Raw genomic sequence first — 57,671 nt, 5'->3', positions numbered from 1 at the left:
AAAATTTGCATCTGACCAGGTAAAACGCTCTCCTAAATTACTAGAAGCCGAAGGAATTAATATATACTCTGCTAAGAATGAATTTGAAAATGATAATTCACCACTAGGTTGAGCTATGTAAGTTAAGCTATCATCACTCTCGCAAGAATTAAAGCTAACTGCAGCCAAAAGCATTAATGCTAAAAGTTTTAGTGTTTTCATTGTTTTAATGTTTTTATTAATATCCTTCATTTTGAATTAAATTAGGGTTAGTTGAAATTGTATTTGTTGGTATTGGGAAAATGTTTCTGAATGAACTTGTAGAAGTTCCATTTGGCTGATTGCCTTTAAATGGCCATAAGTACGTTTCTGTTGTAAAACGATCGTATCGAATTAAATCAGTACGTCTTTGACCTTCCCAATATAATTCTCTAGAACGCTCATCTAAAACGAAATCTAAATCAAGATCTGAGGCTGTAATATTTCCAGAAGCATCACCGAAAGCTCTCTCTCTTAATTCGTTTATTTTAGAAACTGCAGTTCCGATGTCTCCACCACCACCTCTTAGGTTAGCTTCAGCATAGTTTAAATAAATTTCAGCTAAACGAATAATAGGTAAGTCTGTATCTACGAAATCTCCAGTACTATCATTTCCTGGGTTACCGTTAGAATCAATATTTTTAAATTTAGTTACAGCATATCCTTGGTTAAAAGGAGGGATACTTTCAATTTCTAAACTTTGACCATCGGTATAGAACATACCTCTTTTATCACCTGAAGCAACCACTTCTTCTAAATAATAAGTAAGGTTGTCTAAGTCTAAAGTGATTAAGTAAGTTCCAGCCGTTACAGCGATGTTATCACCGCCAGCTTCGAGCGAACCGTCAGCATCAGTGTCACCATAATTAACACCCCAATCTTCATTAAATCTGAATTTCATGAAACCATCGTTTAATTCAGCATATAGCGCATATTGGTTAGAAGCGATTTCATACATTTCCATATCTGGACCATCCCAAGAATTTTCTGTTGCATCTCCAACTAATCCCCAGTCAGATAGTGTTCCTCCTAAGCTATTATTTAAAGAGGCTAAGTCAATTGCTCCCGTTTCAAACTTTTCTACAAGTGCTTTAGTGGTTCTGTAGCCACCCCAACCACCGTTAATACCTAAACTTGTTGGGTCCATTGTTCCACCGGTAGCACCATGAACTAAGAAAGTTGATCCACCGTAAGTTTGAGATTGAATTCCGTCAAAATTAAGAGCGAATATAAATTCGTTTTGAGCGCCATTAGAATTATTATCGGCTAAGAATAATTCATCATAAGCCGTTCCGTTTCCGTTGGCATCATTCATATTGATCACGTAAGATGAATTCATGACGTTATTAGAGTACGTAATACAGTCAGCATAACGAGGCGTTCCTGTCCATACTTCAGCATTCAAATATAATTTTGAAAGTAATGCCCAAGCCGCTACTTTATCTACACGACCATATTCGTTTGAGTCTAATAATAAATCTTGAATTTCTAATAGTTCAGACTCAACAAAGTCAAATAATTCTGCTCTATTACTTTGTGAAGGCAAGTCTGTAGTAATTTGAGTGACTAAAGGAACGTTCGCGTAAAAGTCAATTAAATTATAATAAGCAAAAGCTCTTAAGAATCTGGCTTCAGCAATAAAAGTCTGTGCTTCGGCATCTGCTAATAAAGAGGCATTTTGAATAAAGGCATTTGTGAAAGATACCTCTTGAGCTAAACGAAGGTACATGGCTCCTGTAAAGTCATTTCCAGCCGACCAATATAAACCGTGCATATCTGGCAATCCTGGATCTCCCCAACCTACTACCGCGTGATCTGTAGTTAATTCGTTTAGGTTAAATAACATTCTAGTGTACTGAGAGAAACCTTGATCGATATCTGGAATATCTGCAGCACCTGCATCTCCACCATTTTGTCCCGTTAATGCTAAACTCGCATATAGCTTTGCTAATGCACCTTTTGCTTCAGTAACATTTGCAAAAACATCTTGTTCAGTGAAACTATCTGGATCAATTGGATTTTGATCTAAATCATCATGACAAGCAGTCATAAATAATGAGATAGTTACAATAAAAATAATTTGGTTAATTCTATTTTTCATAATTCAATTTTTTTTAAAAATCTACATTAACACCTAAAACAAATGTTCTTGGTCTTGGGTAGAAATTATTGTCAATACCTCCAGTGATTTCAGGATCTAATCCTTCATAATCTGTTATGGTTGCAACATTTTGTACAGAACCATATAATCTTAGAGATACATCTTTAATGGCATTATCTAAAGTGTAACCTAAAGTGATGTTATCTATTTTGAAGAAAGAAGCTTCTTCGATATAGTGGCTGCTTAAGAAATTCTTTTCATCAGCTTGGTTTACAAACCCATTGTCTAAATAACTCGAATGTAAGTTCCATAAAAAGTTATTTGTTGTTGGTATAACACCATTTAAATAAGATTGGCTAGAAGATACGTTATTGTATGCGTAGTTGCCAATATTAGCTCTTGTTACAACCGCTAAATCCCATTTCTTATAGCTTACGTTAGTGTTTAAGCCCATAATGATATCTGCATAAGGATCTTTAAATAGATACTTATCCTCGTCATTAATTATGTTATCACCGTTTCTGTCAACAAAAGCCCCTTCAATAGGTTTTCCGTTGTTGTCATAAACTTGTTGGAATACATAGAAGCTATAAGGTGCTTCACCTTCAGTATGCATTTGAATACTATTACCAGTACCACCACTAATTCCACCAACTTCTTGATTGAATGGTAGTCTTGTGATTTTGTTGTCGTTGAAGGCTACGTTGTAACTGATTGACCATTCGAAGTCATCCGTTTTAACAGGAATTACGTTAAGTGCGAATTCAACACCACGGTTTTCCATATCACCAATATTCTTTTCGATTCGAGCTCCAAAGTTTGTAAACGGATCTACAGAAGCAGGCGCGATTAAATCTTTAGTTTGCTTTTGGTATAAGTTCACAGAACCTGAAACACGTCTGTCAAATAAACTATAGTCTAATCCAAGGTTAAGTGTGTTACCAATTTCCCATCTTAGGTTTTCGTTTAAAGGATCTGGTCTGTAGGTTTGATAGAAAGTGTCTCCGAATTGATAATTAGCAGAAGATTGACTTCCTGTATATCTTGTTAAGAATAAATAATCTCCTAAACCATTAACGTTACCAACTTCACCATAACCAACACGAAGCTTAAGTTCGTTTACTTTATCACTTTTTATGAAGTCTTCATTGTGAATATTCCAGGCAAGTGCTACAGAAGGGAAGTATCCCCAACGATCATTCGGATTTAATTTTGAAGATGCGTCTGCTCTTAAAGTCGCCGTTACTAAATATTTACTATCGAAATCGTAGTTTAAACGACCAAAATATGATAATAATACGTTTTTAGATTTATCTATGAATTCAAAGTCGTTTCCTTGCGCTTCGGCGATACTACTATAACTGTAGTTGTCATATTCAAAAGATTGGTATGAGTAACCTGCCACAGCAGTTATATTATGAATATCGTTTATTGATTTGTTATAGGTTAAATAAGAATCAAATAATTTATTAGTAGAAGTTTGAGAAAAAGTATTTCTAGAGCCATTCCAAGTGGGGTCAGCAGTAGGGATTAAATCTGAAACCAGTGTTCTTCCATTACTATTAGATTTATCAATACCAGTACTAATTGTAGCGGTAATATCAGGGAAGAAGTGCAGCTTATAATCTACTTTAGCGTTAAGAATATAACGTCTTACTTCAGCACTATCATCTCTTAAGTTTAATAAAGCAACTGGGTTAGTACCTGCTAAATTAGGTTTTAAATTTGTTGAAGAATCAATCCAGGAGAAATAACCTCCAAATGGAGAGTTTGTATCATAAACGGGTTGTGTTGGATCGAATGTATTTGCGTTTGAAATCGCTCCTCTATCTGCAAAAAAGTTTTCTGTATAATTACCTCTTGCGCTAATATCAAATTTTAAGTGGTCGTCTAAAAACTTAGGAGATAAGTTGATAGACGCTGTTGTTCTTTTGAAGTTATCTCTTTTAAGAATACCGTCATGATCAGAATGACCTAAAGAAGCTCTCATTGGAATTCCGAAAGCCTTACCTAAAGCACTGAAAGAGTGATCTTGACCAAATGCCGTATTGTAAATTTCATCTTGCCAATCTGTATTTGCATTTCCTAACAATCCTATAGTATTTGCATCTGCGTTTGGATGATTGATAACCACATTTCTGAATTCATCTGCAGTAAGGACATCTACTTTGTCAATTGCCGAATGTATAGAAGAAGAGGTTGTTGCACTAAATTTAAACCCAGTGTCTTTACCTTTCTTCGTGGTAATCATAATAACACCGTTAGCTGCTCTGGAACCATAAATAGAAGTTGCAGAAGCATCTTTAAGCACAGTCATGCTTTCAATATCATTCGGGTTTATAAGGTTAAGTGGGTTTCTAGATCCACCAACACCACCTTGATCTAAAGGCATTCCGTCTAATACGATTAATGGATTACTAGATAGTGATAGGGAACCATTTCCTCTGATTACTATATTTTGTCCATCACCAGGAGCACCACTAGCAGATGTTACTGATACACCAGCTATTTTACCTGAAATTAATTGTTGTGCGGAAACTAAAGGACCTTGATTAAAATCTTCAGACTTCAATAAATCCGCTGCTCCAGTAAGGTCTTCTTTTCTAACTGATCCATATCCAATCAAAAGAACTTCTTCTAACTGCGAAGCATCTTCAGCTAAAGCTACGATTATTGGTGTTTGACCATCAAATACAAACTCTTGTGAGGTATAACCAATATAAGAAATCACTATAACTTCACCCTGACTTGCCTCTAAAGAAAAATTACCATCAAAATCAGTTGCTGTTCCTCTAGAAGTTCCTTTAATAATGACATTTACGCCTGGCAAAGGCATGGCATTTGCTTTATCTGTCACAGTTCCAGTGGCCATTGTTTGAGCCATCAAGGTTGCTGGGAGTAAAATGAGACAGAATAATAAAGCATTTAAAATTGTTTTCATACAATGTATTTAAGTTAATTGCTTAGTAAATCGATTTATATTTTCACTTCTTGGGTTAAATCTATGTAAAATTAATGGGTTTGTGAGGTTTAGAAGGGTGACGGAAGTCACGAAAACGTTTTCGTGTTAAAAACTTTTTCAAAAACCGCACTATTAGTAGTATAAGAATGAAAAATTTAGCATTTAATATTAAAGATAGCCAAATATTATCAAGTCGTAAATATAAAATTTAATTAAGACTTATTTTCGTTTTATCTTAGCGTTAATTATGAAACGAAAAATAACTCTTAAACAAATTGCACAAGAACTGGATGTTTCTATATCCACGGTTTCTAAGGCATTAAGAAATAGTGCTGAGATTAGTGACGACACGAAGCAGAAGGTTCAAGCCTTTGCGAAACTCTATAATTACAGGCCTAATAATATTGCTCTGAGTCTTAAAAACAGACGAACAAATACCATAGGTATTATCATTCCGGAGATTGTTCATCATTTCTTTTCAAACGTTATTAGTGGTGTAGAACATGTGGCTAATAAAAGAGGCTACAACGTAATTATAGGTTTGTCTAACGAGTCTTTTTCTAAGGAGGTAATTAATATGGAAATGCTTGCCAATGGTAGCATTGATGGCTTCATCTTGTCTATTGCCAAAGAGACACAGAAACTACAAGATTATCATCATTTTAATGAGACTATGAGTCAGGGTATGCCTATAGTGATGTTCGATCGTGTGGTAGCAGAGATTAACTGTGACAAGGTTATTGTTGATGATTTTAACGGAGCAAAAAAAGCGGTTGAAAAACTCATAAAGAACAATTGTAAATCTATTGCCTTAATTACTACGAATGACTATGTTAGTGTAGGTAAACTAAGGACTCAAGGGTATTTGGAAGCTTTTGAAGAAAACGGAATAACGGCAGAGCCAAAGTTGATTTTAAAAATAGATGATACTCTCGATAATGAAACGCAATTAGATGTTTTAGAGAATGAAATTGAACAACTTTTTAAATCGAATAAGTCTATAGATGGTGTTTTTGCGGTGAACGAACTTTATGCCTTGTTAGCAATGAAGGTAGCGACAAAGCTGGGATTGGAAGTGCCTGAAGATGTTCAGGTTATTGGGTTTACAGATGGTGTTTTATCAAAGCATTCTACCCCAAGGTTAACTACGGTTAGGCAACATGCCCATCGTATGGGTGAAATGGCAGCCCAACTCTTAATAGATAAATTAGAAAGTGAATATGATACTATAGATGAAGAGTTTCAAACGGTTGTTATTCCTACAGAATTAATTGAGAGAGAATCGACCAAATAAAGAATTAATAGTGTTGTTCTAAAATCTTTTATATCTTTACGGCCTTATTCGAAACTTATATTTTCACTTCTACACATAAGTTTTGATAAGCTAAGCTTGTCAGAATAGTATTAATTAAAACATACTATTTCATGAAAAAGCGCACCTTAGGTTTTTGGGAAATCTGGAACATGAGTTTCGGTTTCTTGGGGATCCAAATGGGTTTTGCTCTGCAAAACGCCAACGCAAGTAGAATCTTACAAATATTTGGAGCAGACGTACACGAATTGTCATGGTTTTGGCTAATAGCACCAATCATGGGTTTGGTTGTACAACCAATTATTGGTCATTATAGTGATAATACTTGGACCAGATACGGACGAAGAAAACCCTTTTTTCTATTAGGAGCTGTTTTAGCTTCGGTAGGAATGATTCTTATACCACAAGCAGATTTTATGATTGCCATACTACCAGCTCTTTGGGTTGGCGCAGGTATGCTAATGATTATGGATGCATCCTTTAATATCGCTATGGAGCCTTTTAGAGCTTTAGTAGCAGATAATTTATCAGACGAACAAACCACAAAAGGTTTTAGTATTCAAACTGCTTTAATAGGAATTGGAGCTGTTATTGGATCTTGGTTACCTTGGGTGTTAACTAATTGGTTTAATTTTGCTCAAACTTCCCCAGATGGTTCCGTTCCAGATAACTTATTATGGTCTTTTATCATCGGTGCTATAGTTTTAATAGGTTCCATTTTAGTTACTATTTTCACAACTAAAGAATATACGCCACAGGAACTAGAGCAATTTGAAGCTCACAAAACTGGTGTAGAATCCGTATTAGAAGTAGAAAAACCTAAAGCTAAGCTTACAGACATTTTTAAAGATTTTAGTACCATGCCAGAAACTATGCGCCAATTAAGTTGGGTGCAATTTTTTTCTTGGTTTGCACTCTTTGGAATGTGGGTGTTTTCAGTTCCAGCAATTGCACAACATATTTATGGTCTGCCTCCAAGCGATTCAAGCAGTGAACAATATCAAGAAGCAGGAAACTGGGTTGGTATTCTATTTGGTGTCTATAATGGGGTGTCTGCAATAGTCGCATTTTTACTTCCGGTTGTTGCAAAAAAAATAAGTAGAAAGAAAACACATGCCTATTCCTTATTCGCAGGTGGTATTGGGTTGATTTTAATTTACTTCACGTCTAATGATTATTGGTTACTGCTTCCAATGGTACTTATCGGAATTGCATGGGCGAGTATATTATCTATGCCATACGCGATGCTAGCAGGTTCTATTTCACCAAAGAAAATGGGAGTTTATATGGGGATATTCAACTTCTTTATTGTAGTTCCTCAGATTATTAATGGAATTATCGGAGGGCCATTAGTAAAATACGCTTACGGAAATCAAGCCATTTTTGCAATTGTAGTAAGTGGTGTCAGCTTAATTATTGCTGGCTTATTATCATTTAAGATAAATGACAGAACAGATTTAATTACTAAGACAAATTAATGAAAAAGAAAGGATTCATATTCGATCTCGATGGTGTTATTGTAGATACTGCAAAATACCATTTCTTAGCTTGGCAGCAGTTGGCTAAGGGTTTAGATATCAATTTTACAGAAGAAGAAAATGAACAATTAAAAGGGGTTAGCCGTGTGCGCTCTTTAGAAAAAATATTGGCATGGGGAAATAAAACCATTTCTCAGGAGATGTTTGAAAGTCTTATGGCGAAGAAGAACGAGGAATATTTGAGCTATATCGCCGATATGGATAGTGAGGAAATATTGCCAGATGTTCCAAGAGTTTTAAAAACATTAATAGATGGAAACCAGCCCATTGCTTTAGGTTCGGCAAGTAAGAATGCAAGAACCATTTTAGAACGTGTGAATTTAAAATCACAATTCGATGCGATTGTCGATGGAAACGATGTTAGCAAAGCAAAACCAGATCCGGAAGTGTTTTTAATTGCGGCGCAACAAATTAATATGAAACCAGAAGATTGTATTGTCTTTGAAGATTCAGTAGCAGGCGTAGAAGCGGCTAATACGGCCAATATGATTTCCATAGGCATAGGCAGCAAAGACGTTTTAGGTCATGCTAATTATGTGTTCAATGATTTTACAGAAATCTCAGATGATTTTATAAAATCCTTAATAGAAAAATAATCAGAAATAAAAGGTCTTAAATACGGACTTTAAAAAATATTATAATGAACTTAGATTATATCATTCCCAATAAATGGTCAATTCTCGAAGAGGGATTCGATCCAGATCATGTAAAAGCATCAGAGAGTTTATTCAGCATCGGAAATGGTGCTATGGGACAACGTGCTAATTTTGAAGAGAAATATTCAGGTCCAACCTTTCAAGGATCTTATATCGCAGGTGTTTATTATCCAGATAAAACTAAAGTAGGTTGGTGGAAAAATGGTTACCCAGAGTATTTCGCAAAAGTATTGAATGCTCCAAGTTGGATTGGTATTAACGTGACTATCAATGGTGAGGAGCTCGATTTATTTGCTTGTAAAAGCGTCAAAAACTTTCGTCGAGAACTAAATATGAAGGAAGGTTGGTTATCACGTAGTTTCGTGGCAACTCTTCAAAATGATATCGAAGTTGAGGTTAGTTCTAAAAGATTCTTAAGCTTAGATTTAGATGAAGTTGGTGCGATCAACTTCAGCATTAAACCTCTAAATTCTGATGCAGAGATTACATTTCAACCTTATATAGATGCAGGTATCACAAATGAAGATACCAACTGGGATGATAAGTTTTGGGATGTATTGAATGTAACTCGTGAAAATAATCAAGCATTCATTCAGGCTAAAACCATGAAAACAGAATTTCATACCTGCACCTTTATGGAATCGCAGGTATATGTTGATGGTGAATTGCTTTCAAACGAACCAACTTTTACAGAAGGTACTAGTTACGCAGCATTCAGCTATACGAATAAGGTAAAGCAAAACGAAACCTATTCCATTCATAAGTTTGGTGGTTATACTGTAGATCGTAATCATAGTAAAAATGAATTGATTTCGGCTGCTAAAAAATCCTTAGAAAAAGCGAAAACAACGGGTTTTACTCAAATGTTAGAAGACCAAAAACAAGCTTGGGCTCAGATTTGGGACATGGCAGATATTACCATTGATGGCGATGTTAAAGCACAGCAAGGTATTCGTTTTAATATTTTCCACCTTAATCAAACCTATTTAGGAACTGATGCGACTTTAAATATTGGACCAAAAGGATTCACGGGTGAAAAATATGGTGGAAGTACGTATTGGGATACGGAAGCGTATTGTATTCCTTTTTATATGGCGACCAAAGATCAGGAAGTAGCGAGAAATTTATTGACGTATCGTTATAATCATCTTGAAAAAGCAATAGAAAATGCTGAAAAATTAGGCTTTACAAATGGCGCAGCATTATATCCAATGGTAACGATGAATGGTGAAGAAAGCCATAACGAATGGGAAATTACCTTTGAAGAAATCCACAGAAATGGAGCCATTGCATACGCGATTTTTAATTACTATAGATATACAGGTGATTTTAGCTATATCCCAGAAATGGGTCTTGAAGTTCTAATCGCAATTGCGCGTTTTTGGCATCAAAGGGCCAACTATTCAACTCAAAAAAACAAGTATGTCATTCTTGGTGTAACCGGTCCGAACGAGTACGAAAACAACGTGAATAATAATTGGTATACTAATTACATTGCAGAATGGTGTATTAATTATGCTATAGAAATGATTGATAAAGTTAAGGCTGGTCATCCTAACGATTACAAACGAATTTCTGGTAAAACTAAAATTACACATGAAGAAGTATCCGCTTGGAAGAAAGTAGCCGATAATATGTATTATCCATATTCAGAAGAGCATAAAGTCTATCTTCAGCAAGATGGTTTCTTAGATAAAGAATTAATTACAGTTGAAGATTTAGACCAATCTCAACGACCAATTAATCAAAAATGGTCTTGGGATAGAATCTTACGTTCACCTTATATTAAACAAGCCGATACACTTCAAGGGTTTTATTTCTTCGAAGATCAGTTTACCACCGAAGAATTAGAGCGTCATTTTGATTTTTATGAACCATTTACAGTTCACGAAAGTTCATTATCTCCATGTGTGCATAGTATTCAAGCGGCAAAATTAAACCGAATGAATCAGGCTTATACCTTCTATTTAAGAACCTCGCGTTTAGATTTAGATGATTATAATCACGAAGTTCATGAAGGTTTACACATTACGTCTATGGCTGGAACTTGGATGAGTATTGTTGAAGGTTTTGGTGGAATGAGAGTGAAAAATGATAGCTTATCTTTTGAACCTAGAATTCCAGAACAATGGAAAGGCTATTCTTTTAAAGTGAATTTTAGAAATCAGATTGTAAAGGTTAGTGTCAAGCAAAATGAAACTCAATTTGAGTTAGAAGGCGACAAAGAGTTACAGATAATGGTAAATGGGAAAGAAGTAACGATTAGCCCAGATAACTCTGTAGTTATTTAAATTGAGATTGATTGATAGTAATGAGAAATAATTGGTTGAAATATTTCGGGTCTTATGCACTCATAGGCTTAGTTGTGGTTTTGGCGGTGAGTTGTAATCAACCCGTTAAAAAGGCAGATCCCGTTGCAGATCATACGGAGTTTGTTCCTCATTGGGCAAAAACTGTAGTCTGGTATCAAATATTTCCAGAACGTTTCAGAGATGGCGATGTTAGTAATAATCCAACCGTAAATGATATTAAGGGAGCAGATCCTCAAGAACCACCTAAGTCATGGGAGATTCATCCTTGGGGAAGTGATTGGTACAAGCTTCAAGATTATGAAAAGGAAAACGGTGAAAATGAAACTTGGAAGCATTTGCTAAGACGACGATATGGTGGCGATCTTCAAGGAGTTATTGACAAATTAGATTATTTAAAGGATTTAGGAATAACGGCCATTTATTTAAACCCTGTGTTTCAATCGCCCTCATTACATAAATACGATTCTGAAAGTTATCATCATATAGATCCTAATTTCGGACCTGACCCGGAAGGCGATAGAAAACTTATTGCTACTGAAGATCCTTTAGATCCTTCAACTTGGGTTTGGACCAGTGCCGATGAATTAGCGTTAGAGTTAATTAGTGAAGCTCATAAAATAGGAATTCGAATCATTTTTGATGGGGTCTTCAATCATTTAGGCTACAATAGTTTTGCGTTTCAAGACGTCATTAAAAATCAAGAAAACTCAGCTTATAAAGATTGGTTTATAATTAAGTCTTGGGATGATCCAAAAACAGGATCAAAATTTGATTATGAAGGTTGGTTTGGAGTGAAATCGCTTCCAGAGTTAAAAGAAGATAGCACAGGTATAGTAGCAGGACCGAAGGAATACATTTTCAATGCCACCAAAAGATGGATGAACCCTAAAAACAAAGGCATTGAATATGGTATTGACGGTTGGAGATTGGATGTGGCCTTTTGTATTGGTCATCCGTTTTGGAAAGATTGGAGAAAATACGTGAAGTCAATTAATTCTGAAGCTTACTTAACTGCTGAAATAGTTGATGTTCCTAGTAAGGTGCAGCCATACATGCAAGGTGATGAATTTGATGGAGAAATGAATTATAATTTTGCTTTTGCATCTGCTGAGTTCTTTTTTAATCCAGATTCTACCAGCATATCGGCAAGTCAATTCGATTCTAAACTTAGAGAGTTAAGAGACTTATATCCAAAAGGGGTTGCTTATGTGTCACAGAATTTATTTGGTAGTCACGACTCCAATAGAATTGGTTCTCATATTGTAAACCGAGGTATTGAGAACTTTAGAAATTGGGATTCTTATTTTCAAACGTCAATGGGTATTAATAATCCAGAATATTCTACCCGTAAACCACAAAAGGAAGATATAGAACTTCAAAAGCTGTTTGTAATTATGCAAATGACATACGTCGGAGCTCCTATGATTTATTATGGAGATGAAGTTGGTATGTGGGGTGGAAATGATCCTGATTCTAGAAAGCCTATGATTTGGGATGATATAGACTATGAGGATGAAGTTCATAATGCTGATGGCTCCTTACATGATCCGGATACTGTAGAAATTAATCACGAATTATTTAATCATTATAAAAAGCTCATTCAGATAAGAAACGAGTACGAGGCTTTACAGTTAGGTATTTATAAAACGATACTGACAGATGATGAAAACGGTCTATTAATTTTTGAACGTAAACATGAAAGCCAGAGTATATTCGTTGTCATCAATAACAGTAATAAAGACCAAACTATCAGTAATTCTGATCTAAAAGAAGGTTGTTATGAAGACCTTATAGGTTCAATAAAATTCGAGAATATTGATAATATCGTAGTTCCTAAAAAATGGGGACTAATTTTAAAGCCATGTAATTAGAGTGTTTTAAAATCTCTAAACTTTTTTAAGAATAAAACACCATGAAATCACTAAAACACCTCATTATAGTTCTGTTTCTCATTAATATGTCGTGCCAAAATAGGACTTCAAAAGATGAGGCGACTTCACCATCTGTAACAGAAATAAGAAACGATATTGAACGAGTTGAACCTCCACATTGGTGGGTTGGTTTTAAAAATGAAAACCTTCAACTGTTGGTTAAACATCCTAATATTGGAAGTGCAACACCTAAAATTTCATATGCAGGCATTCGATTAAAAGAATTTCACGAAGCAGATAGTCCTAACTATCTCTTTTTGGATTTAGAAGTTGCTAATTCGGCAAAAGCAGGGAAGTTCAATATTGCTTTCCAATTAGAAGATGATTCAGAATTAATTCAAACGTATGAGTTAAAAGCAAGGGGGAAAGCTGCTGAAGATTATGTTGGTTTTGATAGTTCTGATGCTATTTACCTTATCACACCAGACCGATTTTCGAATGCTAACCCAAACAATGATGAAATAGATGGTTTATTAGAACAAGGTATTGATAGAACCGATGGGTATGCTAGACACGGTGGCGATTTACAAGGGATTACAAATCATTTAGATTATATAGAAGACTTAGGTTTTACAGCTGTATGGCCAAGTCCGGTTCTGACCAACGATATGCCAACGGGTTCGTATCATGGGTATGCTATGACTGATTTTTACGAAGTCGATCCCCGTTTTGGAACTTTTGAAGAGTATCAAAAATTGGCCGAGGATTTAAGAGCTCGAAACATGAAACTTATAATGGATCAGGTTGCCAATCATTGCGGACTGTACCATTGGTGGATGCAAGATTTACCATTTAAAGATTGGATAAACGACCAAGAAAATTACGAGCAAAATAAGGACGAATGGGACTGGAAAACCACTAATACTTCCAACCACAGACGAACAACAAATCAGGATCCTTACGCTTCAAATAAAGATTATTTAGAAATGGCAGACGGTTGGTTTGTTTCTGATATGCCAGATTTGAATCAGCGTAATCCGTTTATGGCCAACTATATTATCCAGAATAGTATTTGGTGGATTGAAACACTTCAGCTTGGTGGAATTCGTCAAGACACTTATCCTTATCCAGATAAAACATTCATGAGTCATTGGGCAGGCGCAGTTATGACTGAATATCCAAACTTTACGATTGTAGGTGAGGAGTGGAGTTATAATCCATTGTTGATTGGTTATTGGCAAGAGGGTCATATGAATCAAGATGAATACAAATCTAATTTAAAATCGACTATGGATTTCGCCATGCAAAAAAACATTGTCGATGCACTTAATGAGGAAGAATCTTGGGACAAAGGCCTCGTTAAAATGTACGAAGGTTTAGCGAATGATTTTGCCTATACCTCACCAAAAGACATTATGGTTCTTCCAGATAATCATGATATGAGTCGAATTTTTACGCAGCTAAATGGTGATGTTGTAAATACAAAAATGGCTTTAAGCTATTTATTAATGTTGCCAAGAATTCCACAATTGTATTACGGAACAGAAATCTTAATGGACGATTTTGATAATCCCGGAGATCATGGCTTAATTCGAACAGATTTCCCTGGCGGATGGAATGGTGATGCCGTAAATGCATTTACAGGAGAAGGATTAAAGGATGAACAAAAAGACATGCAGTTTTTCCTAAAGACTTTATTGAATTATAGAAAGCATAGTAAGGCGATTCATAATGGTAATACACTTCATTTTGCACCAGATGAAGGCACTTATGTTTTAGCACGAATTACAGACGAAGAAACCGTGGTGCATATTCTCAATAAAAATGAAAGCCCTCAAGAGTTGGATTTATCTCGATTTGAAGAATTAGAATTGGACGGCAAAATGCTGAGAAATATTATTTCTGATGATCGAATTCATTGGGGCAATTCTTTGAAATTAAATGCTAGAGGAAGTGTCATTCTAACCACAAAACTTCAAAATTAATCTCAGGAGAACGACTTAATTATCTACATATGAAACATATTATTTTATTCATAATCACCTTCTTTTCACTAGTTAGTCTTAGTGCTCAAAATGCGAGTCGAACGTTCAAAAAGGCTGAGCTCATTCAGGATACGCTTAAAGTTGAAGTTAATGATGGTCACTATAGCATTGTCGCTTATAATGATGCTATTGTTGAAACCACCTTTGTACCAAATGGTCAAGAATTTAATAAGGTTTCACATGCGGTCGTTTCTAAACCTGAAACCAACGCGATTGAATTCCTTAATGGAGAAAACGATTTATGGTTAAAAACGAGTGGAATTTCAGTAAACATTACTAAAACTCCATTTCAAATTTCATATTATTTCAAGGATAAATTAATCACTTCTGAAAAAGCAGGTTATAGTAAAAATGAGGAATTCGAAACTATAGAACTTAATCTCACAAAAGATGAAGTTTTATATGGAGGAGGAGCAAGAGCATTGGGAATGAATCGTCGTGGGAACCGACTGCAATTGTACAATAGAGCGCATTATGGTTACGAAACTCATAGTGAACTAATGAATTACACCATGCCTATTATAATGTCTTCAAAACAGTATATGGTTCATTTTGATAATGCACCAATCGGCTTTTTAGATTTAGATAGTAAAGGTGATAATACCTTGAAATATGAAACAATCTCTGGTCGAAAAACCTATCAAGTTATTGTTGGAGATTCGTGGTTAGATCTTATCGATAATTACACCGATTTAACTGGGAAACAACCTTTACTTCCACGTTGGGCTTTGGGGAATTTTTCAAGTCGTTTTGGTTACCATTCTCAGAAAGAAGTTGAAATGACCATCGATAAATTTAAGGAAGATGAAATTCCTGTCGATGCCATCATAATCGATTTATATTGGTTCGGGAAAGATATAAAAGGAACCATGGGGAATTTGGAAGTCTTTAAAGATTCATTTCCGGATTTTGAAGGCATGGTAAGAAAGTTGAACCATAAAGGCATTAAAACCATTACGGTTACAGAACCTTTCATTTTAACGACATCAAAAAAATGGGATGAAGCTGTTAAAGAAGATATCTTAGCCATAGACTCTATAGGAAAACCGGCTACTTACGACTTCTATTTTGGTAATACAGGACTCATAGATATTTATAAACCTGAAGGTGAGCAATGGTTTTGGAACATCTATAAAGGTTTAGCTGATAAGGGAATTGCTGGAGTTTGGGGCGATTTAGGAGAGCCAGAGGTGCATCCGGATTGGGTACAGCATCATACCGGAAGCGCCAACGAAGTTCATAATATTTATGGTCATGATTGGGCAAGATTGGTTTACGAAGGATATAATCATGACTTCCCAAATACAAGACCATTTATTTTAATGCGCGCAGGATATTCAGGTACACAGCGTTACGGTATGATTCCTTGGTCTGGGGATGTGAATAGAACTTGGGGTGGACTTCAGTCACAACCTGAAATTGCATTGCAAATGGGAATGCAAGGTTTGGCTTATATGCATTCGGATTTAGGCGGATTTGCAGGCGCCAATTTAGATGATGAGCTGTATATACGTTGGATGCAGTATGGTGTTTTTAATCCAATTTATAGACCGCACGCACAAGAAGAAGTGGCGAGTGAGCCTGTTTTTAGAAGCGATAAAGCAAAAGCACTTGCAAAAGAAGCTATTGAATTACGCTACAAATTACTACCATATAATTACAATTTGGTCTACCAGAATAATCAATCTGGAAAGCCTTTAATGCGACCATTGTTTTTTGAAGAACCAAATAATCCTGATTTATATAATTATTCAAAAACCTATTTATGGGGAAATGATATTTTGGTTTCACCAGTTTTAAAAGCTGGTAAGACAGAACAGGAGGTGTATTTTCCAAAGGACAATGTGTGGTTCGATTTTTACACTGACGAAAAAATCCAAGGAGGACAAACTAAATCAGTTCAGTTAAAGGAGAATTCAATTCCAACTTATGTGAGAGCTGGAGCCTTTATTCCGAAGGCTAATGTAGTTCAAACTACGGAAGATTATAAGGATGTTTATTATGATATTGATTATTATCACGATGCTTCAGTTCTAACAAGTAGTCGAAAAATCTATAATGATGATGGTAAATCGTCTACAGCGATTGGAGATGAAAATTATGAAATTTTAAATTTTGAAATGAACACCAACGGCTCTGTATTAGAATTTAAAATTACAGATGAAATTGGAAAAAACTTCAATCCTATAAATCGTGTGTTTTACTTAACTATTCATGGTTTAGACAAAAAATTAAGACGAATTAGGGTCGATGGTCGCTCTACAAAACATTGGTCTAAAACTTCAAATACATTACGAATTCCAATCGAAAGAAATTTTGGAGAAACATCAATCATAACTATAAAACTTAAAAAATAATCCCAATGAAAACGATAAAAGGTCTTACCGTATTATTAGTTATCCTAAGTATCTTTGGATGTGAAAACGAAACTAAAACGATTGCACCGCAGGAAGAAATGGCAATCCAACTAAAGAAAAAGGAAGTCGTTTATCAAGTGTTTACACGTTTGTTTGGGAATACAAACACCACGAATAAAGCTTGGGGAACATTGGAAGAAAATGGCGTTGGTAAGTTTAACGATTTTACCGACAAAGCGCTTAATGAAATAAAGGATTTAGGTGTCACCCATATTTGGTACACAGGAGTTCCGCATCATGATGTGATTAAAGATTATACGAAATATGGCATTTCTAACGACGATCCGGATATTGTTAAAGGTCGCGCTGGTTCGCCTTATGCGGTTAAGGATTATTATAATGTGAATCCGGATTTAGCTGAAAATGTTGAAAACCGATTAGAAGAATTCGAAGCATTAATTGAACGATCTCACAAAGCAGGCTTAAAAGTTATTATAGATATAGTTCCGAACCACGTAGCGAGAAACTACCAAAGTTTAACGAATCCTGAAGGGACAACAGACTTCGGTGCAGAAGATGATAAAACAGTGACGTATCACGTAAATAATAACTTCTATTATAATCCTGGAGAAGCTTTTAAAGTTCCAGAATGGAAGAATGGTTATCAACCTTTAGGAGGCGAAAAACATCCATTGGCTGATGGTAAATTCGAAGAAAACCCAGCCAAATGGACAGGAAACGGCTCGAGAGCTTCACAACCAGATATGAATGATTGGTACGAAACTGTAAAAGTGAATTACGGCGTAAGTCCAGATGGTAAAAAAGATTTTAATGAATTACCAGAAGGTTTCGATAATGAAGATTACAAAAAACACATCGAATTTTGGAAAGACAAAACCGTTCCAAGTTCATGGGTTAAGTTTAAGGACATCGCACTATATTGGACAGAAAAAGGAGTTGACGGCTTCCGCTATGATATGGCAGAAATGGTTCCTGTTGAATTTTGGAGTTATATGAACTCTCATGTTAAAATGAAGAATCCTGATGCGTTTTTATTAGCTGAGGTCTATAATCCAAGTTTATATAGAGATTATATTAAACGTGGTAAAATGGATTATTTATATGATAAAGTCCAATTGTACGACACACTAAAACATGTCATTCAAGGTCATGGAAAAACAGATCATATTCCACCAATATTGGATGAGTTAAGTGATATTGAACATCATATGCTTCACTTCTTAGAAAATCATGATGAGCAACGAATTGCAAGTCCTGATTTTGCTGGTAGCGCAGAAAAAGGAAAACCTGCTATGGTGGTTTCGGCAACTTCAAGCACAGCACCAACAATGGTGTATTTCGGACAAGAATTTGGAGAACCTGGAGCTGAGGATTTAGGATTTGGTGATCCTACAAGAACCTCGATTTTCGATTATGGTTCAGTGCCAAGCGTCGTGCGTTGGGTAAATGATAAGAAGTTTGATGGCGGACAGTCGACAAAAGAAGAGCTTGAGCTTCGTGATTTTTACAAACGACTATTAAACTTCACTATTAATAGCTCGGCTTTAGCTTCAAATTATCAAGATATTCACGCGTATAATCGCGAGCATACAGAAAACTATAATGATAAATTGTTGTCTTTTGTGCGTTGGAGTGACGATGAGCAACTAATCGTAATTTCAAACTTTGATGCTGATAATGCTTATGATTTCGATTTAAAATTACCTGAAAATGTAGTTCAGAAGTTAAAGCTTGAAGATGGTGACTATAAGGTAAAAGATCAATTGTATGATACCTATTCTTCAACCTTAAACGTTGAAAACGGGAAGGCACGTGTTAAAATAGAGATTAAACCTTTAGAATCATTTATTCTTAAAATTAAGTAATCCGTATGAAAAATATACTCCTTTTAGTTGGTTTAAGTGTGCTGTTGTTTAATTGTAAAAATGCAACGAATAAAGAACTCATGGCATCCAATGAAACAATTTCAGCTATAGAAACACCATTTGTTTGGGAAGCGGCGAACTTATATTTTTTGCTGACGGATCGTTTCAATAATGGCGATTCTTCAAACGATATTAATTTCGGTAGAACTGCAGAAACTGCTAAATTAAGAGGGTTTGAAGGTGGTGATTTAAAAGGAATTACTAAAAAAATAAAAGAAGGCTATTTTACAGATTTAGGAATCAATGCAATTTGGATGACTCCAATTGTTGAACAAATTCATGGCGGAACAGACGAAGGTACAGGAATAACCTATGGTTTTCATGGGTATTGGGCTAAGGATTGGACCAAAATTGATCCGAATTTTGGAACTAAAGAGGATTTACACGAGTTGGTTAAAGAAGCACACGCTAGAGGTATTCGTATTGTGTTAGATGCTGTCATTAACCATACAGGACCTGTTACTGAGAAAGATCCTGTTTGGCCACAAGAGTGGGTGCGAACAGACAAACAATGTACATATGAGAATTACGAAAATACAGTGACTTGTACTTTAGTAGCAAATCTTCCAGACATTAGAACAGAAAGTAATGACAATGTTGACTTACCACCTCAGTTAGTAGAAAAATGGAAAGCTGAAGGTAGATACGAGCAAGAAGTAAAAGAACTCGATGAATTCTTTAAACGTACAGGTCATCCAAGAGCGCCACGTTTTTATATCATGAAATGGCTTACGGATTATATTACAGAATTTGGAATTGATGGTTACAGAGTAGATACGGTAAAACACACCGAAGCTTATGTATGGAACGAGTTTAAAGTAGAGTGCGATTATGCATTTTCAGAATTTAAAAAGAACCATCCAGAAAAAGTTATAGATGATAACGATTTTTACCTTGTTGGAGAGGTGTATAACTATGGTGTAAGTTCTGGTCAGGAATTTGATTTTGGAGATAAAACGGTGAATTACTTTAATCCGCCAAGCTTTCAATCTTTGATTAATTTTGAATTCAAATACAACGCAAAAGAGAAAAATTACGAAGAGTTGTTTACACGTTACGATGAGGTTTTAAACAACGAATTAAAAGGTTTTGGAACTTTAAACTATCTTAGTTCTCATGATGATGGTCATCCATACGACGCGATGCGAGAACATCCATATGTGACCGCAAATAAGTTGTTGTTATCTCCGGGAACATCTCAAGTTTATTATGGCGATGAGATTGCACGAATCCTTAAAGTAGAAGGTGCTGAAGGCGATGCTAATTTAAGATCTGTGATGGATTGGAATTCGCTTTCAGAAGATGAGAACATTCAAAATATTTTAAAGCACTGGCAAAAATTAGGACAGTTTAGAGCGAATCATCCAGCAATCGGAGCAGGGCAACACCAAATGATTTCTGAAGCACCATACTATTTTTACAGAAGCTACCAAAAAGAAGATTTTAGTGATTTTGTTGTGGTTGGATTGAAATTAGAAAAAGGAGAAAAAACCATTGATGTTTCAAAAGTATTTGAAGATGGCGACATACTACAGGATGCCTATTCTGGGAAAACTTCAATAGTGAAAAACGGCACACTTACTATAGAATCTCCCTATGAATTTGTTTTGTTGGAAAAATCTTAAAAAATAGCTGAACTTAATGGTGTTACGGACTTTTAGGCTGAGGGCATAAGCTATAAGATCTCGGTTCGTTAATATGTAAGCTAAGTTTATATTTAGCGACAATTATTTTATAAGTAACTTTGTACTTATAAAACACGACATCTTTTGGACATAAATACCAACATAGAATCTCCTTTTATTATTAAGGCAAGTTTCAATAAGTTACTTACACAGTACGAAGATTTAATTGATGCTGATAATAAATTTATTGCAAGTAATGCTCGTCGAGTTCTTAAAATAGCGGAAGATTATCCATTTTTGAGAGATGGCTTTAGTGACTATGAGATATTTGAGACGCATAAGACAGAAATAGAAAGTATTCTACAAGACACCTTTAGTCCGTTATTAACTCATAATGAGATTAAGCTTGCGGCGATACCATTCCATGCATTTGTGTTTAATGAATCAGAGCGATTTAAATCTATTTTAAAGGATGCCGGACGGAGCTTCGAATTAGAATTAAAAAATATGCCAGCAGACCAAGCCTATATAATGGCTTGTAGTATCATCTTAAAATTTTGTTATGGATATGACCTAAAGATAAAACGACCGTTTTACTACGAAATTCCCGATAAAAAAGGAGTAATGCATTATTACAAAATCATGTATAATGCTGATTTTACGGAAGTTATTCCACAGGATAATGCTCCTAATATCACAAAAAAAGATTTTGATGAATTATTGGATAATTATGAGAATATCGACATGTGGAAGGCGAAATTCCCACCACGAAGCTATATATTCAAAGGATTTGTAATTGCCAATTTATTTGATATTACAGACGATCATTCTATCTCAAATATTAAGACCAATTTAATCGGTTTTGATCAGGGGCATAATGATAGTTTTATGACAAATGTGGAAGGCATTTTTCGTTCTTTATTAGGCCTTAATGATATCAATGTAGGTTTCACAACTTTTAATAAGGAATATGATGTTTTTGAACGTGTTATTGGAGTAAAAACACATAGTTATTTACTAAATGGCGTAGAATCTAAGAATTGTTCAGAAGCCTTATGTAGTTGGTCTTATAACCGATTATTAAACGAAAATAATTTCTTCTCAATTTCAGATGTAGATAAACTATATAAGGAATCAGAGAAGCCAATGCCGCATGTAGTTTCTCTTCAGAAACAAGGCGTTAAGAGTGCTGTATTTGCGCCAATTGCAAATAAAAATGGACTGATGGGCATTTTAGAAATTGTCTCAGGTACCGCTAAAGCATTGAATAGTATTAGTAGTAACAGTTTAAGGGATATTTTACCATTTATAGTATCTGCTGTTGAACGATCTAAAAATGAGGAGGCTAATTTAATTGAAGCCGTTATTCAAAAAGAATGTACTTCTATACATTCGAGTGTTCACTGGAAATTTGTAGAAGAGGCTAAACGATATATAAAGGCCGAGAAAATTAATGAAGAAACAGCAACATTTAGAAAAATAGCTTTTAAAAATGTTTATCCTTTGTACGGTCAGATTGATGTAAGAGGGTCTTCTGATGCTAGAAACTTAGCGACCCAAAAAGATTTAGCCTTACAATTAAGTTTAGCAGAAAAAATATTAGAAAAATCTTTAGAATCCAATAAATTACCTATTTATGAACAAATTAAATTTCAAGTGTCAGAATATTGTAAGGGGATAAAGGAGAATTTCAAGGTAGATAGTGAGCATGAAATTAGCCTGTTTCTAAAAGATGAAGTTGAACCGGTTTTTAATCTTATAATTCAGAATCAAAATGAGTTAAAGGGGGCTATCGAGGATTACTTTAGTAAAATTGATAAGGAGGTCGGGGTGATCTATTTTTACAGAAAACACTATGATGATTCAGTAAAACTCATCAACACCAATATGTCTGCGATTTTAGATAAAAAGCAGGTTGAAGCTCAAGAAATGTATCCTCATTTCTTTGAAAGATTTAAGACAGATGGTGTAGAGCACAATATGTATATTGGTGAATCTATAACCAAAATTGATAGCTTCAATATGATCTATTTGTACAATCTTAGGTTATGGCAGCTTCAGGTGATGTGCGAAATGGAAAATGAATACTATCAAAATCAAAGCGATTACCCGATTGCCTTAGATGTGGCTTCAATGATTTTAGTGTTCAATCAACCATTATCTATCAGATTTAGAATGGATGAAAAGCGTTTTGATGTAGATGGAACTTACAACGCACGCTATGAAGTGGTAAAAAAACGGGTTGATAAAGCGTTCATCAAAGGAACTGAAGAACGTATTACTCAAAAAGGAAAACTTACCATCGTTTATTCTCAAAAAGAAGATGAGCAAGAATATGTGAGATATATAAAGTTCTTGCAATCCAAATCTATACTCGATAAAGATTTAGAGTTTTTAGAACTTGAAGACTTACAAGGGGTAACTGGATTGAAAGCTTTGCGTATAAGTTTATTGTATCGTAATAAAGACGACGATAAAAAGTTTTATACCTATAACGATTTAATGGAAACAATTAACTCTTAAAGTCGGCATAAGCAATATAGTCATCTGCTACAGTTGAGATACTTGTAGAATCAGGAATGACATCATCAATATCAACTCCAGGATTATTCTTAATAGCTAGTGCGAACGAAATAAGAGATACAATTATGCCAATCATAAAGACGGTATAAGTAATTCGTAGAAGCCTGTATTTTCGTTCTAGAACGATACCTAAGAAATATAAATCCTTGGTAAGTGCCTTATAGATATAGTCTTTGTCTTGTACTAATTCTTTTATAGCCCATTCAAAGTCTTCTAATTCCATTTTATGAAAGTTTCCGAAGAAACTTAAATTTACCTTTTGGTTCTTAACATCTTCTTTGGTAAATTGTCCACTAGTTACATTTGGTCGTGTTGCAATAATTGATAGAATCATCGAAATCACACAAAACAATGTGAAAATAACAGTAGGCCATGTGAGGTACGGATTGTTATCTAGCTTTGAAATAAGATTAGCTAAGACCACTGAAATAATAATAGCATTTACAGACAATAAAATATTCGCTTTGGTATCTGCAATGTCACTTAACTTGATATGGTTTCTAAGTGCCACTCTGTAAAAAGTCTGAACGCCACGTTCTGGACTTTCATTCTTGTATTGCGTTTTATACTTAGCCTTCATCTTCTCAACATTCAGCTTCTTTTTACGCTTTTTCTTTTTGCCCATTAACTTCGCTAAGTTTTTTTCTTTGCGAGGTTGCCAATTTTTTAAAGCGTAATCGGTATAGAAACTATGTTGTTTGGTTAGGACTTCAATATTTTCATTTCGCCATTCAGTGGGCGTGAATTTATTTCTACCCTGAAGCTCTAATTCTTTTCTCAAAAACTCTGAGGTCTCTTTAAAATATTTTTTACCAAAGTGTGATGCATCAGCATCTCTTATAATTTTATGAAGTTCATTCTTCGGCTCAGAATCAAACTTTGTTGCCATTATACAGCCTTTAACAGCTTCAATTATTTCATCATCTACCTTTTTCTCCTTTAAATAGTCTGTGGCAATTTTTACACTTTCTTCTTCGTGATTATCATACCCTTTTATATAACCAACATCGTGTAATAAAGCAGTAAGCTCTAAAACTCGAATCTCGTCATCTTTTAACTTAGAATTTTCAATAATTTCCCTCGTACTTTTTAAAACACGTTCTGTGTGTGTGTAGTTATGATATAAAAAGGTATTAGGAAGTTTATCTTTAAGGAGATTAAAGACAAATTCTTGAGTTTCTTTAATTAAAGATTTAGACATAAATTAGTTTTTAAAGTATTGTGAAATTACAAAAATTACAAGACTTAACATTTTATTTTATATAGTACTTGCAATGTTATTGTATTTTTAATAAAAAATGAATTTTTAAAATGATTTGAGCTAATAGTCGATTTAAATGTGCTAATATCTCATCATTATTTTAATAAAATTTACTAAGCCTATAGTTATTATACATGAGATTAAATATCAGAGATAGCTTTAATACAGAATTGCCTTCAGATGCTAATACACAGAATTCAAGACGACAAGTGTTTGAAGCTACACATTCGTATGTCGATCCTAAAAAACCTTCGAATCCTAAATTGGTTCACGCCTCAAAAGAGATGGCAAATGAAATTGGATTAGATGAAAAGGATCTTGAATCTAAGGAATTTTTAGAAATTTTCTCCGGAACAAAAGTGTATCCAAATACCAAACCTTATGCTATGGCTTATGCTGGACATCAGTTTGGGAATTGGGCAGGACAATTGGGAGATGGTAGAGCTATAAATTTATTTGAAGTTGAACACCAAAATAAACGTTGGGCCTTACAGCTTAAAGGTGCTGGTGAAACACCTTACTCTCGTCAAGGTGATGGCTTTGCGGTGTTAAGATCTTCAATTCGCGAATATTTATGTAGTGAAGCCATGCATCATCTAGGCGTACCAACCACTAGAGCTTTAAGTTTAATGCTGACTGGTGATGAGGTTTTACGCGATATAATGTATAATAGTAATTCGTCTTACGAAAAAGGTGCTGTTGTTTGTAGAGTGGCACCAACATTTATTCGATTCGGAAATTTTGAATTATTTGCTGCAAGAAAAGACTTGGCTAACCTTAGAAAGCTTACAAACTATACCATAAAACATTTCTATCCAGAACTGGGAGAACCTTCAAAAGAAACTTATATCCAATTTTTTAAAGAAGTTACCAATAGGACTTTGGAAATGATTATACATTGGCAACGTGTTGGTTTTGTTCATGGCGTTATGAATACCGATAATATGTCTATTTTAGGATTAACCATAGATTATGGACCATACGGTTGGCTTGAAGATTTCGACTTCGGTTGGACACCAAATACCACCGATAGACAACATAAAAGATATCGTTTTGGCAATCAACCAAATATTGCCTTTTGGAATTTAACCCAATTAGCCAATGCGCTTTATCCTATAATTGAAGAAGTGGAACCCTTGGAGCAGATTTTATATCAATATCAGGCCGATTATGACAGTCAATCACTTCAAATGATGCGCTCGAAGCTCGGTTTAAAAGTAGAAGAAAAGGACGATGCTAAATTCATAGAAGAATTAGAAAACTGCTTATTACTATCTGAAACCGATATGACTATTTTCTTCAGATTATTGGCAAACTACAAAATAGGGTCTTCGGACAAAGGATTAGAATTGCTTTCTCAAGCATTTTATAAACTGGATGAAATAAAAGATAAGATTTTAGACCAATGGAATTCTTGGTTTTTAACTTATGATAAAAGATTAAAGAAAGAAACGCTCAGTGATGAAGAGAGGAAACAGGATATGAATTCTGTGAACCCAAAATATGTACTACGAAATTATATGGCACAGTTGGCTATTGAAAAAGCCGATGGTGGCGATTATAGTTTAATAGATGATTTTTTTCAACTACTTAAAATGCCTTACGAAGAACAACCAGAATATGAAAAATGGTTTGTGAAACGACCAGAATGGGCGAGATTTAAAGTGGGTTGTTCTATGTTATCTTGTAGCTCATAACGTGGATAGAATTGTTGAAATTTAATTAAAGAAAACAAACATGAAAGGAAAACGACTTAAAATAGAAAACAGAAAGGGAATAACCCTACATGCGCATTTAGATTTACCAGCTAATCAAAAACCAAATTACTATGCGATTTTTGCACATTGTTTTACTTGTAGCAGTAGCCTTCATGCTGTTAAACATGTGAGTAGAGCTTTAACTCAAAAAGGATTTGCCGTATTGCGATTCGATTTTACCGGCTTAGGACGCAGTGAAGGAGAATTTGCAGACAGTCACTTCTCTGCAAATGTCGATGATTTACTTGATGTTCATAAATATATGGCAGCCCATTATGATGCGCCAAGTTTACTAGTGGGTCACTCCTTAGGAGGTGCTGCAGTTATTGTAGCTGCTTCAAAACTAAAAGACGTAAAAGCCGTAGCAACCATTGGTGCTCCCTCATCGATAGCCCATGCAAAACATCTATTTTCTCATCAAGTCGAAGACATAGAAGAAAAAGGAAATATTGAAGTTAATATTGGAGGAAGACCATTTGTAATCAATCAAGATTTTGTTGAAGAGTTCGATAAAGTAGATTTACTAGAGATTGTCCAAAACTTGAGAAAACCTATACTCATCATGCATTTACCATTTGATAAAGTGGTTGGGATAGATAATGCTCAAGACTTATACGTCAATGCACGTCACCCAAAAAGCTACATCTCTTTAGATAATGCAGACCACTTACTATCCAAAAAAGAAGATAGCCAATATGTAGGTGAAATGATTGGATCTTGGGCAACCCGTTATTTCCCTAAAGAGGAAAATGTGATGTTAAATACCGAAGGAGAACAATTAGTTGGTCACCTGAATATTGTTGAAGATAATTTCACTACCTCTATACAAACTAAAAACCACACCTTCATTGCCGATGAACCAGCTTCCATAGGAGGAAGCGATTTTGGACCTTCACCTTACGAATATTTAAATGCAGGACTAGCAGCCTGTACAGCGATGACTTTAAAAATGTATGCAGAACGTAAGAAATGGGATTTAAAAGAAGTGTTCGTATATTTATCTCATTCACGGAAACATAGCGACGATTTAAATGTAGAAGTGGACAAGCCAAAATATTTAGATCATATCAGTAAGAAGTTAAAATTTGTAGGTGACTTAGATGAGAAACAAAAGGAACGTTTAAAAGAAATAGCCTCACGTTGTCCAGTTCATAAAACTATTGCAAATGAAGTGATATTTGATACAGAAATCATTTAAAACAAACAATAAATTTTGAAATTCGAAACCACAACAAAATCGCGATTCTTAGACGTAAGACATCAGACTGAGCAAATTTGTAAATCACTTAAGCCTGAGGATGTCTCTATTCAGCCTGCAGAATTTGTGTCGCCACCTAAATGGCATTTGGCACATACCACCTGGTTTTTTGAGCAATTCATACTGTCCGAATTTCAACAGAATTATAACGTCTTTAATGATGATTTCGCTTATTACTTCAATAGTTATTATAACAATGTAGGGGAACGTGTTTTACGAGCAGAGCGTGGATTAATGACACGACCGAGTTTACAAGAAGTTTTAGACTATAGAACTTATGTGAACGAAAAACTTTCGGAATTTATAGCAAAAGGCATTACAGAAGAAGTTTCAGATATTATTGAAATTGGTTTACAACACGAGCAACAACATCAAGAGTTACTAATTTATGATATTAAGTATATTTTCGGGAATCAACCTTCATTTCCGGTTTTAGATTATAATATTGATTGGCAAGCTGAAAAAGAAGTACAAAAATTTATTCGAATTCCAGAAGGTATTTATGAAATTGGTCACCAAGGTGATGATTTCTGCTTCGATAATGAATTAAGTCGGCATAAGGTATATCTTCATGATTATGAGATCTCAAATCGACTCGTTACTAATTCAGAATATATCGCATTTATTGAGGCAGGAGGCTATGAAGACTTTAATTTATGGCATGCAGAAGGTTGGGATTTTATTCAAGATAATGACATAAAAGCACCTTTGTATTGGCATAAAGCAGATGGTAAATGGATGCAATACACGCTTAACGGTTTTGTTGAAGTCGTTGGTGATTTACCAGTAAGTCATATCTCTTTTTTCGAGGCCTTTGCCTTTGCACAATGGAAAGGTATGCGTCTACCTACCGAATTTGAGTGGGAAGTGGCATCCAACCAATTTAATTATGGTCAGCTTTGGGAATGGACAAATAGTGCTTATTTACCTTATCCCAATTATACCAAAGTGGATGGTGCATTGGGCGAATATAACGGTAAGTTTATGGTGAACCAAATGGTGCTAAGAGGTGCGTCGGTAGCTACAGCTATTGGTCATAGTAGATCTACCTATCGAAACTTTTTTCATGCTAATTTGCGTTGGCATTTTTGTGGTATCCGATTAGCTAAATAAGTCAAAAGTTGACTTAACCATTTTTTTAACTGATTAATTTTAAATTTCATTATGACAAACGCGTTTGCAAAGGATATTCTTACCGGACTTAGGGCTGAGCAAAAACATTTACCTTCAAAATACTTTTACGATGATAATGGTAGTCGGATTTTTCAAGAAATCATGAACATGCCAGAGTATTATCTCACCGATGCCGAATTTGAAATTTTATCTTTGCAGTGCAAATCAATTATCGATGCCTTGCAGTTTTCAACCCCTTTCAATATCGTTGAGCTTGGTGCTGGTGATGGTTTAAAAACATTCAAACTATTAGAGTATTTAGTAAAACATAATATTGAATTCAATTATGTTCCAATCGATATTTCACAAGAAGCCATGGATATGCTCTCTAAACGTCTCAAAGAGCGATTACCAGGAATACATATTTCACCACAAGTAGGCGATTATTTTGAAATTTTAAAGAAAAATAAAGAAAATGATTATCCTAGTTTGTTGCTGTTTCTAGGAAGTAATATTGGAAATTACCTAGATGATAAAGCTATAGAATTATTACAGTTGTTCAATAATAATATGAAAAAGGGTGATAAACTTCTTATAGGTATTGATTTAAAGAAAAACCCTATTGTAATTAGAGATGCTTACGATGATAAACATGGCATTACTAAACGTTTTAATCTTAATTTGTTGTTGAGAATTAATAGAGAACTTAATGCTGATTTTAGGATTGATGATTTCGATTTTTATTGTCATTATAACCCTATCACTGGCGAGGTAAAAAGTTATATTATAAGTCTTAGGGATCAGTCAGTTGAACTAAAAGCCATAAATGAAACTATAAATTTTGAATATAATGAACTCATTTGGACGGAGCTTTCAAAGAAATATGGGCTTCAGGAAATTCAAGAACTAGCAGAAAACTCTAATTTTAAGTTGAAAACGAATTTTTTAGATTGCAAACACTTTTTTTCGGATAGCCTATGGGAAAAACCATAAAGGCTAAAATCAAAAGTATTACAGTTAACTAATCTTAAGAAAATAGTTTTGATTTGTATATTATTTTAGATCACTATGAGAAACCACTACAAAATACTAGCCGTTTTTAATATACTACTATTTAACGCTTGTGCCACTTATAAAGCCCAATATAAAGAAGAAACGCTAAAAGCTAATAAGGCGCCGGATCAGGAAATCGAAAAGCGAATTTACTTACTTGGTGATGCTGGCAAAGAACATGTAAGCGGAATGTCTAATGCCTTGAGGGCTTTTAATAGTCATATTTCGTCTATTGATACTAAAAATGATATGGTGATGTTTTTAGGTGATAATATTTATCCCTCAGGATTACCGGATGAAAATCATCCGAAAAGAGCAGCTGCAGAAAGAGCGCTCGATCTTCAAATAGAAGGAGTAAAAAACTTTAAAGGTGAAAAATTGTTTATTCCTGGTAATCACGATTGGTATTCAAATGGACTGAATGGGCTGAAACGTCAAGAAAAATATATTGAAGATGCGGTTGGTGACGATACATTTCAGCCTGAAAATGGTTGTCCTCTTGAAGATTTTGATTTTGGAGATGATATTAAAATCATTGTTATAGATACTCAGTGGTATTTAGAAAATTGGAATAAAAATCCAACCATCAATGATGAATGTGAGATAAAGACAAGAGAGCGGTTCTTTGAAGAATTAGAAGGCGAAATTAAAAAAGCTCAAAACAAAACGACGATAATTGCTATGCACCACCCGTTGTATACAAATGGTGTACATGGTGGATATTACGGTGCTAAAAAACATTTATACCCCACACAAAGTAAAATTCCTGTACCTGTTTTAGCGTCACTTGTAACTCAAGTACGAACGCAGGGAGGTGTGTCTATACAAGACAGATATAATGAGAGATATAATGAGTTAATGAAACGTTTGGAAACCATGACTTTCGACAAGAAAAACATTGTTTTTGTCTCTGGTCATGAGCATACCTTGCAATACATTGTTAATGAAAATATCAAGCAAATCGTTTCAGGTTCTGGTTCAAAAGATGGAGCAGCAGCCTTAGGTCAAAATGGAGAATTTAGTTTTGGAGGACAAGGTTTTGCTGAATTGTTGGTTTATAAAGACAAAGGTTCCTGGGTAAGATTTTACAGTGCCGAAAATGGTGAACCTCAAGTCATTTTTGAACAAGAAGTTCTCCAACCTGCAAAGAAATACGATATAAATAGTCTTCCAGACACCTTTCCTACAGAAATCGAGGTCTCCGTATATAGTGAAGAGGAAACCGAACGTACTGGCTTTTTTGAATCCGTTTGGGGACAGCACTATAGAGAAGTATATAGCACAAAGATAAGAGCAAAAGTAGCCACATTAGATACCTTGTATGGAGGCTTAGAAATTGTTAGAAAAGGTGGTGGTCACCAAACCAGATCCTTAAGGTTAAGAACAAAGGATGGACGTGAATTAAATATGCGAGCCTTAAGAAAAAGTGCAACACAATATTTACAAACCGTTTTATTTAAGGAGTCCTATATTCAAGATGATTTTGAAAGAACCCAAGTGGAAGGACTAATTTTAGATTTTTATACGGCGGCACACCCTTATGCTTTTATGGTAGTTCCAGATTTATCCAATGCTGCACAGGTATTTCATACCAATCCAAAATTATATTTCATTCCAAAACATAAATATCTAGGCGATTATAATGAAGAGTATGGTGGGGAGTTATATATGATTGAAGAACGACCAGAAGAAAACTATGCAGGTGAACGCAACTTCGGTTATGCTGATGATTTAGAGAGTACTCACGATATTATAGAAAAGGTAAGAAAGGATGAAAAGTATAAAATCGATGAAAACGCATATGTAAGAGCGCGTTTATTCGATATGTTAATCGGCGATTGGGATAGACATCAAGATCAATGGCGTTGGGCACAGTTTGACCAACCAAATGGCGATAAGGTTTACCGACCAATTCCGAGAGATCGCGATCAAGTGTTTTCAAATTTTGATGGTGCTTTATTGGATGTGATGCGCGCCATATCAGGTTCTACAAAACAGCTTCAAGTTTATGACGATAAGTTAGAAGATATTAAATGGATGAACAATGCAGGTATCAAACTCGATCGTACATTAATTCAACAATCAGATAAAGATACCTGGTTAGAACATGCTAAATTCCTTCAAGAGCATATTACAGATGAGGTAATAGATATCGCTTTTTCAAATGTTCCAAAAGAAGTTCAGGATAAAACATTAGAAGAAATCAAGCAAAACTTAAAAGGAAGACGAGACAACCTTATTGACATTGCTACTAGGTATCACAAATATTTAAATCAACTTGTGATATTAACAGGAACAGATAAAGATGACTATATCGAAGTCATAAGACAAGGTGATAAAGAAACACGCGTTATAATTTCAAGAATTAAAGGCGGTGAAAAAGCTGATGTTTTAGTTGATAAAGTCTTCCATAGAGATCTGACCAAAGAAATCTGGATTTACGGATTAGATGATAAGGATATATTTGAAGTCACTGGTAAAGGTAATAATATGATTTTTACAAGACTTATTGGTGGTCAGAATAACGACACTTATATTATCAAATCGGGACGACGAGTAAAAGTTTACGATCATAAGTCTAAAAAGAATACTGTAGAAGAAAATAAAGGAGCAGCAATTAGATTTACCGATATTTATAAGCTTAATTTATTCGATTACGAAAAGAATATTTTAACCAAAAGTATAATGACACCTGCTATTGGATATAATCCAGATGATGGTGTGTCTTTAGGGTTGTCTTACGCTTTAACAAAGGATGGATTTCAGAGAAACCCTTTTTCTAGTCAACACAAATTTAGAGGAGGTTATTTCTTCGCCACTAAAGGATTTTCTCTGAATTACGACGGGGAATTTTCAAATGTGATGGGAGATTGGAATTTACATTTAGGAGCCCGAATCACATCAGCCAATTTTACAAATAACTTCTTCGGTTACGGAAATGAAACAGTAAATATTGATGAGTCCGATCATGATTACAACCGTGTAAGGACAAGTACATATCAAGTAAAAGCGGGAATTATAAAGAAAGGACATTTTGGTAGTGATTATGGTGTGAGAGCTATATTTGAAGGGATTGAATTAGACGCAACCGATAACCGATTCATCACCGATATGGTTCCTGAGACAGAATCTGAATTCTATGAAAGACGTTATTTTGGAGGTCTAGAAGGTGAGTTTAACTATGAGAGTTTCGATTCTAAAATCAACCCAACAAGAGGAATGACTTTTAAGCTACATGTTGGTGGTAAAACTGAATTTGAAGACACTAAATATACCTATGGTTTTATTAATTCTAACTTAGGGTTTTATAATGCACTATCCAGAAACAGAAAACTAGTTCTGAAAACAGACATTAGAAGTCAATTTAGATTTGGTGACGATTTAATCTTTTACCAAGCTGCAAATATCGGTGGAGACAACGGCTTAAGAGGGTTTAGAACAGAACGATTTACTGGAGATAAATCCTTAGTAAGCAGTGCTGATTTGAGATATAGTTTCAACTCATTTAAGACTAGTGTGTTGCCATTGCAAATTGGAATTTTCGGAGGTTTTGATGTTGGTAGAGTTTGGTACGAGCATGATGATTCAGACAAATGGCATAACGATTATGGTGGAGGCTTTTGGGTGACAGCTGCCGAATCACTTTCAGGAACATTTAATTTATTCAATAGTAAAGAAGGACTTCGATTTTCTTTTGGACTTGGACTAAACTTTTAAAACTAAACGTTGAAAAATTACATCTATAGCATCTGGGATTCACTTGAGAAATTAGAAAGTAAAATTGCTTTCTATCCCTCTATCATCAGTTTGCTTGGATTGATGTTTGCATTTTTTATGATCTATTTAGAAAGCATTGGTATTTCTAAATACTTAGTAGAAAATGCGCCAATTCTAGTAGTGAATAATACAGAAACAGCGAGAAGTTTGCTCACTACATTTATAGGTGGACTTATATCTATAATGGTGTTTAGTTTTTCATTGGTAATGATTCTACTGAATCAGGCATCGAGTAACTTCTCACCAAGAGTGCTTCCAGGATTAATTTCCAATAGGCGACATCAAATTATTTTAGGAATTTATAATGCCACCTTACTATACTGCATTTTTACTTTAGTGTCTATTACACCTCAAGGTGATAAATACCAAATGCCAGGATTTTCTGTCTTAATTGGTATCATTTTTATGACATTGAGTTTGGGATCTTTTATCTACTTTATTCATTCTATTTCACAAGAAATACAAGTGAATACGATTATGGATAAAATATTTAAAAAATCTAAATCACGCTTAGAACGTTTAGTTGAGAATGAAAAACACATCGACACCGATTTTGAAGATTCTTCAAATTGGAAAAGTATAATGGCAAATTCAACAGGTTATATGCAAGATGTGAGTATAAATGCATTAGCACATATTGCTGAACAGCACGATTTAAAAATTGAAATCGTACCAATTAAAGGGGCTTATATCCTTAACGGAATTCCAGTGTTGCGGTACAAAGGACAGCCTAGCGAAAACAAAGAACCTGATTCGGTCGAGGACTTAGAAAAAAAATTGCTAGAGGCCATTACATTTTCCAATAGTGAACTTATAGAAGACAATTATATTCTCGCATTCAAACAAATAACTGAAATCGCATTAAAAGCAATGTCTCCGGGTATCAATGACCCCGGAACCTGTATCAATGCAATCGATTATTTAACGGAGTTATTCGCCATAAGAATGACCAAAAAAGACAGAAGTTATTATTTCGATGAAGATGGAAAACCGCTAATACTGATTAAAACTGTCAGTTTTGATGAATTGTTATATAATGTCATGGCGGCACTTAGAACCTATGCAAAACACGATATTATTGTGGTACAAAAGCTATTCATCATGTTCGAATATCTACTTCAGCAGCAGGATGCATTAAGGGAGAATTATAAAGAAGCAATTATTAGAGAAATTATAAATCTTAAAAATGATGCCATAAGTAATCACACTAATGAGGCAGATATTAAGGTGATAAAATCTTATATTGCCAAACTTAAAAACCTGAATCCTTCAGACTATAGTTTTGAAGCTTAGGGTTCATACTTAATTTCTCAATTTCCTTAAATGTCTAATACTAAAGATATCATTATAATAGGTGGAGGAGCTGCAGGCTTTTTTGCCGCGATTAATATAGCTGAAACTTACCCTGAGTTATCAGTTGTCATTTTAGAACGTGGTAAAGAAGGATTACAGAAAGTTAAAATCTCTGGTGGTGGACGATGTAATGTTACTCATGCTGAGTTTATTCCATCTGAATTAGTCCAAAATTATCCTAGAGGAGAAAAAGAACTATTAGGACCTTTTCACAATTTTATGACAGGCGATACAATCGCTTGGTTTGAAGAGCGCGGTGTGGAGTTAAAAATAGAAGAGGATGGGAGAATGTTTCCCGTATCTAATTCATCTCAAACCATAATTGATTGTTTTTTAAGTGAGGCTAAAAAGCATAAGGTTGAGGTGCTGTATAATCATTCTGTAAAGACTATTCAAGCTTTAGAAAACGGATTTAATATTGAAACATCTCAAGCTGATTTTCAATGTAAAAAGTTGTTAGTAGCCACAGGAAGTAATCCTAAAATTTGGAAATTATTAGAAGATTTAGGTCATTCCATTGTTCAGCCAGTGCCCTCCTTATTCACTTTTGATATTAAGGATTCTCGTATAAAAGATATACCTGGAGTTGTTGCAAAAAATGTAGAAGTTAAAGTTGTAGGAACAGATTTAGAATCAGATGGCCCTTTGCTTATTACTCATGTTGGTATGAGTGCACCTGCTATTCTTAAACTATCTGCATTTGGTGCCGTAGAATTAGCCCAACTAAATTATAATTTTAAAATTGAAATCAATTTTATCCGATTAGATTATGATTCGTGTTTGGATGATTTGAAAGGTTTTAAACTAGAATTCGCAAAGAAGACTGTTGTGAATTTAGCGCAATTCGATTTGCCAAAGCGTCTATGGAAGCAATTGGTTTTAGCTGCTAAGATAAACGATACCAAACGTTGGGCCGATCTTAATAAGCAAGAATTAGAAGCTTTAGCTAGCCAATTAACGCAAGCAACTTTTCAGGTTACTGGAAAAAGTACTTTTAAAGATGAATTCGTGACGGCTGGCGGTGTGGACTTAAAAGAGGTTAATTTCAAAACATTTGAAAGCAAGCGAATTCCTAATCTTTATTTCGCAGGAGAGGTTATTAATGTTGATGCTGTGACTGGTGGGTTTAACTTTCAGAATGCTTGGACAGGAGCTTACTTGGTGTCTAAATCGATAAGCTCAGATAATTGAAGTTGATTTTGAGTATAACTTAAAACAATAGACTTAAATTCTTCAAAATTATAGGGCTTGGTTATAATTTGATTAATTCCTGCCTCTTGTGTTTTAAGGATAATCTCTCTTGAGTTTAAGGCTGTCAATGCTATAATCGGTATTTGGGAATTAAACATTCTTATATGTTTCGATACTTCGTAGCCATCCATATCTGGCATATTAATATCCATTAAAATGAGATCGTAATCCTTCTCCTTAACCATGCAAATGGATTCTTTGCCATCTGAAGCGGTATCGCAATAATGACGCTCTATTTTTTCAATATTCTTTTTAGTAATTAATAGATTAATCTTGTTGTCATCTACGACCAAAACTCGAATATCTTTGTCTAGAATAGGAGAATTGAGTTTATGGCGAGGCTTATTTTTTGCAATTTTAAACTTTGCTTCAAAAAAGAAAGTCGTTCCTTTTAGTGGCTCAGATATGAAATCTATGTCTGAATTAAAGCTCTTTAATAAGGTTTTTACGATGTAAAGCCCTAGTCCTGAGCCACTACTGTTTTTGTGTAAAAATGTTTTGTTTTCAAAAGCGCTAAATACTACTGAGCGATGCTTTTCTTCAATTCCTATTCCTGTATCGATGATTTCAAACTTTAAACTAACATGTTTAGAAGTGCGTTCTTTTAAAATTACATTAACAGTAATACTACCCTCTAAGGTATAACGTATTGCGTTGTAAATTAAATTGATTAAAACTTGACTAAACGCAACTTTATCTATTAAAATATATTCGTCCTCGTTATTGTCGTCAATATTTAAATGGAGCTGTAAACCCTTATCTCGTGCGGCTATTTCAACTGTGCTAATAACACGCTCTAATAAATTTTTAATTTTCTCCGGTTTTAAATGAAGTTTATTCTGTTCCAATCGGAGTTTATTAGCTTGTAATACATTATCGATAAGCGTTGAAATATAACCGCTAGATGATATTAGTGAATCGAGATACCCCTGTTTTTTTACTGGATCTCGTTCCTGATTAATTAAAGTAGCCAAACCACTAATACCGTATATTGGAGTACGTAATTCATGACTTAATATTGAAAAGAATTCTAGTCGGGTCTTATCTATAGCGATAAGCTTTTTGTTCGAAGCTTCCAACGCTTGGTTAACCTTTTCAATATTCTTGCGAGCTTTGAAATAGAAATAAAACACCAATAAAGTAATAAGCAGTATAACACTTGTAGCAATTGTACTTATTAAGAATATTTTAGAATGTTTAGCATCTTTCTTACTAATTTCATTGGCTAAATTAAGTTTCTGTTCTGCATTGATAATCTTTGAAATAAGCTCTCCGTTTCTGGAATTTTTATCCTCAATTTCGGCGAGTGCAATGTACTTGTAAGAGTCAGATTTTAGTAAATAATAGGTAGCAGAGTCTAAATCTTTCTTCGCATTAGTATAGTATAGGTATTTATAATAATTTAAAGTGGCTAACTTTCTATGATTGTTGACATCATGTCTTAATGAGGTTTCAAACTTTTGTTCTTCTATTTCAAATAAAATATTGTAGTTCGTTGGATTGTTTGGTGAAATTTTAACTTGCGCTATAGCTTTATAGTATTGGTATAATAGTAGTAAGTTCTCCTTAAAGTCCTCTGGGTGATAAATATTAGAGAAATTTAAAGTTTCAAAGTCAGTGGATTTTAATATATTAATTGCATTATTACTCTGCTTTAGCATATTTACACTGTTATTCTCAAAATATTCTTTTTGAATTTTTTTATGTAAATTCACAAAATAGGTTTCACTATTTAGTTCTTTAGAAAGGTTTTGAGCCTTAGGATAAAGGCTATCAAATTTTTTATATTGATTAGCGATAACATAAGTGCCAAGTAATCCTGAAACAGATAGATCTATTCCAACCTTATCATTTAGGGAATCGTATAATTTTAAGGCTTTTTCGTGATAAAGCTCAGCAGTTTTGAAGTTGGATAACTTTCCCAAAACATTAGCTAAAGTATTATAAGATTTAGCCTCAATACTTTTTAAGTTACGTTTCTTAGCAAAATTTATGGCATCGTTAAGTGAAAGCGCGGCTTCGTAAAGATTCTCATTTTTAATTAGAGAATCTAGGGCGTGATCATTAAAGGAGCAAGTTGAACTGTTATAAGAGTTTGCATCTGAAGTTTGAGCTAGTGAAATTAGACCGCTAAAAGACAATAAAACAAACAAACTAATAACAGTGTTTGATTTGGGAAAACACATGTTTTGAATTAATTAGGGGTGCAAATCTAACCTTTTTTAATTATTTATTTTAGGCAGGATCTTTATTAATAAGAGTTGTAAATCATGTCTACGGATTAACGGGCTGAAATTCAAGTAAGTATGGTTTGTGTTAAGTGATTTGTGTTCTGAATAATTTTCGTAAAAGATTGAACAATAGTCTAGTTATAGTATTTTTAATAGTTATGACTGTTAAAATTAAATTTAGATGAAAACCTATATAGCGCTCCTAAAGGGAATCAATGTTGGTGGACATAAGAAAATTCCAATGGCTGAACTTAGAAGTATATTGACAAATATGGGATTGGAAAATGTACAGACTTATATCCAATCCGGGAATGTGATTTTTCAATCTTCAATTAATAATTTAGAATTGTTGGAAAAAGATATTCAAAATTCAATTTTAGATCATTTTAGTTTTGAAGTTCCTGTTATTGTTAAAACTGTGGACAATCTAGCTCGGATATTAAAAAAGTGTCCGTTTTCTGAAGACAAAAAAGTGTTGAGCTACTTCGTTCTGCTCAGTAAAATTCCAAAGCCTAGTTTAATAAATGAGGTTTCAGAAAAAACATATCCTAATGATGAATTCGTTATTTTAAACGATTGCATTTATCTGTACTGTGAAAAAGGTTATGGTAAGTCTAAATTTAACCTCAATTATTTCGAACAAAAATTGAATGTCAATGCCACTGCCAGAAACTATAAAACAATGATAAAACTCTTATCTTTGTCGGCAGATAAATAAAGAGCATGACAGCACAAGATTTCATTCTAAAATCATATCACACTACTATTGAAACAGGCTCGGTAAAATGGGCATCACCGAGCAATATAGCGCTGGTGAAATATTGGGGAAAAAAGGGAAATCAAATTCCTGAAAATCCATCGATTAGTTTTACACTTTCAGACTGTAAAACCATCACGGAAATTACCTATACCAAAAAAGAGGATACTAATTTTAGTTTTGATGTCTATTTTGAAGGTGAGAAAAACGAAGCCTTTAAGCCTAAGATTCAAACATTTTTTGAAAGGATTGAGACCTATATGCCATTTTTAAGGAATTATCATTTCAAAATTGACACTTCCAACACCTTTCCACATAGTTCTGGGATTGCGTCTTCCGCATCAGGAATGTCGGCAATCGCTTTATGTTTAATGAGTATTGAAAAAGAACTCACCAAGGATACTAATTCAAATGAAAGCGAAGAATCTCACAACGCATATTTCAACCAAAAGGCGTCATTCTTGGCAAGATTAGGTTCAGGAAGTGCCTGTCGAAGTATTGAAGGTGAATTAGTAGTTTGGGGTGAGACCGAAAGTGTTTCGGACAGTTCGGACTTATACGGTGTGAAGTTCGAAGGAGAAGTACATGACAACTTCAAAAACTATCAAGACACTATTTTGTTAGTGGATAAAGGGGAAAAACAAGTTAGCAGTACGGTTGGCCACAAATTAATGTTCGGTCATCCATTTGCTAAGGAGCGCTTTTCTCAAGCTCACGAGAATTTAGCAAAATTAAAAGCTATTCTTGCTTCTGGGAATTTAGATGCTTTTGTGAAAATTGTAGAAAGTGAAGCCTTAACACTTCATGCTATGATGATGACGAGTATGCCTTATTTCATTTTAATGAAACCTAATACCTTAGAAATTATCAATAAAATATGGGCTTACCGAGAAAAGACAAATTCTAAAGTTTGTTTTACGCTTGATGCAGGTGCCAATGTTCATTTACTATATCCGGAAAGCGAAAAGGTCGTTATCCTGAAATTTATTCAAACAGAATTGGCGAGTTTTTGTGAAAACGGACATTATATTTGCGACCAAATTGGTAAAGGAGCCGAACTTATTATGGAATAATTTTGCTCTGAAGCATTGATTGCAAACCAAATATGATATAAAAACGTATATTTGTTTAAGGAAACAGCTCAATACATATGAAAGGACCATTATTTTATTCTAAAATTCTGCTATTCGGTGAATACGGAATTATCAAAGACTCTAAAGGATTATCTATTCCTTATAATTTTTATAATGGCGCACTTAAAGTAGATGAAAATCCTACGAAACAAGCGCAAGAGTCTAATGAAAGCTTAAAACGTTTTGTGTCGCATTTAAAGGGATTAGATAAGAGTTTGGTCACTTTCGATATTGAAACCTTACAGCAAGATGTAGATGCAGGAATGTATTTTGACTCTTCAATTCCGCAAGGTTATGGCGTAGGGAGTAGTGGTGCTTTAGTGGCTGCTATTTATGATAAATATGCCATCGATAAGATTACAGTTTTAGAAAATTTAACACGCGAAAAGTTGTTAAAACTAAAAGCGATTTTTTCGCAAATGGAATCGTTTTTTCATGGTAAGTCTTCTGGATTAGATCCTTTAAATAGTTATTTGAGCCTTCCTATATTAATCAATTCTCAAGATAATATTGAAGCTACTGGGATTCCATCGCAAAAGGCTGAAGGCAAAGGCGCTGTGTTTTTATTAGATAGCGGGATAGTGGGCGAAACGGCACCAATGGTGAGTATTTTTATGGAGAACATGAAAAACGAAGGTTTCCGCAGTATGCTTAAAGATCAATTTATAAAACATACAGATGCTTGTGTAGATGATTTCTTGAAAGGGGATATGAAATCATTATTTAAGAATACTAAGCAATTGTCTAAAGTGGTGCTTAATAATTTTAAACCTATGATTCCTGCTCAGTTCCACGAGCTATGGAAAAAAGGTATTGAAACAAACGACTACTATTTAAAATTATGTGGGTCTGGTGGTGGAGGCTATATTTTAGGCTTTACCGAGAATATTGATAAAGCAAAAGAAGCTTTAGCTGGACAAAAACTAGAGGTCGTTTATAATTTCTAGTTTCATATTTGCATTTAACTCAATGTGGATTTAGTCTCGATTGTTAAATAGTTATAAGTCCCTAAGATAATTTAAAAGATGCCTAAAGTATTCCATTGTTCTACTTCAAAACATAAGAAATAAGAGGCATGCTTTCACGTAGACAGAAACACATTCTTCTAAAATTTTTCAGTCTATTTTCTGTTGTTAGAGGGTATAATATTTTGGTGGTGGTTATTGCGCAATACTTGGCTTCCATTTATATTTTTGCGCATCACATTCCTGTAAGAGAAGTTCTGTTAGATGTTAACTTGCTAATGCTTGTTTTAGCGTCTTCGGCGACTATAGCTGGAGGTTATATCATCAATAATTTCTATGATTCTGAAAAAGATTTAATCAATAAGCCGAGAAAAACAATGCTCGACCGATTGGTAAGTCAGAATACCAAACTGTCGTTTTATTTTGTGCTTAATTTCTTGGCCGTGGTATTTGCGAGTTATGTATCCTTTAAAGCAGTGATATTTTTCGCCTCCTACATCTTTGCCATTTGGTTCTATTCCCATCGTTTAAAAAAGCAACCAATTATTGGAAATATTGTTTCAGCAATACTTACGGTTACTCCATTTTTCGCCATATTTATCTATTATCATAATTTTGAAAGAGTCGTCTTTGCACATGCTATATTTTTATTTCTTTTAATATCAATGCGAGAATTGACCAAAGATTTAGCAAATATTAAAGGAGATTTAGCTTTAAACTACAGAACAGTACCGGTAGTATATGGAGAAAAAGTTTCAAAATTAATGCTCAGTATTGTTGCTGTACTAACTATTATTTCGGCTATAATACTCATTTTGTTTTTTGAGATTGGCCATATGTACTATTTCTTTTATCTCAGCATTGTACTAATTTTATTGTACTTGGTGATCCTCTTAAAATCGAGTAATAAAAATCATTACCTCCTTCTTCATAATATTTTAAAATTCATCATTGTGGCTGGTGTATTTTCTATTCTACTGATAGATGTCTCAATTGTATTAAATAGAATATAATTCTCTGTAAACCATTTCTTAGTGATCTGAACGCTTGTAGATTCAAACAACTTTGATATTTAGGTTGAAGATGTTAACTAATGTTATACCTTTGTGCCATTATTTATTAAATAAGTTTATTTTATAAATAATTTTAACAGAATACTAATTAAAATACTTCCCGTTTTTTAGGGAAAACAATATGAGTAGAAATCAAGATAGCAAAGGAAAGGGAAAAGGAAAAACGTCAGGAAGAGGAAATGCTAACAGCAAATCCAAAAGCTTTGCTCGAGGGAATGCCCCTGTAAAAAAGAAAACAGCAGTGACGAAATCGTCTAATCCAGACGAAATTCGTTTAAATAAATACATTGCCAATTCAGGAATATGTTCACGTCGTGAGGCCGATGAAAATATTGCGATTGGGTTAGTAACGGTTAATGGTAAAATTATAACCGAAATGGGTTATAAAGTAAAACGAACTGATGAGGTGAGATACGACGGTCAACGTATTACTCCAGAGGCGAAGGTTTACGTATTATTAAACAAACCAAAGGGCTTTGCCACAACAACGGCTGAAGGTAAAGGGAGAACAGTTATGGATTTAGTCGCAAATGCTACAAATGCTAACATTAAGCCAATTGGTCGTTTAGGAAGAAACTCACTTGGGTTGATTTTGTTTACTAACGACGATAAGATCGTTCAGAAATTCACTAATTCAAAACACGGAGTACCAAGATTATTTCAAGTAGAATTAGATAAGAACTTAAAATTTGAAGATTTAAAGAAGATTCAAGAAGGATTCAAAATTGATGGGAAGCTAGTCTCTGTAGAAGAAGTAAGTTATATCAAAGAAGAATCTAAAAACAAAATAGGAATTAAAATTAAGAATACAGGAAACACCATTTTACGTACTATATTCGATCATCTGAATTATGATATTGTAAAAATCGACTGTGTTGCAATAGGTCATTTAACTAAAAAAGACATTCCTAGAGGACATTGGAAACATCTTACAGAACAAGAGGTGAATACCTTGAAGATGATGTAATAAACAGCTTAAAACGATAAGTTAAATATAAAAGGTAATTACCAATAACAGTGTGAAACTGTGGAGGTAATTACCTTTTTTTTATGGTATATATGTTGAATTATTGGTTCAGGCTTGGATTGTTGTCATTGAAACCTACTTTCTGATTTTTACCTATAACGAAATATAATATAACGCCTAAGAGACTGCCAAAAAGTACAACTAAGACCCACACAATTTTATTATTCCCTTTAAAGTCACTTTTTAATATATCGATAAGTGCTACCAAAGTGAATACGAATCCCAAAAGGGTTAAGCCAATAATTATCAATTGCCATGGTCCAATCATTAATAAGTCAGTCATAATATGCAATAGTTTAGGTGATAATTCGATTAATTTAGATAACAAGTCATTAATGTACTAAAATTAATTTAGAACACATTTCTGCTTAGAATTTGAAGTCATCTTTGTTCAATAAAAAAAATAGCATCGGGAGTCCTGATGCTATTTTTAAATCTATAAAGAAAATTTAGACTTATAATCTCTTATTTATTTTCTCTAACGATAAATTTACCTTTCATTATAGCGTAATGTCCAGGGAACGAACATAAGAAATCATAAATTCCTTTAGCTGGAGCTTCAAAAGTAATAGTATCGCTTTCTCCACCTCCAATTAATTTGGTGTGGGCAATGATATTGCTAGTATCTTCCGGAATGTAATCGTTATCCTTTAATTCCACTACTGAATTTCCAAACTCAGATACTGAAGTACCTTGAGTTAAAAGTACAAAGTTATGTCCCATAACATCTTTAGACATCTCTCCTGTGTGAACTAACTTTAAAGTTACCGTTTGACCTTCGTATACGTTAATCGTAGACAAATCAAACTTCATGTTGTCATCAGAATTAAGAGTGATTTCAATAGTCTTAGGTTGAGACACTTCTTCTTTCTTTTCAGTTTTTACTGGCTGTTCTGTAGTTTCCTTCTTCTTGTCGTCACCGCATGAAAAGAAACATGCTAAACATAGAGTAAGTACTAAGGTTTTGAATGTGAATTTAGTTGTATTCATAATAAAAATTATTTTTAGCAAAGATACGATTTAAACGCCTATTTATGAAAGGTTTCGGTTGATAAACGGGTAAATTTCGCTACAAAAATTTTAATTCATTCTGTAATAAGGAGTTATATGTCTGAATTAATTTTAAAAATGAGATGTTTTAGGTTTAATTGACAAATGCCTTATACTTATAATCAAATAAATTGATTTTAAAATGATCAAATTAGAGGTGTAAACCATTTGGTAATCAGGGGTATAAAAAATATTAAAAAAATAATAAAAAAAGTTTTGTGTATTGAAAAATAAATTACATTTGCAGTGTAAATTGGTGCCAATCAAAAAGATTATAAAGCCAATTTTAGCTGAACAATTGAAATATGTTTTTATGTTCGGGCTTTTGAAAATTAGGAAGTCATATTCAAAAGCTGCTTATAAGATGAGTAACCGAATTTTAGAGCTAACTTCCGCTTCTGCAATAACTGCCAGCCAGCATATCTATGGCTTTATACCTACTACGCAAAGTAGAATTCAAGTTTGATATAACGTAAATTTAACAAGATTACGCATATATTATATTAATTTACACTTGAATATTTAATAAACAACATGAACAATAAATACATTGATCTTATCGATCAATCCTTTCACTTTCCACAAGACGAATTTAGACTTGAGGACAAAGAGCTGCGTTTCCATGATATCGACCTAATGAAATTGGTTGAAGAACATGGAGCACCTTTAAAATTTACTTATTTACCACAAATATCTAATAACATTCAAAGAGCCAAAAAATGGTTTGCTGAAGCTTTTGAAAAGTACGATTACAAAGGTAATTACAACTATAGCTACTGTACTAAAAGTTCGCACTTTAAGCACGTTTTAGATGAAGCATTATCTAATGATATTCATATTGAAACCTCTTCGGCTTTTGATATTGATATTGTAAAATCATTAAAAAAAGAAGGTAAAATCACAGATAAAACTTATGTATTAAGCAATGGTTTTAAGCGTGATCAATACATTACAAATATTGCAGATCTTATTAACGAGGGGCATAAAAACTGTATTCCTATCATAGATAACTATGAAGAAATAGATTTATTATCTCAAGAGATTAACGGTAAATTTAAAGTAGGTATAAGAATTGCTTCGGAAGAAGAGCCGAAATTTGAGTTTTATACATCTCGTTTAGGAATTGGCTACAAAAACATTGTACCTTTCTACAAGAATCAAATTCAGAATAATAAAAAAGTTGAATTAAAAATGCTTCACTTCTTTATTAATACTGGAATTAGAGATAATGCCTATTACTGGAACGAATTAACTAAGTGTTTAAAGGTATATACAGCTTTAAAGAAAATTTGTCCAACTTTAGATAGTTTGAATATTGGTGGCGGATTCCCAATTAAAAACTCACTAGCTTTCGATTTTGATTATGCGTATATGGTTGATGAAATCGTAAACCAAATCAAATTAGTCTGTGAAGAAGAAGACGTAGCAACACCAAATATTTTTACGGAATTCGGTAGTTTTACTGTAGGAGAAAGTGGAGGCGCTATTTATAAAGTGCTTTACCAAAAGCAACAAAACGATCGTGAGAAGTGGAATATGATAAACTCATCTTTCATTACTACATTACCAGATACTTGGGCGATTAACAAACGTTTCATTATGTTGCCAATTAACCGTTGGTACGATAGTTATGAGCGCGTGCTTCTAGGAGGGTTAACTTGTGATAGTGACGATTACTACAACAGTGAACAACACGTTAACGCTATTTATTTACCTAAATATAGTAAAGAAAAACCTTTATATCTTGGCTTCTTTAATACAGGGGCTTACCAAGAGACCATAGGTGGCTTTGGAGGTTTACAACACTGTTTAATTCCAACTCCAAAACACGTTTTAATTCAACGTGATGAGGATGGAAACTTAAGCACTAAAGTGTTTGCAGAGCAACAAAAGAGTGAAAACCTTTTAGGAATTTTGGGATACTAGTAAAAGAAACTAGAATCAAGACTAAAAAAAGACAGAAATCATTTTAGACTTAAGACGAAAAATAGGCTTAGGACTTAAGACGTAAGACAGAGTGAAGAGGAAGGTTTGAGTTTTTTGTTTCGTTTTTATATCAAGAAAAAAATGAAAGAAAATTATTAAACAAGGTCGATTTTTTGCAAGGAAATTTCATAAATAAAAAATTAAGTATAATTAAATAAAATTCCTGCTTTCGCAGGAAGTAAGCATGAAAACAAAAACTTACGCTGGTATTCCAGACCAATTTTCGAAATTAGATCAATCAAAAATTGTTCTAATTCCTGTACCTTATGATGGTACAAGTACATGGCAAAAAGGAGCTGATAAAGGTCCTGATGCGTTTTTAGATGCTTCTGAAAATATGGAGCTCTATGATATTGAAACGGATTCTAAAGTATATCAACAAGGTGTGTTTTTAGCAGATCCTGTAACCGAAAATACTTCTCCGGAAGCCATGGTTGAAGCAGTGCATCAAGTAGCTAAAAAATACATTAAGAAAAACAAGTTTGTCACCATCTTTGGCGGTGAACATTCAATTTCTATCGGAACAATTAGAGCATTCCACGAAATGTTTGATGATTTAACAGTTCTTCATATCGATGCTCATGCCGATTTACGTGAGAGCTATGAAGGTTCTGCATGTAATCACGCTTGTGCAGTGTACGAAGCTAGCCAAACAACGAATCTAATTCAAGTTGGAATTCGTTCTATGGATGCTATCGAAAAAACAGTAATGGACGAAGAGAAAACTTATTTCGCTCATGAAATGGCTCAGGATGATAGTTGGATGGATTCGGCTATAGATCAAATGACAGATAACGTATTTATTACTTTTGATTTAGATGCTTTCGATCCTTCAATTATGCCAAGTACAGGAACACCAGAACCAGGTGGATTACTATGGTACGAAACTTTAGAATTCTTAAAACAAGTCTTTGAAGAAAAGAACGTTGTTGGTTTCGATATCGTTGAATTATGCCCAAATGAAACTGAAAAATCTTCAGATTTCTTAGCGGCCAAACTATATTATAAAATGTTGAGTTATAAATTTCAAGATCAAAACATAGAAGATGATTTCGAAAGTAATTTTAATGAGGTAACTCAAAACACAAACAAATTTTCAAAAAACAATAATGATGACTACTAATAAAGGAGAAATTTCAAAATTCATAGAGAAGTACTATCTACATTTTAACGCAGCAGCTTTAGTTGATGCAGCAAAAGGATACGAAGCTCAATTAAATTCAGGGGCTAAGATGTTAGTGTCTTTAGCAGGTGCTATGAGTACAGCCGAATTAGGTAAAATATTTGCCGAAATGATTCGTAAAGATAAAGTGCAAATTATCTCTTGTACAGGTGCCAACTTAGAGGAAGATATTATGAATTTAGTGGCGCATAGCCATTATAAGCGTGTGCCTAATTATCGTGATTTAACACCTCAAGACGAGTGGGATTTATTAGAAAAAGGTTTAAACCGAGTTACTGATACTTGTATTCCAGAGGAAGAAGCGTTTAGAAGAATTCAAAAACATATTGTAAAAATTTGGAAAGATGCTGAAGCTAAAGGTGAACGCTACTTACCACATGAGTACATGTACAAATTATTATTGTCTGGTGTTTTAGAAGAGCATTACGAAATAGATATCAAGGATTCTTGGATGTACGCAGCTGCAGAGAAAAATTTACCAATTATCTGCCCAGGATGGGAAGATAGTACCATGGGTAATATTTTCGCAAGCTACGTTCTTAAAGGAGAATTGAAAGCAAGTACTATGAAATCTGGTATTGAGTATATGACATTCTTAGCAGATTGGTACACTAATAATTCTGAAAACGGCATCGGGTTCTTCCAAATCGGAGGAGGTATTTCTGGAGATTTCCCTATCTGTGTAGTGCCAATGTTGTACCAAGATATGGAGCGTCCTGAAACACCATTCTGGAGCTATTTCTGCCAAATTAGTGATAGTACAACAAGTTATGGGTCATATTCAGGAGCTGTTCCTAACGAGAAAATTACTTGGGGAAAACTGGATATCGACACACCAAAATTCATTATTGAAAGTGATGCGACAATCGTAGCACCATTAGTTTTTGCTTATATTTTAGATATGTAATAATGGACGAACAAAAAATTGAAAATATTGAATTGAGCTTTCTAACCGTTGGTGATTTTGAAGAATTAAAAACCGCCACATTAGAAGCATATGGAGGTGTGCTAAATTCCTACTGGAAAAAGGAACATATAGCACGGTTGACTTCAATTTTTTCTGAAGGACAAGTGGTGATTAGAATTGATGGCCAATTAGCAGGTTGTGCTTTATCTCTTATTGTCGATTATGACAAAATTGATGATAACCATACTTACGCTGATATTATTGAAGGCGATAAATTCAAAAATCACGATCCTGAAGGCGATGTGCTTTACGGCATCGATGTGTTCATTAAACCAGAATTTAGAGGCTTGCGCTTAGGGCGTCGATTATACGATTACCGTAAGGAATTGTGTGAGAACCTTAATTTAAAAGGAATCGTCTTTGGTGGAAGGATGCCAAATTATCATAAGTATAAGGACTTGTATTCACCTAAGGAATATATCCAAAAAGTGAAACACAAGGAAATTCATGATCCGGTTTTAAACTTTCAAACGTCTAATGATTTTCATCCAATTAGGATAATCAAAGGCTATTTGGAAGGAGATAGTGCGTCAAGTGAATATGCTGTTTTAATGGAGTGGGATAATATCTATTATACCAAACCAAGTAAAAAAGCAAGTAGCGTAAAAACTGTTGTGCGTTTAGGTTTAATCCAATGGCAAATGCGTCCATATGATGGTTTAGACGACTTAATGCAACAAGTAGAATATTTTATAGATAGTGTATCTGCTTATCGCTCAGATTTTGCGGTATTTCCAGAGTTCTTTAATGCACCATTGATGGCCAAGTACAATCATATGCACGAGCCACAAGCCATTAGAGAGTTAGCGGGTTATACTAAAGTGATTGTAGAAAAACTACAGCAATTATCTATTTCTTATAACATCAATATCATTTCTGGCAGTATGCCAGAAGTGGTAGATGATGTTTTATATAACGTAGGCTATTTATGCCGAAGAGATGGAAGTTTGGAACGTTATGAGAAGATACATGTTACTCCAGATGAAGCTAAAGTTTGGGGGATGCAAAACGGAAACCAGCTAAAGACCTTCGAAACCGATTGTGGTAAAATAGGTGTTTTAATTTGTTACGATTCAGAGTTCCCAGAGTTATCGAGATTGTTAGCAGATGAAGGCATGGATATTCTGTTTGTTCCGTTCTTAACCGATACGCAAAACGGATATTCCAGAGTGCGTTTATGTGCGCAGGCACGTGCCGTAGAAAATGAATGTTATGTGGCCATTGCAGGAAGCGTAGGTAACCTACCAAATGTAAATAATATGGATATTCAATATGCGCAATCGGCAGTGTTTACACCATGTGATTTTTCCTTCCCAAGCAACGGTATTAAAGCAGAAGCGACTACAAATACAGAAATGATATTAGTTGCTGATGTTGATCTGAGTTTGTTAAGAGAATTGCATTCCTTTGGCGCCGTGAAAAATTTAAAAGATCGAAGAAAAGATTTTTACGATGTTATTCGTGTAAAAGAATAAATAGTATATTTAAAAAAAATTAGCTTCAGAAATATTAGAAAAGAATGAAACCAAAAGACGCACATTTAAAACGAGTTATAGTAGATTTTAAAAAGCTTACACCAGAGATTTTAGCGCTTCTGGTTGAGAAATATCCTGATGGATACGACGATGATAATGTTATCTCATTTAAAAATGCCAAGAATGAAATTGTTGAGGCTGTTGAAGTCACTACTGAAGACACTAAATATTTGGTTAAAGTGAGTACAAAGCTAGAGCAAACGATGGAAAACTATGACGAGGATGATTATGAAGACTTCGCTGATGACGATCCAGAAGCTATTCAAGACCCAGAATTAGAGCCTGGTGCAGAGGACGAAGATTTTGACTAAAAATAGTTTCGCTCTAAAGAATATATTGTAATTTACTATTAATAAAAAGGTTATAAATCTAAATGGTTAAATTATGGATACATCATTTCACATGTCTTTACCTTGCCTTAGTGTAAAAGAAACTAAGAACTTCTACATTAATGAAATTGGTGCTTCTTTAGGAAGAAAAAGCGAAAATTGGGTGGATATAAATTTATTTGGTCATCAATTAACATTTATAAAAGCTGGAAAATTTAATTTCAATAACCCTAATTATGTATTTGAAGGTAAGATTTTGCCATCATTTCATTTTGGCGTTATTGTAGATGTAGAAAAATGGGGAGAACTCTATGCTAAACTTAATAACAATAACTTGGACGTAGTTTCTCAAACCACATTTTTAAAAGATAAAACAGGAGAACACTTATCCTTTTTTATTAAAGATCCCAATGAGTATATGTTAGAGTTTAAAAGCTTTAAGAAAAATACAGATATGTTTAAATCATAAGGGTCAATATTTTTTTAATTCCACAATAGGAAAACATACGTTCTTCAACAGAATCCACAGTAATTAGAACCAAGAGGTTGTAATCTAAAAGCATTTGGGCTTGAGGTGGCAAATTCCCAAAACCACAAACAATAAATTAATACATGCTGAAGCTATTCAGCATAAAATTTAAATGCAATGAATACAAAAAATATAATGGTATTTGTGCTTATGTTCATGGTTTTAAGCGCCAATGCTTTTTCGAATTTAAATGACAATAAACAAGACAAGAAAAAGGTGACCACAGTAGGTGTCTTTGATGGCTATGATATAGACGACGGCTATTCGTTTTTAATTAATATAGATCCAGACGATGAATTTAGTGGAGATACCATTTTTATTATGGAGATAACAGATGAGGTGTTAAAGACGGTAAACCTGAAATCAAAAGATGTTATTGGTAAACGTTTTGAAATTACTTATGAAATCACTGAGATTGAAGAGGAAGACGAGAATGGGTTTTTAGAAGTTTATGAAACTTACAAATTAGTTCAAATCAAAAAGTTATAAGAACTGTTGGAATGCTTCATGGAACTAAGTTGAAATGCGATAAAATCATTATATTCTATGTCTTCGATAACGTTTAAATGAAAGTTAAAGACTGCTTTTTAAGCGGTCTTTTTTTATGAATACCTCCCAAATAAAAACGGAAAACACAAGTGTATACTCCAAAGCAATTATCCATAAATTTTCAGAATTGCCTGGATTAGAATAGGCCAAATAACTAAGTACAATTATGAACGACCATACCAATGGATATTTGTAGTTTGAAAATACCGTTAAAATAACCAAAGTAGCTAAGTACCAAGGATGAATAGTGGTACTCAAAAACAGATAACATGTCAATGCTAATAACATGGTAGTGATAAGTTTCGGTAAGTCCGTGTTTTGTCTAAAAAGCGATAGCCCTAAAATTATTACCACAGTTATTACCGGAAGTACTTTACCAATAATAGCTATTTCGTTATAACCTGTTATAGCATAGCCTATCTCTCGAGCCAAATAATAAATACTCGCATTAAATTCGAAATTACCAAACCAAAGTCCAACTGTTTTTGAATAATTGTTGACGAATTCCATCGAGAAGAAAGGAAGAAATAGAAGCAGGGTGGTAACACCTACAATTATATAAAACAACATTAATTTAATCAGGTTAAGACTTTCAATAGTATCTGATCTAGCTTCTTTATGTCCGACACTTGCTTTTCTAAAATAATTAAAAAACAGAGGTAATAATAGGAGTGGTATTAACTTCACTGAAATGGAACAGGCTAAGGTTACAGCTGCCCATTGCCACTTTCCAGAATGTAGCAGATAGAATGACCAAACGAGGAAGAATATCATAAGACCTTCAAAATGTAGATTCCCTGTTAATTCAATTATGATAAATGGATTTAAAATGTACCAAAAAATACGATTTGAAGGCATTTTAAGCCTATCTAAGAGCTTCTTGCCAAAGTAGAGAGTTCCAATGTCTGCGGCTATAATAAGAATACGCATTACAACAACAGAGCCTAAAATACTATGCCCCGAAAATAAAGCAGCAATAGTAAAACACAATTGATTTAAGGGTGGATAATTTGTAAAATGTGATGCGCTTAAACTGCTCATCCCCTTATATAATTCTTGGGCTTGAGCTATCGGTAAATTATCTTGTTCAATAAAGAAATTAGGCGTGTATAAATACGGATTAAATCCTTCTAGAAGTAGTCGACCATCCCAAATAAATCTGTAAAAATCTTGGGATAAGTTCGGAATGGAAAAAAGAAATATGAATCGGAAAAGAACAGAGAAAGCAACTAAAAGTTTAAAGTTGGATTCTGTGGCTTTAAAGATTTTATAGGCAAATGGAAATAATGCCGTATACAGAATAAGTAAGGTAGTGGAATCTCTGCGTTCTAAATTATAGGCGAACCATAAATATAAAAAACAACAAATGATGGTTAAGAGAATTGGAACTTTGTGATATTTCCAAATCGCTTTCACACCTTAGATGTTAAAGATTTAAAGAAGACATAAGCGAAGCCAATAAATAACATCAGGTGAAATGGAAACAATCCAAAATCGCCACCTTGATCTCCAACCACAAAAGCACTGTACATGCCAAATGCGAAATAAAGCATTAAAAGTCCTTCGATAATCACATGAGGCGATACTTTTTTAATCAAGTATTTATTGCCTTTCCATGAATCGCGAATCGTACTAATATTGAATTTTGGTGTACGCACAAATTCACTGCGTTTGCCAATATGACCTTCAATTACGGCAATGGAATTATGAAGAGAAAAACCCATTGCTATGGAGAAAAATGTAAAAAACATTCCTATGTATTGGAAAAATCTTTTAAAGCCACTTCCATAAATATTTCGATACATAAACCAATAACACACAAAGAAAATAATAGTGCTCATGACAAAGAAACTCATCACATAGAAGTAATTTCTTAAGTGCGCATATTCATTCTTTATATATAGCATTGGAATACTTAAAATAGCAACTGTAAAAATGCTTAAAAACATCGTGCTATTCAATAAGTGAAGTAAACCATGTACTTTAGTTTTGGTAGAGATATTGTCCGATTTCAAAACCCTCCAACGCATCTTCCTGAAATTTTCTGCCCCACCTTTATTCCATCTGAATTGTTGTGAGCGTGCTGCGCTAATAACTACAGGTAATTCTGCAGGAGTTTCAACATCTTCTAAATATTTAAATTCCCAATTTTTGAGTTGTGCTCTATAGCTTAAATCTAAATCTTCAGTGAGAGTATCACCTTCCCAGTTTCCTGCATCAATAATGCAGGTTTTTCTCCAAACACCAGCAGTTCCGTTAAAATTGATAAAGTGACCCTTACTATTTCTGCCCACCTGTTCTAAAGTGAAATGCGCATCTAAAGCAAAAGCTTGAATTCTCGTCAATAACGAATAGTCACGATTTATATGTCCCCAACGGGTTTGAACAACTCCTATCTTTTCATTCTTAAAATAAGGAATCGTACGTTTTAACCAATTTGGTTTTGGTAAGAAATCGGCATCAAAAATAGCGATATACTCACCTTTAGCTATCTTTAAACCTTCCTTAAGTGCACCTGCTTTGAATCCACTTCTATCGGTTCTCGTAATATGTTTAATATCTAAACCGGTTTCAGCGAGCTTTTCTACTTGTGCTTTAGTGGTTGCAACCGTTTCATCTGTAGAATCATCCAAAACTTGAATTTCCAACTTGTCCTTTGGATACTCTAAAAGCGCAATATTGTCTAACAAGCGCTCCATAACATACATCTCGTTAAAAACAGGAAGCTGAATGGTAACAAATGGGATCTCCTCTGGATTTGAAAAATCAAATTTTTCACAATTATCTCTCTTCTTTTTTGAAGATAAATAGTTGTAAAGAAGATTAAGTTGTGCCAAAGCATACATAAAAATGAGTACTATGGCAATGGTGTAAATAACAATTATGATTGATTCTAAAATCATCTATTTAAAACTATATTTAAAAATCCAACCAAGGATTTTAACGCCTGCAAAGATAGCACCTTTTACGGTTCCCGAAACTTTTGATACGCCTATTCTATTCCTATAATTCACAGGAATTTCTTTATAACTTAGCTTTTGTTTTAAAGCTTTTAGTTGCATTTCTACTGTCCAACCATAAGTTTTATCCTCCATTTTTAGACCTAATAACTTATCGTATTTAATAGCTCTAAATGGGCCTAAATCTGTAAAAGTGGACTTAAAAAACAAACGCATTAATGTTGTGGCTAACCAATTTCCAAAGATTTGAGGTCCACTCATAGAACCGTCTTCTCTCAATTCTTTGACACGAGCACCAACAACAAAATCTATATCATTTTCAATAATCGGTTGAACGATTCGTGTTAATTCTTCAGGGTAGTCGCTATAATCACCATCCAAAAACACAATGATATCAGGTTTGTTCTCTTGCTCAGAAATATACTGCATGCCTTTTAAACAGGCATAACCATAACCTTTTCGTTTTTCAACTAAAACAGTAGCTCCTGCATTTTTTGCATTAATTTCTGTCTGGTCAGTAGAGTTATTACTGATTACAATAATTTCATCAACAATCTCAGGAATTGCCTTTACAACCAAGGGGATGGATTCCTCTTCGTTATAAGCAGGTATGATGACTTTTATTGTAGACATGGTATAAATTTGAACCTGCAAAAGTACGATTTTGAGAGAGTTAATCGATTAGCGAGTTGGATTTTTTTTTAGACCATAAAATGCCATGTAAATATCGAAAATTTACAATGTGTTTATTTGAAATTAGATAGGAAGAAGAGTTATTTTTGATATACTAAATCCATTAAATCCACATCATTACCTAGCAATATGTCATTCGGATTAATTCGGCCTTTTAAGCTGTCATTTTCTAATTTTAAAACGCCGCGAGGACAAACAGCAGAACATATTCCACAACCAACGCAACTTGAACGAACAATGTTTTCTCCTTTTTGAGCATAAGCTCTTACGTCGATTCCCATTTCACAGTAGGTAGAACAATTTCCGCAAGAAATACATTGACCTCCATTCGTGGTGATTCTAAATCTTGAAAATAAACGCTGTTGAAACCCTAAAATTGCGGCCATAGGACAGCCAAATCGACACCAAACTCTATTGCCGAAAATAGGGTAGAAGCCAGTGCCAATCACTCCCGAAAATATCGATCCGATTAAAAAACCATAAGTTTGGCGAAGAGGTTCGGCCTTAAATAAAAATAATTGGCTGCCGTTAAAATAGTGTAAGCCAACTAAAGCTAAAATAATTACCATATAACCAATCGCTCCATATTTAGCGTCTTTAGCAATTTGTGCTCTTTTAAAAATCATGACCAATGCAAAGACGAGGGTTAATAAGCTCGCAACACTTATTAAAAAGACATTTTTCGTCAACCAATATTTACTAGAGTCGTCACCGAGATAGGAGTAAATAACTGCGGTGGTCATTAAGGTTACAAATACTACAACAGAGTGAACTACCCAGCGTTCAATTTTCCATGCCGACTGACGTTTGTCGCTAAGATGTCTAAAGGCATCACCAGATGTTTCTGCCAATCCACCACATCCACAAACCCAAGAACAGTACCATCGTTTACCGTATTTATACGTTAGTATGGGGGTAATCACAAAAATAGATAGCACCCCAAAGATTAGAATACCTAAACCAATATCACCGGCACTTATCATAGAATCCACGCGATATTGTTCAAAATTATAATAGTTAAGTGGCCAGATATTTTTTAAATCGTAATAAGGTAAACTAAAGGAGTCTGAATTTAATCTTGCCATAAACTCAGGAATTAAAAAGGCGAATCCTAATTGAAAAAACATCACAGAATAGGTTCGTAATTGTTCATAACGATTGTGTTTATATTTCATCAAGAACTTATATCCAAATATCAAAATGGCAACGGTGTATAATGTGCCGTAAACAAACCATTGGCTTGCAGGTCCGCCATTTAATAGTTTACTCAAAGGATCGAATAAGGCGACTAACCCTGTGTTTTCTGCTCCATTTGTTCCAAGTCCTAGCCAGGTGGCTTTGAAATAAAGGATGATATAAAAACTGGTTAAAGCTATACCGGTTATCCAAGCCCAAAGTCCACGTGAGGTAATAGATTTAAACATTACACCGTCGTTTTTAATTCCAGGATGTTTACCAGCGTATAAGTCGTTTGTAAATAAAATAACTCCAGCCGTAATCATAAGCAATGACAGTGCTAAAAAAATAGGTTTATTAGGAAACTCAACATTAAACGCCGCTAATAGAAGAATGATAAGACCAATAACACCAAGAGCCGTAGAGAGCTTTTGTTTCGTTGTAAGATCAAAAGCTTCAGGTTTAGTTAAGGACATACTCGGTTTTGCTGTATTCATGATTTATTGAGTTTATGAGGCTAATGAGGGTTGTTGAGCTTTGTAGGTTGAGAGAATTTTATCTTCAAATCGGCTGTAAAATTCTGGATCAAAATTCGCTTCGCTAAGATGGTTAATTACATAATCTACATTACGTTTTTCAGTGAGCCATCGATCAAACGTTTCATGCCTCATTCTAATTCCGAAGGTGGTTATTCCTAAAAATTCTTTTGTGTCTTTATGGTAAGCTATGGTAATACACTTGGTGTCATCGTCGTGTTTCCAATGAAAATGCTTTTCATAATCAGGCCGTCCAACATCGCCAAATACCCAACCATAAGTTTGATATTCAATATCTAAAAATTTAGCAGAATTAAACCAATGCCCAGGTTTATATGCCATTCGGTTGCCACAGATAGTTTGAGCCAAAGTTTCTCCCATCATTCGGCCGGTATACCAAACCGCTTCAATAGGTCTGCGGTTTCCTATGGCTTCATGTTGTTCTGCACAGTCACCAATTGCATAAATATTAGGGATATTTGTTTCTAAGAATCGATTCACTTTTACACCGCGATTTATTTCGATTTTAGAATCTTTCAAAAAGTCGATATTAGGAGACACGCCAGCGGTTAATCCAACAACATTACAAGGGATTTCCTCTCCTGTTTCTTCAATAATCACAGAGCTCACTTGTCCGTTTTTATCTGATTTTATTTCCTTTAAGTTTGATGATAATCGCAAATCGATATGGTGATTTTTAATATGTCTGTTAAGCATTTCACTTTCTCCATTTGGCAAAACTATATTCCAAAAACTCGATTCACGGACTAAAAACGTGACTGGAATATCCCGAGAATTCAGCATTTCTGCTAGTTCAATTCCTATAAGTCCACCACCGACAAT

41 protein-coding genes (2 of these 41 only partly in view) are annotated in these 57,671 nt (G+C 34.2%); 29 read left to right on the top strand and 12 right to left on the bottom strand.

All coding sequences use genetic code 11. From position 1 onward, the window contains the following. The 3 genes in view from DFQ11_RS01470 to DFQ11_RS01460 are tightly spaced (at most 16 nt apart) and all read right to left on the bottom strand, a layout consistent with a single transcriptional unit that may run on beyond the window. Nucleotides 1-201: the 5' end (the start) of a SusE domain-containing protein gene (locus tag DFQ11_RS01470; protein WP_158524973.1), read on the bottom strand. The gene continues 984 nt to the left of window position 1, outside the view; only the first 201 of its 1,185 coding nucleotides appear in the window; it begins with the start codon at nucleotides 199-201; its stop codon lies beyond the left edge, outside the window. A gap of 16 nt (nucleotides 202-217) precedes the next feature. Next, nucleotides 218-2,119, bottom strand: a complete 1,902-nt coding sequence (locus tag DFQ11_RS01465; protein ID WP_110473858.1) for a RagB/SusD family nutrient uptake outer membrane protein — start codon at nucleotides 2,117-2,119, stop codon at nucleotides 218-220. A gap of 13 nt (nucleotides 2,120-2,132) precedes the next feature. After that, entirely contained in the window at nucleotides 2,133-5,060 is a 2,928-nt protein-coding gene (locus DFQ11_RS01460) for a SusC/RagA family TonB-linked outer membrane protein (protein WP_110473857.1), read from the bottom strand. Nucleotides 5,061-5,328: 268 nt separating this feature from the next. Between DFQ11_RS01460 and DFQ11_RS01455 the strand changes: the two genes are divergently transcribed. The 10 genes from DFQ11_RS01455 to DFQ11_RS01410 all read left to right on the top strand — a co-directional run bounded on the left by DFQ11_RS01455 (nucleotide 5,329) and on the right by DFQ11_RS01410 (nucleotide 23,266). Further along, nucleotides 5,329-6,375, top strand: coding sequence for a LacI family DNA-binding transcriptional regulator (locus tag DFQ11_RS01455; protein WP_110473856.1), 1,047 nt, complete (start codon nucleotides 5,329-5,331; stop codon nucleotides 6,373-6,375). A 131-nt stretch (nucleotides 6,376-6,506) separates the two neighbouring features. Further along, the gene (locus DFQ11_RS01450; protein WP_110473855.1) at nucleotides 6,507-7,871 is read left to right on the top strand and encodes an MFS transporter; all 1,365 of its coding nucleotides are present in this window, start codon (nucleotides 6,507-6,509) and stop codon (nucleotides 7,869-7,871) included. Then, nucleotides 7,871-8,527, top strand: coding sequence for a beta-phosphoglucomutase (gene pgmB, locus DFQ11_RS01445; protein ID WP_110473854.1), 657 nt, complete (start codon nucleotides 7,871-7,873; stop codon nucleotides 8,525-8,527). Before DFQ11_RS01450 ends, pgmB begins: the two co-directional genes overlap by 1 nt. A gap of 44 nt (nucleotides 8,528-8,571) precedes the next feature. Beyond that, nucleotides 8,572-10,878: a glycoside hydrolase family 65 protein gene (locus tag DFQ11_RS01440; protein ID WP_110473853.1), complete on the top strand. Its 2,307-nt coding sequence runs from the start codon at nucleotides 8,572-8,574 to the stop codon at nucleotides 10,876-10,878. Between the two features lie 20 nt (nucleotides 10,879-10,898). Beyond that, the gene (locus DFQ11_RS01435) at nucleotides 10,899-12,770 is read left to right on the top strand and encodes a glycoside hydrolase family 13 protein (protein WP_110473852.1); all 1,872 of its coding nucleotides are present in this window, start codon (nucleotides 10,899-10,901) and stop codon (nucleotides 12,768-12,770) included. A 41-nt stretch (nucleotides 12,771-12,811) separates the two neighbouring features. Further along, nucleotides 12,812-14,755 (top strand): glycoside hydrolase family 13 protein, encoded by a 1,944-nt coding sequence (locus DFQ11_RS01430; RefSeq protein ID WP_110473851.1) that lies wholly within the window; start codon nucleotides 12,812-12,814, stop codon nucleotides 14,753-14,755. A gap of 29 nt (nucleotides 14,756-14,784) precedes the next feature. Further along, nucleotides 14,785-17,172, top strand: coding sequence for a TIM-barrel domain-containing protein (locus tag DFQ11_RS01425; protein ID WP_110473850.1), 2,388 nt, complete (start codon nucleotides 14,785-14,787; stop codon nucleotides 17,170-17,172). 5 nt (nucleotides 17,173-17,177) lie between these two features. Then, nucleotides 17,178-19,058: an alpha-amylase family glycosyl hydrolase gene (locus DFQ11_RS01420; RefSeq protein WP_110473849.1), complete on the top strand. Its 1,881-nt coding sequence runs from the start codon at nucleotides 17,178-17,180 to the stop codon at nucleotides 19,056-19,058. Nucleotides 19,059-19,063: 5 nt separating this feature from the next. Beyond that, nucleotides 19,064-20,743 carry an alpha-amylase family glycosyl hydrolase gene (locus tag DFQ11_RS01415; RefSeq protein ID WP_110473848.1) on the top strand — a complete coding sequence of 560 codons (1,680 nt, stop codon included), beginning with the start codon at nucleotides 19,064-19,066 and terminating at the stop codon, nucleotides 20,741-20,743. A 144-nt stretch (nucleotides 20,744-20,887) separates the two neighbouring features. After that, nucleotides 20,888-23,266 carry a GAF domain-containing protein gene (locus DFQ11_RS01410; protein WP_110473847.1) on the top strand — a complete coding sequence of 793 codons (2,379 nt, stop codon included), beginning with the start codon at nucleotides 20,888-20,890 and terminating at the stop codon, nucleotides 23,264-23,266. On the opposite strand, the gene DFQ11_RS01405 is transcribed toward DFQ11_RS01410, so the two are convergent. Next, a complete protein-coding gene (locus tag DFQ11_RS01405; RefSeq protein WP_110473846.1) occupies nucleotides 23,256-24,527 on the bottom strand; it encodes a Pycsar system effector family protein in 1,272 nt (423 codons plus the stop codon). The genes DFQ11_RS01410 and DFQ11_RS01405 overlap by 11 nt on opposite strands. Before the next feature lie 194 nt (nucleotides 24,528-24,721). Between DFQ11_RS01405 and DFQ11_RS01400 the strand changes: the two genes are divergently transcribed. From DFQ11_RS01400 to DFQ11_RS01370, 7 genes are all read left to right on the top strand, one after another. Then, a complete protein-coding gene (locus DFQ11_RS01400; RefSeq protein ID WP_110473845.1) occupies nucleotides 24,722-26,284 on the top strand; it encodes a protein adenylyltransferase SelO in 1,563 nt (520 codons plus the stop codon). 40 nt (nucleotides 26,285-26,324) lie between these two features. Further along, a complete protein-coding gene (locus DFQ11_RS01395; protein WP_110473844.1) occupies nucleotides 26,325-27,542 on the top strand; it encodes a bifunctional alpha/beta hydrolase/OsmC family protein in 1,218 nt (405 codons plus the stop codon). 15 nt (nucleotides 27,543-27,557) lie between these two features. Beyond that, nucleotides 27,558-28,715 carry an ergothioneine biosynthesis protein EgtB gene (gene egtB, locus DFQ11_RS01390; RefSeq protein WP_110473843.1) on the top strand — a complete coding sequence of 386 codons (1,158 nt, stop codon included), beginning with the start codon at nucleotides 27,558-27,560 and terminating at the stop codon, nucleotides 28,713-28,715. Between the two features lie 51 nt (nucleotides 28,716-28,766). Further along, on the top strand, nucleotides 28,767-29,708 hold the full coding sequence (locus tag DFQ11_RS01385) for an L-histidine N(alpha)-methyltransferase (protein ID WP_110473842.1): 942 nt from the start codon (nucleotides 28,767-28,769) through the stop codon (nucleotides 29,706-29,708). Nucleotides 29,709-29,783: 75 nt separating this feature from the next. Then, on the top strand, nucleotides 29,784-33,485 hold the full coding sequence (locus DFQ11_RS01380; RefSeq protein ID WP_110473841.1) for a metallophosphoesterase: 3,702 nt from the start codon (nucleotides 29,784-29,786) through the stop codon (nucleotides 33,483-33,485). Nucleotides 33,486-33,494: 9 nt separating this feature from the next. Continuing rightward, nucleotides 33,495-34,838, top strand: a complete 1,344-nt coding sequence (locus DFQ11_RS01375; protein WP_110473840.1) for a DUF2254 domain-containing protein — start codon at nucleotides 33,495-33,497, stop codon at nucleotides 34,836-34,838. A 30-nt stretch (nucleotides 34,839-34,868) separates the two neighbouring features. Beyond that, nucleotides 34,869-36,089: a BaiN/RdsA family NAD(P)/FAD-dependent oxidoreductase gene (locus tag DFQ11_RS01370; RefSeq protein WP_110473839.1), complete on the top strand. Its 1,221-nt coding sequence runs from the start codon at nucleotides 34,869-34,871 to the stop codon at nucleotides 36,087-36,089. Here the strand turns inward: DFQ11_RS01370 and DFQ11_RS01365 are convergent. Beyond that, complete coding sequence (locus tag DFQ11_RS01365) at nucleotides 36,053-38,335, bottom strand: hybrid sensor histidine kinase/response regulator (RefSeq protein ID WP_110473838.1); 2,283 nt, start codon at nucleotides 38,333-38,335, stop codon at nucleotides 36,053-36,055. The two genes, DFQ11_RS01370 and DFQ11_RS01365, sit on opposite strands and share 37 nt — an antisense overlap. Before the next feature lie 226 nt (nucleotides 38,336-38,561). On the opposite strand from DFQ11_RS01365, the gene DFQ11_RS01360 reads away from it, so the two are divergent. From DFQ11_RS01360 to DFQ11_RS01340, 5 genes are all read left to right on the top strand, one after another. Continuing rightward, a complete protein-coding gene (locus DFQ11_RS01360; protein WP_110473837.1) occupies nucleotides 38,562-39,098 on the top strand; it encodes a DUF1697 domain-containing protein in 537 nt (178 codons plus the stop codon). Nucleotides 39,099-39,103: 5 nt separating this feature from the next. Further along, nucleotides 39,104-40,210 (top strand): diphosphomevalonate/mevalonate 3,5-bisphosphate decarboxylase family protein, encoded by a 1,107-nt coding sequence (locus tag DFQ11_RS01355; protein WP_110473836.1) that lies wholly within the window; start codon nucleotides 39,104-39,106, stop codon nucleotides 40,208-40,210. A 77-nt stretch (nucleotides 40,211-40,287) separates the two neighbouring features. Continuing rightward, entirely contained in the window at nucleotides 40,288-41,217 is a 930-nt protein-coding gene (locus DFQ11_RS01350) for a mevalonate kinase family protein (RefSeq protein ID WP_110473835.1), read from the top strand. A 128-nt stretch (nucleotides 41,218-41,345) separates the two neighbouring features. Then, nucleotides 41,346-42,248, top strand: a complete 903-nt coding sequence (locus DFQ11_RS01345; RefSeq protein ID WP_110473834.1) for a geranylgeranylglycerol-phosphate geranylgeranyltransferase — start codon at nucleotides 41,346-41,348, stop codon at nucleotides 42,246-42,248. Between the two features lie 181 nt (nucleotides 42,249-42,429). Beyond that, on the top strand, nucleotides 42,430-43,275 hold the full coding sequence (locus DFQ11_RS01340) for a pseudouridine synthase (RefSeq protein ID WP_110473833.1): 846 nt from the start codon (nucleotides 42,430-42,432) through the stop codon (nucleotides 43,273-43,275). Nucleotides 43,276-43,375: 100 nt separating this feature from the next. Here the strand turns inward: DFQ11_RS01340 and DFQ11_RS01335 are convergent, their stop codons facing one another. Next, nucleotides 43,376-43,618 carry a PLD nuclease N-terminal domain-containing protein gene (locus DFQ11_RS01335; protein WP_110473832.1) on the bottom strand — a complete coding sequence of 81 codons (243 nt, stop codon included), beginning with the start codon at nucleotides 43,616-43,618 and terminating at the stop codon, nucleotides 43,376-43,378. 182 nt (nucleotides 43,619-43,800) lie between these two features. After that, the gene (gene azu / locus DFQ11_RS01330) at nucleotides 43,801-44,325 is read right to left on the bottom strand and encodes an azurin (protein ID WP_110473831.1); all 525 of its coding nucleotides are present in this window, start codon (nucleotides 44,323-44,325) and stop codon (nucleotides 43,801-43,803) included. A 594-nt stretch (nucleotides 44,326-44,919) separates the two neighbouring features. Here azu and DFQ11_RS01320 point away from each other — a divergent pair. The 7 genes from DFQ11_RS01320 to DFQ11_RS01290 all read left to right on the top strand — a co-directional run bounded on the left by DFQ11_RS01320 (nucleotide 44,920) and on the right by DFQ11_RS01290 (nucleotide 51,403). Continuing rightward, the gene (locus tag DFQ11_RS01320) at nucleotides 44,920-46,311 is read left to right on the top strand and encodes a type III PLP-dependent enzyme domain-containing protein (protein WP_110473829.1); all 1,392 of its coding nucleotides are present in this window, start codon (nucleotides 44,920-44,922) and stop codon (nucleotides 46,309-46,311) included. 244 nt (nucleotides 46,312-46,555) lie between these two features. Beyond that, nucleotides 46,556-47,494 (top strand): agmatinase, encoded by a 939-nt coding sequence (gene speB, locus DFQ11_RS01315; protein ID WP_110473828.1) that lies wholly within the window; start codon nucleotides 46,556-46,558, stop codon nucleotides 47,492-47,494. Then, on the top strand, nucleotides 47,484-48,461 hold the full coding sequence (locus DFQ11_RS01310) for a deoxyhypusine synthase family protein (RefSeq protein WP_110473827.1): 978 nt from the start codon (nucleotides 47,484-47,486) through the stop codon (nucleotides 48,459-48,461). The genes speB and DFQ11_RS01310 overlap by 11 nt, the downstream gene beginning before the upstream one ends. Nucleotides 48,462-48,463: 2 nt before the next feature. After that, nucleotides 48,464-49,996 (top strand): carbon-nitrogen hydrolase family protein, encoded by a 1,533-nt coding sequence (locus DFQ11_RS01305; protein ID WP_110473826.1) that lies wholly within the window; start codon nucleotides 48,464-48,466, stop codon nucleotides 49,994-49,996. A gap of 44 nt (nucleotides 49,997-50,040) precedes the next feature. Next, nucleotides 50,041-50,367: a hypothetical protein gene (locus DFQ11_RS01300; protein WP_110473825.1), complete on the top strand. Its 327-nt coding sequence runs from the start codon at nucleotides 50,041-50,043 to the stop codon at nucleotides 50,365-50,367. A gap of 73 nt (nucleotides 50,368-50,440) precedes the next feature. Continuing rightward, entirely contained in the window at nucleotides 50,441-50,854 is a 414-nt protein-coding gene (locus tag DFQ11_RS01295; protein ID WP_110473824.1) for a VOC family protein, read from the top strand. A gap of 177 nt (nucleotides 50,855-51,031) precedes the next feature. Continuing rightward, entirely contained in the window at nucleotides 51,032-51,403 is a 372-nt protein-coding gene (locus DFQ11_RS01290; protein WP_110473823.1) for a hypothetical protein, read from the top strand. Between the two features lie 84 nt (nucleotides 51,404-51,487). On the opposite strand, the gene DFQ11_RS01285 is transcribed toward DFQ11_RS01290, so the two are convergent. The 5 genes from DFQ11_RS01285 to DFQ11_RS01265 all read right to left on the bottom strand — a co-directional run. Then, nucleotides 51,488-52,879: a mannosyltransferase gene (locus tag DFQ11_RS01285; RefSeq protein ID WP_189342970.1), complete on the bottom strand. Its 1,392-nt coding sequence runs from the start codon at nucleotides 52,877-52,879 to the stop codon at nucleotides 51,488-51,490. Next, nucleotides 52,876-54,366, bottom strand: coding sequence for a cellulose synthase family protein (locus DFQ11_RS01280; protein ID WP_110473822.1), 1,491 nt, complete (start codon nucleotides 54,364-54,366; stop codon nucleotides 52,876-52,878). The genes DFQ11_RS01285 and DFQ11_RS01280 overlap by 4 nt, the downstream gene beginning before the upstream one ends. Continuing rightward, nucleotides 54,367-55,056, bottom strand: a complete 690-nt coding sequence (locus tag DFQ11_RS01275; protein ID WP_110473821.1) for a glycosyltransferase family 2 protein — start codon at nucleotides 55,054-55,056, stop codon at nucleotides 54,367-54,369. It abuts the gene before it with no gap. Between the two features lie 140 nt (nucleotides 55,057-55,196). Next, complete coding sequence (locus DFQ11_RS01270) at nucleotides 55,197-56,789, bottom strand: 4Fe-4S binding protein (RefSeq protein WP_110473820.1); 1,593 nt, start codon at nucleotides 56,787-56,789, stop codon at nucleotides 55,197-55,199. 12 nt (nucleotides 56,790-56,801) lie between these two features. Next, on the bottom strand, nucleotides 56,802-57,671 hold the 3' portion of the coding sequence (locus tag DFQ11_RS01265) for an NAD(P)/FAD-dependent oxidoreductase (protein ID WP_110473819.1). The gene runs 441 nt beyond the window's last position; only the last 870 of its 1,311 coding nucleotides appear in the window; its start codon lies off the right edge, out of view — the gene reads right to left on this strand; its stop codon occupies nucleotides 56,802-56,804.

Origin of the sequence: Winogradskyella epiphytica (assembly GCF_003217215.1) — a bacterium.
Lineage (GTDB): Bacteria > Bacteroidota > Bacteroidia > Flavobacteriales > Flavobacteriaceae > Winogradskyella > Winogradskyella epiphytica.
This window is presented reverse-complemented; position numbering and strand designations above follow the sequence as displayed.

What these genes read in the sequence shown, in the direction of transcription:
- DFQ11_RS01300 (WP_110473825.1), top strand. Translation starts at nt 50,041, where the DNA reads ATGAAACCAAAAGACGCACATTTAAAACGAGTTATAGTAGATTTTAAA.
- DFQ11_RS01440 (WP_110473853.1), top strand. Translation starts at nt 8,572, where the DNA reads ATGAACTTAGATTATATCATTCCCAATAAATGGTCAATTCTCGAAGAG.
- DFQ11_RS01395 (WP_110473844.1), top strand. Translation starts at nt 26,325, where the DNA reads ATGAAAGGAAAACGACTTAAAATAGAAAACAGAAAGGGAATAACCCTA.
- azu (WP_110473831.1), bottom strand. Translation starts at nt 44,325, where the DNA reads ATGAATACAACTAAATTCACATTCAAAACCTTAGTACTTACTCTATGT.
- DFQ11_RS01420 (WP_110473849.1), top strand. Translation starts at nt 17,178, where the DNA reads ATGAAAACGATAAAAGGTCTTACCGTATTATTAGTTATCCTAAGTATC.
- DFQ11_RS01435 (WP_110473852.1), top strand. Translation starts at nt 10,899, where the DNA reads ATGAGAAATAATTGGTTGAAATATTTCGGGTCTTATGCACTCATAGGC.
- DFQ11_RS01465 (WP_110473858.1), bottom strand. Translation starts at nt 2,119, where the DNA reads ATGAAAAATAGAATTAACCAAATTATTTTTATTGTAACTATCTCATTA.
- DFQ11_RS01320 (WP_110473829.1), top strand. Translation starts at nt 44,920, where the DNA reads ATGAACAATAAATACATTGATCTTATCGATCAATCCTTTCACTTTCCA.
- DFQ11_RS01295 (WP_110473824.1), top strand. Translation starts at nt 50,441, where the DNA reads ATGGATACATCATTTCACATGTCTTTACCTTGCCTTAGTGTAAAAGAA.
- DFQ11_RS01380 (WP_110473841.1), top strand. Translation starts at nt 29,784, where the DNA reads ATGAGAAACCACTACAAAATACTAGCCGTTTTTAATATACTACTATTT.
- DFQ11_RS01430 (WP_110473851.1), top strand. Translation starts at nt 12,812, where the DNA reads ATGAAATCACTAAAACACCTCATTATAGTTCTGTTTCTCATTAATATG.
- speB (WP_110473828.1), top strand. Translation starts at nt 46,556, where the DNA reads ATGAAAACAAAAACTTACGCTGGTATTCCAGACCAATTTTCGAAATTA.
- DFQ11_RS01460 (WP_110473857.1), bottom strand. Translation starts at nt 5,060, where the DNA reads ATGAAAACAATTTTAAATGCTTTATTATTCTGTCTCATTTTACTCCCA.
- DFQ11_RS01450 (WP_110473855.1), top strand. Translation starts at nt 6,507, where the DNA reads ATGAAAAAGCGCACCTTAGGTTTTTGGGAAATCTGGAACATGAGTTTC.
- DFQ11_RS01405 (WP_110473846.1), bottom strand. Translation starts at nt 24,527, where the DNA reads ATGTCTAAATCTTTAATTAAAGAAACTCAAGAATTTGTCTTTAATCTC.
- DFQ11_RS01290 (WP_110473823.1), top strand. Translation starts at nt 51,032, where the DNA reads ATGAATACAAAAAATATAATGGTATTTGTGCTTATGTTCATGGTTTTA.
- DFQ11_RS01335 (WP_110473832.1), bottom strand. Translation starts at nt 43,618, where the DNA reads ATGACTGACTTATTAATGATTGGACCATGGCAATTGATAATTATTGGC.
- DFQ11_RS01305 (WP_110473826.1), top strand. Translation starts at nt 48,464, where the DNA reads ATGGACGAACAAAAAATTGAAAATATTGAATTGAGCTTTCTAACCGTT.
- DFQ11_RS01370 (WP_110473839.1), top strand. Translation starts at nt 34,869, where the DNA reads ATGTCTAATACTAAAGATATCATTATAATAGGTGGAGGAGCTGCAGGC.
- DFQ11_RS01270 (WP_110473820.1), bottom strand. Translation starts at nt 56,789, where the DNA reads ATGAATACAGCAAAACCGAGTATGTCCTTAACTAAACCTGAAGCTTTT.
- DFQ11_RS01275 (WP_110473821.1), bottom strand. Translation starts at nt 55,056, where the DNA reads ATGTCTACAATAAAAGTCATCATACCTGCTTATAACGAAGAGGAATCC.
- DFQ11_RS01425 (WP_110473850.1), top strand. Translation starts at nt 14,785, where the DNA reads ATGAAACATATTATTTTATTCATAATCACCTTCTTTTCACTAGTTAGT.
- DFQ11_RS01360 (WP_110473837.1), top strand. Translation starts at nt 38,562, where the DNA reads ATGAAAACCTATATAGCGCTCCTAAAGGGAATCAATGTTGGTGGACAT.
- pgmB (WP_110473854.1), top strand. Translation starts at nt 7,871, where the DNA reads ATGAAAAAGAAAGGATTCATATTCGATCTCGATGGTGTTATTGTAGAT.
- DFQ11_RS01365 (WP_110473838.1), bottom strand. Translation starts at nt 38,335, where the DNA reads ATGTGTTTTCCCAAATCAAACACTGTTATTAGTTTGTTTGTTTTATTG.
- DFQ11_RS01310 (WP_110473827.1), top strand. Translation starts at nt 47,484, where the DNA reads ATGACTACTAATAAAGGAGAAATTTCAAAATTCATAGAGAAGTACTAT.
- DFQ11_RS01280 (WP_110473822.1), bottom strand. Translation starts at nt 54,366, where the DNA reads ATGATTTTAGAATCAATCATAATTGTTATTTACACCATTGCCATAGTA.
- DFQ11_RS01415 (WP_110473848.1), top strand. Translation starts at nt 19,064, where the DNA reads ATGAAAAATATACTCCTTTTAGTTGGTTTAAGTGTGCTGTTGTTTAAT.
- DFQ11_RS01400 (WP_110473845.1), top strand. Translation starts at nt 24,722, where the DNA reads ATGAGATTAAATATCAGAGATAGCTTTAATACAGAATTGCCTTCAGAT.
- DFQ11_RS01355 (WP_110473836.1), top strand. Translation starts at nt 39,104, where the DNA reads ATGACAGCACAAGATTTCATTCTAAAATCATATCACACTACTATTGAA.
- DFQ11_RS01350 (WP_110473835.1), top strand. Translation starts at nt 40,288, where the DNA reads ATGAAAGGACCATTATTTTATTCTAAAATTCTGCTATTCGGTGAATAC.
- DFQ11_RS01455 (WP_110473856.1), top strand. Translation starts at nt 5,329, where the DNA reads ATGAAACGAAAAATAACTCTTAAACAAATTGCACAAGAACTGGATGTT.
- DFQ11_RS01340 (WP_110473833.1), top strand. Translation starts at nt 42,430, where the DNA reads ATGAGTAGAAATCAAGATAGCAAAGGAAAGGGAAAAGGAAAAACGTCA.
- DFQ11_RS01385 (WP_110473842.1), top strand. Translation starts at nt 28,767, where the DNA reads ATGACAAACGCGTTTGCAAAGGATATTCTTACCGGACTTAGGGCTGAG.
- DFQ11_RS01345 (WP_110473834.1), top strand. Translation starts at nt 41,346, where the DNA reads ATGCTTTCACGTAGACAGAAACACATTCTTCTAAAATTTTTCAGTCTA.